The following is a 57,671-nucleotide window of genomic DNA, read 5'->3' as shown; positions in this document are numbered from 1 at the left end:
GTGTAACAGCATCCGTAAAAGATGGAGAAGTGACGTTGGAAGGAAATGTAAAACGGGCTCAGCTACAGGAAGTAATTAAAGCTGCCAATGAGGCGAAGCCTAAGAAGGTAAATAATAAACTAACTATCAGTAAGTGATAGGGGCCTGTACAAAGGACATTTTTTATTTACTTATTATTAACTATAAAATTTTATGGCACTTACCGATAAATATCAACCAGTTATTAATCTTGCGAACAGCAAGGGTATAACTAATCTTCAGGTAAAAGAACAAGACAATGTTTTGTATATTGATGGAATTGCTCCCAGTGAAGAAGTGAAACAGCAGATATGGGATACATATGGAGCAATAGATCCCGATTATCGTGCAGGTGATCTGGTACTTAACCTGGAAGTAGCCGGACCCGCAGCTCAGGAAACCACATATACTGTGAAAAGTGGTGATTCATTGAGCAAAATTGCCAAAAACTATCCTGGTCTGACATGGCAGAAAATTTATGAGGCTAATAAAGATCAGATTAAAGATCCTAATCTTATTCATCCGGGACAAAAACTTAAAATACCAACTGTATAATAGTACTCATTAAAAAAGCAGCTACTTACAATAGCTGCTTTTTTACTAAATGCTATCTGGATTTGGATTGAAAACTGTAATTTGGCGAACGTAATCATTACATTCTTCAATCACTTAACACCATGAAAATTCTCCTTCTTTCCTGTCTGAGCTTCTATGCATTGGCAATGAGTACATTTTTTCCAAATGAAAAAAATAAGCCTGTTGCTAAGTCCGACCGTTGTTATGAAATGCGTATTTATTACGCTGAACCTGGTAAACTGGAAGATCTGTTAGCCCGCTTTCGTAATCATACCACTAAGCTTTTTGAAAAACACGGTATGACCAATGAAGGCTATTGGCTGCCTATAGATAACAAAGACAATAAGCTGGTATATGTGTTATCGTATCCAAGCCGGGAAGCGAGGAATAACTCATGGAAATCTTTTGGCAGCGATCCAGAGTGGAAGAAAGTGGCTTCTGAATCAGAAAAGAATGGGAACCTGGTGGCCAAGGTAGAAAGCTTTTTTATGAAGACCACAGACTTCTCTCCAAAGAAGATTACCAAAAAAGGTTCTGCTAACCGTGTGTTTGAATTACGTACCTATAAGGCGACTTCCGGTAACTTACCCGCGTTGCTGTCGCGTTTTCGTGATCATACTGTTAAACTTTTTGAAAAACACGGTATGACTAATCTGTGGTATTGGACATTTACTGACAAAGAGCAGGGTGCTGATGATATGTTAGTGTATATTCTGTCACATCCTAGTCAGGAAGCTGGGCTAAAATCATTTGAGAGATTCCGTGATGATCCGGAATGGCAAAAAGTACGCAAAGATTCAGAAGATAAAGCAGGTGGCTCTCTGACTGTCTCTGTTGAATCTTTATATATGGTACCAACAGATTTTTCTCCTGTAAAATAAATTTTCTGTTTCCGGCTTTGTTGATCTACTAACAAAGCCGGAAACAGGTATCAGTTCGGAAATGAAATCTTGCCCATTGTAACATTAGGAATTCCCGGACGATTGCCAAAGTTAACAAGTCCTCCTGCCACAGTCTCATTGGCAAGGATAGCAAACAAAACAGCTTCTTTTGCATCTGGCAAAATTTGCAAATCTGCCGTTGTCTTTAACACATTATCAGGCAATAACTGGTGCAGGTGTTTTACCAGCACTGGATTATGCATGCCCCCTCCACTCATATACACTACAGCTTTTTCTGATAGATTATTACGCTTTACTGCCTGAGCAATACCTTCTGCTGAAAATCGGGTAAGCGTAGCAATCAGATCCTGTGATGATATATTCTCTGTTTGTGATTGTTGTTGAGCCTGATGTACATATGACTGACTGAATAGTTCTGGACCAGTTGTTTTAGGAAAGCCAGCCTGGAAAAAAGGATGATTCAACAAGGTTGTCAACAGAGATTGATGTACAATTCCAGATGCTGCAATGGCTCCATTTTCATCAAAAGGGTGATTATAGTGTAAACGTGAAAAGGCATCAATCAAGGTATTGCCAGGCCCAACATCAGTCGAAAACATTTTAGTTGCATCCAGATCCCCTGATAGAAAAGTAAAATTGGCAATTCCCCCAATATTGAGCATAATGCGATCTTCTCCCTTCTGTGAAAACAGTATATAATCACCATATACTGCCAATGGTGCTCCTTCTCCTCCGGCGGCTATATGCTTTTGTCTGAAGTCACTCAGGGTGATGATACCCGTTTGTACTGCTATATGATCACCATCACCTATCTGAAGGGTGGCATTGGGAAAGTCAGGGTGTTTGTGCAGACTTTGAGGGGCATGATAAATGGTCTGGCCGTGACTGGCAATCAAATCTATCTCAGTAGATGTATACTTCCACTTTTGTAAACATTTCAGAATCATGGATGCATGTAGTTTCCCAATCCATGGATTAAGAAGAGTAAGCATTTCCAGATCTACCTGCTTTTGAGAAAAAACAGTCCGGATAGTTTGTTTGATATCGTCTGTATAAGAAATGGTATCAAAGGCGAGTAATTCAGTTTTTGCATCAATACCACTTCCTGTAAACTGACATAATGCTACATCCAGCCCATCCAGAGAAGTACCTGACATAAGGCCAATGATAAGACGTTGTGGTTTCTGAGCAATTTGGTAAAGTCTGGCTATCTGAGTATTCATGTTGGTAAGGTAGCCGATTTTTGATAAAAAGTAAAAGTAAGTAAGATCCTTCTCTACATCGTTCAGGTCATCAGTATATATAGAAAGCGAAAATTAGTGGTTTGTAATCTTGAAAAATTACTTCAGACATTCTTTGATTCACTGGTTCACTCCTATTAATAGGAGTGAACCAGTGAATCAAAGAATGTCTTCTGGTTTTTAAACTAAATATTTAACATTGGTATGTTGTTAATTAATTGTTTATCAATTATTTAGTTTTATGGATATTATGTGATTATATGAAAAGTACAATTATTTTTAGGCCATTTTTGTGATCTTGTAATATCAAGTGGTGAGCTAAAAGATAAATAAGGTAGAGTTAGAAAAATGCAATTTTTGTCCTTGCGAAAACTTATAAACAGTGGCATTACCTGGTTCAGTTTGCTCATACGAGATAACATTGACCTGCATTGTGTTCCCTGCAAAGATGTATCTTGGGCATAGTTTGTGGCAAATGAATGAGTGTTGTGAATTACGATCAGTTTTTTTGTTATTGTAAGGAGATAGCAAAATAAAAAAGTGATCGGAGTTCCGGTCAAAATAAAACTTGTTGTGAACAACCCACATTTTATTGGATAACAGGCAAGAGATCTCTTCGCGTTTGTACCAGACCATTGTTGTGAATGAGGCGCAAATATGATTGTATCTCTTAAAATAAACGTAAAAGCAATACAAGGACTACTCATGCACTTCCACTCCCTGTGCCTTTATTTTTTCCAGCAGCGAAGAAAACTCCTGGTAGTTAGGATATGAGAATGGATTGCCTTTGACATACAAGATTTTTAAATGAGGAAGCTGAACGAGTTGTGGTCCCAGCTTTCTCATTTGATTGTCTGAAATATCCAGATCTTCCAGGCTTTTCATCTCAAAAACAACAGGCGGAATGGCTGTAAATGCGTTTTCGCTGATATACAAAAGACTGACCTTCTGCAGCTTCTGCAGATTTTCTGGCAATGATGTCAGCCGGTTTCCTCTCAAATAAATCTCCGTCAGATTTGAAAGATCACCTATTTGCTCAGGAATTCTGTCTATCTTATTGTAGGAAATTGCAATGGCTTCCTGAGTTTTAATCTGACAGAGAACTACCGGAAACTCTGTAAACTCGTTGTAATATAGATCAAGATATTTCAGTGAGTGCAACTTTCGAAGTTTAGTAGGTAGCTGACTTAATAGGTTGTGATAGAAGCCTACCCGCTGCAGCGATCTGATTTTAGGGATTACCTTGGGAAATTCTACAAATGCATTGTTATTACACACCAGCTGTTCCAGTCTCTTATTTCTTCGAAGCCTTTTGGGTAAGTGTGTTAATGCACACTCTGCCAGATTGATATTTTGGATATGTTTGTTCTTTCGAAAACGAAGTTTTTTGTAGTTGATTGGATTGCCACTCAGATCGAGTTGTTGCAATGAATCCATTTCAGATACCCAGGCAGGAAGAGAGGTAATACGATGTTTGCGAAGAAGTAAACTTTTCAGATTGCGGCATCGGGCAATTTCCGCAGGTACTTCCTGTAGTCCATTGTTTATTTCTTTTGTTTGCCAGCGAATGATAGGTTCTTTCCTGTTTGAGATAGTATCATAAATTTCAACACGTTCATACCGAATGTCTTTATTCTGAAGGTTGATTGTCAGGATGGTATCCGGACGTGTGGTTTGTCGGATCTGTTCCAGTGTGGTAGCCACTCCTTTGTCTGTCGATTGTGCTTGTAATGCCAAGCAACTGGCTAATACCCAGAATGTAACAAATAAGTGTTTCATAGGTGTTAATGGATTTTGTCGAATGTAAGTTATAACTAATTATTTAGTTGTAAAAGGGTTGAAGATATTTTCTTTTGGAGGAAGAGACGTGGTTTTGAAAATCTCACTGGATTTTATACCTTTCTTTTGCCGCATTCGCCTAACCAACCTCCAAACATGAAGAAAATGTATTTACCTGCTCGGATAGTACTCTGGTGCACTGTCTGTGTATTCTTTTTGGTAGCCTGTAACTCCTCTAAAAGCAAAGGGCCACAGTTTTTAATCACATTTAGCGATAGTCTCAGCAAAGATACCCTTGATGGCAGGTTGTTGCTTATGATTGCACAGGATACAGCTAAAGGCGAACCTCGTAATCAGGTAGGTGATAGTCCGGGAAGTGCCCAGATTTTTGGGATAGATGTAGACGGATGGAAAGCAGGAGAAGAGAAAACAATAGATGGCACTGTATTTGGTTACCCGCTAAAAAGCTTGTCGGAGCTAACTGCTGGTGACTATTATGTGCAGGTGTTACTGCATAAGTATGAAACCTTTAAACTAAAAGATGGTCGTGTATTGAAGCTGCCTATGGATAGAGGAGAAGGACAAAACTGGCGTACCGCACCTGGTAATTTATACAGCGTTCCTGCAAAAGTAACCATTGGTACAGATGGCAATATTGCTGTCACACTCACAAAAGCCAATCCTGTCATTGCTGCTCCCAAGGATACGAAACACATCAAACATATACGTATTCAAAGCAAGCTGCTAACCGAATTCTGGGGACGTCCTATGTACCTGGGTGCCCACGTATTACTTCCTGAAGGATTTGACGAACATCCGGAAGCACGTTACCCACTTTGTATCAATCATGGTCACTTTCCAGTCGACTTTGACGGATTCAGCCCGGAACCTCCTGCTGAGGATATGGATACCTCTGATTATAGCGACCGTTTCCATATCTATGGCTATAAAAAGATTGTCGCTCAGGAAGCACACAACTTCTATAAAACATGGACTGGCAAAAACTTCCCTCGTATGTTGATTATTGAAATTCAACATGCCAACCCTTATTATGATGATTCCTATGCTGTAAACTCAGCCAATATTGGTCCGTATGGAGATGCTATAACCTATGAACTCATTCCCTATATTGAAAAGCAGTTCAGAGGAATAGGACAAGGCTGGGCTCGGTTTCTATATGGCGGATCAACAGGTGGTTGGGAAGCTCTGGCTGCACAGATATTTTATCCTGATCAATATGGCGGTTGTTTTGCTGCATGCCCCGACCCTATTGATTTTCGGGCTTATACACAGGTTAACATCTACAAAGATAAAAACGCCTACTATACCGAAGGACCATTCCGTAAAGTCTCCAAGCCAGGATATCGTAATTACTTAGGGCATATCACCACAACCATTGCCGATATGAATCATCTGGAATTGGTATTAGGAACTAAAACCCGTTCGGGTGGGCAGTGGGATATCTGGGAGGCCGTGTATTCGCCTGTGGGAGAAGATGGCTATCCCAAACGAATTTTTGACAAGATGACAGGGGAAATAGATACGATGGTAGCACAATATTGGCGTAATAACTATGACCTGACATATATTATGCAACGAGACTGGGCTGTGCTAGAACCCAAGCTGACAGGAAAGATCAACATCTACTGTGGAGATATGGACAACTATTACCTGAACAATGCGGTGTATCTGGCTGAAGACTTTTTGAAGAAAACAAAAAACTTTACTGAAGGTGGAGAAGTAAAATATGGAGATCGAGCTGAACACTGCTGGAATGGTGATCCTACATTACCCAATTATCTGTCACGGTTGCATTACAATACCATGTATGTCCCCAAGATTTTGAAGCTAATCGAGAAAAATGCACCCAAAGGTGCTGATCTGAAAAGCTGGCGTTACTAAAAAAATACCCTTCAATCTAACCTATTTGCACCATTTTATTCATGCTTACACACGATTTAGGCAGACAAGTATTTGGTAATCCTGCCAATACTGGAAATATCATTTCCTTACAGGATGCTAACCAGTTGCTAGACGATTGGGTAAAAAATGAGAGTTTAAAAAGGCATATGCGGCAGGTAGCTGCTTTGATGAAAGCATGGGCCAGGGAAGTAGAGAAACTGGATGACGTTGGACAACTGAAATGGGAAACAGCTGGCTTGCTTCATGATGCCGACTGGGATCAGTGGCCTGACGATCATTGTAAACGCATTGTGGAGGAACTGGAGAAACGAGACATTGATCCGGAGATTATTCATGCTATTGCCTCTCATGGACCCCGTTTTTTTGGAGTGGAGCCTGTAACCACTATGGACAAAATGCTCTATGCCTTTGATGAGTTGTCAGGTTTTATCCATGCCTACTCATTAATGCGCCCTACAGGCTATGAAGGGATGGATGTCAAAGGCGTACGAAAACGCCTCAAGGACAAAGCCTTTGCTGCACAGGTTTCCAGAGAGGATATTGCAGATGCAGCACAACGGGCAGCAAGGGAAGTGGATGAACTAATCGCTTTTGCTATTACACATCAGGCAGGTGTGTAAATCTCTTCATTTTAGTATAAAACCACCGATAATAACATAAATAAATCCTGTTTATTGAGATTTAAATATGTTATTACCGGTTTTTTATAGTCTTTATTTTATTTTGTTTTTATTTTTTATACATTCGGTGCCTGATTTAAAATTTAACTATATCTAGTTTCATTTGTAAGTTAAGTAGAATAGCTGTCGATGTATGAAAGATAAGAGGGATGTATATAAGGATAGAATACTACCATTTAAGGAAAGTGATTTATCCTTATGGAACCGCTTCAGAAGCGGTGATAGGGAGGCTTTTTCTACCATTTATAGATTGTATGTTTCTGCTTTGTACAATTACGGTATGAAGCTTTCCAGGGATAAAGAGCAGGTAAAGGATGCTGTTCAGGATTTATTTATTGAACTCTGGAAAAACCATAGCACAATAGGCGAAACAACGAATATCAAATATTATCTCTACAAGTGTATTCGTCGTAAAATTATCCGGAACATAGAACAGTCTGCTAAGTTTCTGCCTGATACCAGTTTTACAACTGAAAATAACTACAATCCAGTATCATCTCCTGAGGATTTACTTATTGACATCCAGTCTGTAGACCAGAAAAAAGTTTACCTGAACAAAGCTCTGACTCACTTGACTCAGCGCCAGCGGGAAGCATTATTTCTGAAATATTATGATAGTCTGAGCAATAGTGAAATTGCCTCTCTTATGGCTGTTAATGAACAGTCTGTTTACAATCTGGTGTATCAGGGATTACAACTCCTGAGAAAATTCTTTCCTGTTGAGGTTCTCCTATTCTTTTGTTTGCTATCCTTCTAAGTAAATTCATCCTCAAATAACTCCGTCCATTTTGGATTCCTTAAGCCTCTGTAACCACAATTCTATCCTGTTTTAAAATATTTTGAGAAATTTTTAAATTTTTTCGAGTAGAAAAGATAAGATAGCTGCTTTTGGTTAAAAATCGTTACACTAACCCACTCGTTATCTATGACGGATTATTCCGATTTCAGTGCAGAAGACTTTGCTATGGATGACTATTTCATTCAGTGGGTAAAATCTTCTGCGGATTCTTCAACCAGCGAGTTTTGGACCAGTTGGCTTGAACGGTATCCGGACAAGAAAGATACGATAGTTCAAGCCAGACAACTGGTCCTGTCGGTTGACTTTGAAGAGACATTTCCTGACCAGAAAGAAGTGCAGTCCATGTGGCAGGTAATCTCAGACCAGGCATTTGAAGAAGAGATACTGGAGAGGGAGACAAGCACAACAACTATCTTCCGTACACAGGTATTCAAAATTGCTGCAAGTATCCTCTTATTGGTTTTACCTATCGGAGGTGGACTTTATTACTGGTACAGCCAGCAACAAGAGGTTTCATATCTGACCCAAAATGGGCAGGTGAAAACTGTTTTGCTGCCAGATGGATCGCAGGTAACGTTAAATGCAAACTCCGTTATCCGGTTTAATCCTTCCCTGCAAACTGATCATATACGGGAAGTATGGCTGGATGGAGAAGCCTTCTTCCATGTAAAAAGAACAGCCTCTAAGGCACGTTTCATTGTGCACACCAAACAACTGAATGTAGAAGTGCTGGGTACAACCTTTAATGTAAATACCCGCCATAAGAAGACACGCGTGATTCTCAATACAGGAAAAGTGACTCTGACCTTGTCAGAACATAAGCAAGATCCTCCCATTCAGATGATACCAGGAGATCTGGTTGAGTTCAAAGAAAGTGAGAAAAAGATCCTTAAGAAAACAGTTAATCCTGATACCTATAGTTCCTGGACTCAGAGTAAACTGGTTTTTGATGGAACTTCGCTTGCAGAGATTATAGAGATTTTAGCTGATACGCAGGGGATAAAGCTAACTTTGCAAGACACATCCATGGCATCGCTTCAATTTTCAGGTTCTGTCTCAGCAAATAGAACAGATCTGCTGCTGTTAAAATTATCTAAGGCATTTCGGCTGAATATTGTCCGACAGCCTACCGGAGAAATACTACTGGAAAAATCCACACATGAATAATATAGTAACTAATCTATTCTCTATTCCTCTAATTTCTATACAACTTATGCGACAAGTTATACGATATTTTGGAGTTGTATTGCTTTTAACTACAACTCATGCCATACGAGTTAGTTCGCAGACAATTGCACTTGTCAATGAAGCTATATCTGAAACCAGCCTGGATCAGCAAAAAATGATTCCCCTGATAGATGTACTGAACGACATTGAAGCAAAATATCAGATAGATATTAGCTACAATGTAGGCTTGCTAAAGGACAAAATGGTTGATGGTAAACTCTTACAGCGTTCGGCCTCGTCTGTTGAAGACAGACTCAGAAAGATATTATCTCCTCTGCATCTGACCTTCGAAAGACTGGAAGGCAAAGACTTTGTGATTTATGAAAAGATAGATCAAAAAGGTGCCATCCGAAAAATAACTGGCAAAACAGCCCTGGAGTCTCCTCTTTTGGTATCCGCTTCCGGAAATACGGGTATACAAATCAGCAGCATCCAACAGACTCTTCAGGAGATGGCTATTCCTATAAAAGGAAAAGTAACCTCTACTGCAGGAGAGGGCTTACCTGGGGTTAGTGTCACTGTAAAAGGTTCAACACAGGGAACAGTTACAGATGCAGAAGGTGGGTTTCAGTTGAGCGTTCCGGATGAAACCGCCGTGCTGGTATTCTCCTATATTGGCTATCTGACTCAGGAAGTAGCCGTGAGAGGAAACAGCAACTGGACTATTGCCCTGGCAGAAGATGTGAAGTCGTTGGGTGAAGTGGTGGTGGTAGGATATGGTACTCAGAAGAAACGGGATGTAATTGGCTCAATAGCTACTGTAAATGGTGACGATATCAAATTAAAGTCGACCGCTTCCTTTGACTCAGGACTGCAAGGCATGGCTGCGGGTGTATCAGTCCAAACTAACAGTGGTGTACCAGGATCACCTACTGTCATCAAGATTCGAGGGGTTGGTTCTATTAATTCTAGTACAGACCCTCTATGGATTATTGATGGAATGCCTGTTTACAGCAGTCCAGGTGGATTGGGACGTAGTGATGGTACTACTGGGCAAAGTCCTATGTCATTAATAAATCCCAATGATATTGAGAATATACAAATCTTAAAGGATGCTGCTGCTACAGCTATTTATGGATCGAGAGCTTCCAATGGTGTTATTATAGTAACTACAAAGACAGGAAAGAAAGGACAAGGAAATACTACTTTTAATTATTCAACAGGTTTCTCTACATTGACACGTACTCCTCAGGATATTGGATATGCTAATACAAGTCAATGGTTTCAGATCATGGATGAGATGTATAAGAACTCTGGCAAAACGTTTACCATGAATGACTATTATCGCAATTCTCCTTATGCTTTTACCCAACTAACCCGTGAACAGGCAATGGCAATCAATACCAATTGGTATGATGAGCTTTTCCAGACCGGGCGATTCTCTGATTATAATCTTTCCAGTTCAAGAGGGTTTGATAAAGGTTCGTTTTATCTTTCGGGTAATTATCGGGAAGACAAAGGGGTTCAGAATAATAACAGCCTCAAACGTATATCATTACGAACTAATATAGATTTCAGCCCTATTGATAACTTCACTATTGGAGCTAAGCTAAGTTTTGCTTATACTAATAATAACAGAATGCAAAACACCAGCTATCGTGGAGGATCCAGCCCAAATGGAGGATTGAATAGTATTACTACTACTGCCTTACCATGGTTTCCTGTTCGGGAACTAGATAATCCTAACCGATACTTTAACGCTTACTCTGGCTCTAATCCGGCCGCGTTTGCAGATCCTGCTAATCTGAAAGATAATCTGGAACAATATCGTGCATTGGGAGGCTTCTTTTTGAATTACCAGCTACCTTTTATAAAAGGGTTATCAGTTCGGTCAGAAGTTTCTGTAGATCTGATTCAGAGTAACAATATTTTCTGGCAAAGCCGTGATATTCGCCTAGATGGATCACAGAAACCTTCTTCCTATGGATACGAGGAAGCTATTACATATAGAAGTGTAAATTACAATGTATATGGTACTTATGATAAAGCGTTTGGCCTGCACTCATTGAATATTGTTGCAGGAACAGAAGCCCAACGAAGCAGCCAGTACAGCCGTTCTCTCTCCGGACAGGGATTGATAGGAAAGTATCAGGAGATAGGTAGCCCTACATCAATGCTTTCTATGTGGGGCGGTATGAATGGGGAGCGTTATCTCTTGGCTTATTTTGGACGAGCTAACTACAAGTACAAAGATCGTTATCTGGTAGGGCTAAGTGCCCGGCGGGACGGCACTTCTGCATTTACACCTAATTATCGCTGGGGAACATTTTTGGCATTATCAGCAGGTTGGATACTTTCTGAAGAAAATTTCATGTCTTTTCTTGGTGGCAATACCTTCCTGAAACTTCGGGGAAGCTATGGAGAAACAGGTAATCAGAATGTAGTGGGAGGACTAGATGTAATCAATTATAATAGTACATTTAAATATGGTAGCAATGATATATTGGGTGTAAATGGTACTATGCCTATTAACATTCCTGTGGGCAATCTTACGTGGGAAACTACACAAAGTGGTGACATCGGTATTGATTATGGTTTACTCAATAATCGAATCAATGGTTCAGTAGCTTACTATCATCGGTACATAAAAGGTATGTTATTACCCTCTCCTGTACCTGCTTCCTCCGGAGTCACACCTCCTGGATCGTTTCCTGGTAATGTGTACGATGAAAGCTCCAATACAGTATGGAGTAACATTGGTGATATGTTAAATGCCGGCTGGGAATTCGAAGTTCATTCTACTAATATAGATAAAGGTGGCTTTCGCTGGACTACAGACTTTAATATCGCCTTTAATAAAAACACTATCAAAAAGCTGACTCCCGAAGCTGATAAAACAGGTAAAGGAATCATCAACGGTGCTACTGTATCACGTAAAGGACATAAACGTCAGGAATGGTATGTAGCTGATTATGCAGGTGTAGATCCTGCTACAGGTGTGCCTATGATTTATGTAGTTGACAAAAGCTTGTATGAATCAACAGGAGAAACAAAGCGATTGAAAAATGAGGTAGGACAAGATAGTCTTACTTATGGGACAAAGACCAATATTGCCAATAATAAGTTTTATCAGAATGGTAAGTCTGCTGATCCTACTTATTATGGTGGCATTACCAATACCTTCCAGTACAAAGGCTTTGACCTGAGCTTTATGTTCTCCTTCTCTGGTGGAAATTATATTCTGGACTATGATCGGCAAATGGCTACTGTCCCTGGAGAAACCAAGACATTCCTTACCGATATTATAAACAACTCATGGCGCCAGCCCGGAGATCAGGCAAAATATCCACAACTCCGCTATGGAAACACCTATATCATTAATGGAGAAGCTGTGTCCGACTTTGGTGATGAGTGGCAAAACCACAACCGGGAAATGTACAAAGGCGATTATATCCGACTACGGAATGTACAGGTTGGCTATACACTACCCGCTTCTGTAGTGAAAACAATACATATGCAGGGACTAAGAATATATGTGTCAGGCAGTAACCTTTGGACTTCTACCAAATATCCTGGTTTTGATCCGGAAGGAGCTGGCTATGTCTATACAGCTACCATACCTCAATTAAAAACATTTATACTGGGCTTGTCTGCTCGCTTTTAGCAATAAGCCTGTTGATTGAAAATTTATTAAACTAATATTTGAACAAAGAAAACTATCTATCTATATGAAAAAGATCCTTCTTTATAGCCTGACGCTGGGGCTTTTACTCGCATCAGGCGGTTGTTCAGAAGAGTATTTTGAATTAAAAAGGCCTCCACAAACTCCCTGGAGTACAGTGGAAGAATTTGAAAGAGCACCTATCGGATTATATGCATCCTTGTTCAGTGGTGATAGCTGGAATATGGCTTGGGTAGATGTCACCATTGTAAAAACCAGTATGGGTGATGATGTAGATTGGGTAAACAATGCGGAGTGGGGTTACTGGCGTAAGACAAAAGAGTTTAACAAATACACAGACAAAGGCTTTTTGCTGATTTATAGAGCTATTGCAGGGGCAAATAATGCTTTAGAGTTTGTAGAGGCAAACAATGGCAATCCTTTTCCTACTGAGAGTGAAGAGAACATTCAGGATAATGTGAATCGTATTGTCGGGGAGCTGTATTTTATCCGGGCATATTCCTATTACTTGTTGGAAACGACCTTTGGTCATGCCTATGTGCCAGGTGGTGCTAATAATACAGAAGATATCCCTATGCCTACTAAGTATCCGAAGTCTGTAGCAGAAGCAAAGAATCCTAAAATTGGAACAACTCAAGAGGTATATGATTTGATTGTAGCTGACTTTCAGAAGGCAAAAGATCTATTACCAGAAGAATATGAAGATGATATGCATCCATCTTATCAGGTGCGTGCTTCTAAATTTGCAGCTTCTGCTATGCTGATGAGAGCTTATTTTCAGAGAGGAGAGTATGATAAAGCAAAACTAGAAGCCGATTTTATCATAGATCAGAATGGAGGCAGATATAATTTGACTGAAGACCCTATTGCTGCATTTTCAAAGAGTGCTATAGAAAGAGCCAAAGAGGTTGTTTTCTATCTGCCTTATTATGATGAAACGGGTCAGGCTCCTATGCATTTAACTGTTCTGAATCATTCTGCAGGTCCTTGGGGACAATGTGGTTGGGTAGAAACACGCATGAGCAATAGTACTATCAAGCGACTAGGCTGGATGACTGATCCGATAACAGATACGACCCTGAAAGTAGCTGCCAAAAGAGACAAACGGTTTACACAATTATTTGCTGTAAGATATCCTGTAAGTAAGGCCAAGGAAGGACAGGCTACAGACGAAAGAAATGAAGTGAAAGATATCACTACGATCTGGCCCTACAAATACTATCGTGGAGGTAAAGAGTTTAATACCAATGTGCCACTTATCCGTTTGGCAGAGATCTATTTGACACGTTCCATCAGCCGGTTTAAAGCTGGAGACAAGTCGGGTGCTGCTGAAGATTTAAATGTAGTGCGCAAAAGAGCCTGGAATACAACTGTAGGCGGACCCTATGTAGAGGTGACAGGTGCCGACATTACCGAAAATATGATTCATGATGAACGACTCATTGAAATGTTTGGTGAAAATGACCGGATTGACTATCTGAGGGCGTTAAAGATGGATATTCCAAAAGGAGAACGGGGTGCTGGCACAGATCCCTATACCAGTGAAGATTTTGTGTGGGCTATCCCAACACGTGAACTCTTGTATAATGAATCCATAGGACAATAATCGGTACATAAGTTATACATCTGGGTTATCAGAATTCTGGTTAAAAAAGAAAATAATCAGAACTCTGATAACTCTGTAGGTTGATCAGGATTCTGATATTTTGAAAACGATATAAAAATCCTGATTATATTCTGATACAGAATCAAAGAGAATCTAAATTCTCTGAAAAGAAAAATGACCAGAATTCAGATCACCAACAAGTGGTAACTGAGTTCCGGTCATTTTCTGTTTATACCCATTTTTATATCAATCGAATACTAGCTGCTTTCAGATGATAGATACTTTTATCTGATTCTCTATTACCTTTGGACAATATTCGTTGATTTGTACTCATGGCTATACATACACTGGCTCCTATTGTTTTATTTGTATACAATCGTCCTATCCATACACAACGCACTATTACTTCACTGGTAAACTGTCAGTTAGCTTCTGCTAGTGAGATCTTTATTTTCTCAGATGCAGCCAGAAGTACAGATGATGAAGAGCAGGTCCGACAAGTACGGCAGTATATACAAACTGTGACAGGGTTTAAAAACAAGATGGTAATAGAAAGACCCACAAATATGGGATTGGCCCGGTCTGTGATTGATGGGGTTTCTCAGGTGATGAGTCGGTATGGCAAAGCTATCGTACTGGAAGATGATATGGTGTTTGCGGAAGACTTTCTGGTGTTTCTGAATGAGTCGCTGGAAGTCTATAAGGATAATCCTTCTGTCTTCTCTATTTCAGGATACAGCTATCCTATCACTATTCCGGATAGCTATACAAAAGATGTCTATTTACTGCCCAGAGCATCCTCCTGGGGATGGGCCACCTGGGCTGACCGCTGGAACAAGGCTGACTGGCAGGTAACAGATTATCCAATGTTTTTAAAAGACAAAACTATACAACAAGGATTCGCGCAAGGTGGAAAGGATCTTGTGTATATGCTAATCAAACAACAAAAAGGCTTGGTGAATTCCTGGGCAGTACGATGGAGTTACACTCATTATAAACACCAAGCCTATTGTCTGTTTCCGCGAATATCCAAACTACAGAATATTGGTAATGACGAATCCGGGACACATTCTCCTAAAACCAAACGGTTTGAAACTGTACTAAGCAATAAATCCATGGTGCTGGATCGGGACCTGGTGCCAAATGATGAGATTATTAAAGGTCTGCAACGCTTTTTTCAACCAAGCCCGGTACGACAGCTTATTAACTACTTCAAATTACAGTTATGGAAGTAATAGCTGAATGAATGAATAACATGAGTCATTCCAGATGTTGGATATGAGTAAAGCCCAAGCCTAGGTTTTTGAAAATGTAGGCTTGGGTTTAATTTTGGAAAATCTCTCTTTCTACATTTGTTTATAGTCCCTTACATCACTCTTCCATTGACCTCCTACTTTTTTGCTTGTCCAAAAAAGTAGGCCAAAAAGGACACTTTCTGCCGATCCTTCAGCCCACAAGGCCAAAGGCCAACCTCGCGGCAGAAAGAAGGCCAACGCACCTACACCACCTTTCGCGATTGAAGTTATCACACCTCTCTTTGTAACATTTTTTATTACTTTTTCAATGACACCTTTTACTCAAAATTCGAGAGGACTCATGTAAAAATTAAAAGCCTCAATGATAGACTCACTGAGGCTTTTAATTTTAGGAAAAGACGCTTATTCTTCTTCGTGTTTAAAACTGTATAATGTCTTATCCAGCTCTAGTGTATTGTTAGTAAACGCTTTCACAAAACGGGCAATAGTTTGTGGAGTGATTTCTTCTACATTCAGACAGGCTTCCAATGCTATGCCATAATCGAAGTCTGGATCAAGATTAACATACTCCTGTACTTTTATCTCCTCAGTTTCTTCTAACTCATCCATTATTTCAGCCTTGAAGAGTTCAATTTCCTCCAACTTGGCTTCTGAAAGATGTTTATTCAGATCATCCTCTTCTTCCAGGTCAATCCGATTATATTCTGGATATTTTTCACATGCTTTATCTTCTGCACTTTCATACAATACACTCATATGATGCAACCGCAGTGTATATAAGACAGAGTCAAAAACTACTTCCTTACCTTTATGAGTTCCTGCAAAGATAAAGTGAGCAAACTCTTCTCCCTGAGGTTCATTTTCATTCAAAATATAGAGCTGTCCTGCTTCTTTGCATAGTCGCTTGATACGAGCAACTTCCTCAGCTTGTAATCCAATATTGTCAGTAGACATTGTTGTTAGGTTATACTTTTTAAAATAGAATGGAAATAGTTATATATGTTATTTCAGCTTTACTTTGGTCGCACCATAGCCAAATTTTTCCTTTTGGGCATCTTCATAGTATTGGACATGCACATTCTTGCCAAGTTTACGGTGAATCTCATTTCGTAGGGTACCATTACCCACTCCATGGATAAAAGTAATATCATGCATTCCGTGTGCAATAGCTGCATCCAGTGCTTTTTCGAAGGCCTGTAATTGGATCTGTAACATCTCAGCTGTGGCTAAGCCAATAAGATTCGTTGTCAGCTTTTCGATATGCAAATCTATTTCACTGGCAGGTTTGTTTACGGTATTGGCCTTTGATTGATTGTTTGTGGTAAGCTGAGTGTTGTTTTCCCAACTTTCAACAATCTTGTCTGGCTGGATAGTAACAGGTTGTGAGGCTGTTGGTGTATCCAACTGGAAGAGATGTGCATCTTTTCCCAGCAGAGGTGCTTTGGCCTTCGTCTTAAAGAATGTATTGGCTCGAAACCGAATACGTTGCAACATAGGTTCCCGCAAGGATGTCATTCCTTCCCGGAATAGTAGTGACTGCCACACAAATACTCCCCAACTCTCAAAGTTTTGTGAGCTGTATTCATCAATTTTCACAGACGACTTCCGAGCCAGTGAACCACCTTTGATCCCTTTGTATTTTCCATTCTGCTCCTGTCCCAGTGTATAAGGCATATCAAAATCGGTATTGTTTATCAAATAGAGTGCCAGACCTATGTCATTAAGCGGAATAAAGGCCAGAAATATTCCTCTATCAGCCAGAACATCTCTGGATGTATTTTTGATTGGTTCGGTAACTGGATTTTTCTGAAACCGGGCAGCCTCTTCCTGTGAGATAATAACAATCTCTGATCGTAACATCGGAATCCGGAAACCGTCTTCAATTTCTACTTCTATCATATGATTCTTGGTAAAGCCGACAATGATGCCTTCTTCACGCCCGTGAACCATACGTACTTTGTCCCCAATATTCATAGATTAACTAATTAGCTTTTATGTAACGCACTGATACAAAAGAATTTTTATACTCATTAACAAGGCATTTTGTCTGATGATTAGCCAAGCTTCTTCCCTGAGAAATAGTAGACTAAACCTGAAATAGTCAAACTGCCTGATCATATAACCCGGAAAGAATGCAAAAAGATCAATAACCCTGCAATGTGAGATTATGCCTTGATTAATACTTTTTTTCAAATCATTCGGCTTGTAATCAGATGATTATTTCTTCAACGAAATACTTGTCTGACTTAGAGTTCTGTTCTGGAAATATTTCCGGATTGCAAAAGTAGTAAAATGCTGTAAATGGTCATACATAACCTTACACGACCTTTTGAATGGGTAAGTTAAGGTAACAATCTTATTGTGAGATCAATATGTAAATTTGAATGGTTTTCATTCAAAAGGGTACTTAAAATATTAATTATGAAAAAAATTCTACCATTTTTAGTAGCTTTTATGGGTTTGTATGAAGTAAATGCACAGCAAACGCTCGGGCTAAGTGGCAGCAATTATAGTGGTACACATGGAATATTCCTGAATCCGGCCTCTATTGCCGATTCCAGATTTGGTTTCTATTTAGATTTATTTTCTGCACAAGTTGGTGCATCCAACAACTATGTAAAAGGTCCTATAGGTTTTTCTGATATCGAGAAAGAATCCTTTACAGTCAAAAACAATGGAAAAGATAAATACCTGAATGTACAGGGACAAGCACAGGCATTTTCATTTATGGTAAAAATGAGTCCTGTACACAGCCTTGCACTCACCAACCGGGTTAGATATGGTATAACAGCCAACAATGTATCCGAAGGTTTGGCAAAGATAATCTGGGATAGTGATAATAACGATTATTCAACCTTTCAGGGTATACATTTTAACCTGAATATGAATGCCTATAAGGAAACTGGATTGACCTACGCACGGGTAATTAAAACTACACCGGAATATAGCCTTAAGGGTGGGATTACAATCAATCGGGTAGCTGGCATTACAAGTGCTCATATTACCTCTAAAGAAATGAGTTTCTCAAGCTATGATCAAACCAATGAGCAGGGTGAAACGGAAACGATTCTGGATATCCAGAAAATTCAGTTACAATATGCCTATGTGCAATCAGAAGCATATGACAATACGCTGGATAATGTTGGATTTGGTACCTTCTTTGGAAAAGGCCTGCCTGGTAAAGGGTGGGGTGTGAATCTGGGTGCTACTTTTGAAAAATTAGAAGAATCTACTGGGGTTAGTGAAGGAAAACATAAACTGGATTCGCTCAGAATGGTACACAAAAAAGGACCTAAATTAGATCTGGGTAATGGTAAGATGACCAACAACTACAAGTATCGTGTAGGTTTCTCTCTGATGGATGTAGGAAGTATGCGTTATAGCGGAAATTATGTTCAGAGCTATGATATCACACGAACCAATACAAAAGTTTCACTAGATAGTCTGGATGGTTCTACAGATGATATTGCAGGTACGCTGAATAACGCATTGGGAGTGACAGATTCAGAAAAGAAGACAAGCTTTAGCAGCAGCCTTCCTACCGCTATTCAGTTGAGTTTTGATTATCATATCAAAGGAAAGTTATATGTGAATGCTGTATGGGTACAAAGCCTGAAAGGGAAATACGCCTTAGGTATGCGTCAACCATCTCTATTGGCTGTAACACCTCGTCTGGAAATGCGTTGGTTTGAAGTAGCGGTTCCAGTAGGTTTAACAGGTAACTACAAGAACCTGACCATCGGTACTCATATCAAAGCCGGAATATTACACTTCGGCTCAGATAATATTGCAGGTTTGCTAGGTATGGGTAAAACTTCCGGATTAGATGTGTACACTGGTATTCATATTCCAATATTTGCAAAGAATACACAGTCAAAATCCAAATCATCTAAAAGAGAGCATTCAGAAGGAGTTCCTACACGTGAATAAGAATAAGGGTTGTGTGAAAGGAATTATCCTTGATAGGAAACCTTACTAGCTTTTTATAAGTATAAATCAGAAAGTCATACCAATATTGGTATGACTTTCTGATTTATACACGGTTACCTAATTGTGAATTGTCCATTAATACTTGTGATGATCTTTAGCTTTGGTAGATTTTGTATTACTTTCAGAACCCTTACCATTATTAACTCTTACAACCATGGGTAAAATGATCCAATTTGTTCGCAATTACGACGATCTCTCTACTGATAAAGGTTTCCAGTTTAAGTTTCATTGTGACAAATGTGGAAATGGTCACATGTCACACTTTGAGACAAACGCACTGGGAATGGCTGGAAGTCTATTGAATGCTGCCGGAAGTTTATTTGGAGGAATATTTGGTCAGGTAGGGGATGCTACCTATCAGATGCAACGTGCAGTAGGTGGAAGGGCACATGATGAAGCCTTAGATAAGGCAGTTCAGGAAGGAAAACAGTACTTTAAGCAATGTTCCCGCTGTGGTAAATGGGTATGTCCGGATGTCTGTTGGAATCATTCCGCAGGTTTGTGTGAAGAATGTGCTCCAGATGAAAAAGAAGAGCTGGCAGCGCAGCAGGCGAAAGCAACATCTGAACAGATTTACCAGAAAACTCGCGAACAGAATTATACAGAACATATAAACTTTAAAGAGAAAACAGCTGTAATGCAATGTACCAGTTGCAATACTAAGCTTACTGTTACTGATAAGTTTTGTCCAGGATGTGGTACTCCTAACTCACTTGCCCGACCACAAACTGAGAATCAGTCAAGATTCTGTTCTGAATGCGGCGCACCTACTCAGCCAGGCCAGAAGTTTTGTGCTGGTTGTGGAAATAAGCTATTTTGATTAAAATACACTTTTCCGTAAATACTGTTTTGGAGATCTATTTCAGAACAGTATTTTTTTATATACCTATCTGCTGATTTCAGTACCTTCCTGATGTTTGTAATTATTGGAAGAGTTTAATTTCCTGATGTTTATCATCCGTTGTATTCGCCTGAGAAAGAATTGGTTTTTTCTCTAAAAATGACAATGAAATAATTCAGGCTTCGTTAAAATATAAAATACCTTCTTTATTCGTTTATTTGTGCTGTTGTTGTATATTTGAAGAAATGCCCCATCAAATTGTAGCAAAATAGTGGTTTTCGTAAAACTTGGGTTCATTTAATCAGCTTCTTTTAACAATGTCTTCTCATTCTTTTCGGATTGTAGCACTGGTTGTATTTTTCAGTTACTTGTGCAGTCCGGTTTTCGCACAGAAAAATCGTCGTCACAAAGACGAGACTCATAGGCAGAGTGAACTCGCCCAGGCAGAATATTACTTTACCGAAGGTATGAAGTACTATTTGCTGGATAATTATACAAAAGCAGTAGATTACTTTCAGAAATCTCTGGAGATTAACTCAGAAAATGCCGGAACCAATTATGCAATTGCTCAGGCTTTATCAAAAACCAGATCTTTCCAGGATGCTATTCCTTATGCAGAAAAAGCTATTAAGCTGGTGAGTACAAATAAGTACTATTATATCTTACTGGCTGATCTCTATACCCGTGATAAAAAATATCCTCAAGCTGCTAAAGCCTACCAGGAATTAGTCAGAATAGAACCAAACGACCCTGAATCCTATATTGAGCTGGCTAACCTGTATCTTCAGCAGGGAAAGTATGATGATGCTATCAAAGCGTATGACCAGATAGAAAAACGAATCGGAATTACAGAAGAAATAAGCCGTCAGAAGCAACAGATCTTTTTGAAGACCAACCATTTGAATGATGCAATCAGTGAAGGCAAGAAGTTGGTGGAAAGTTTTCCGGATGAACCTCGGTATGCCTTACTGTTAGCAGAAATCTATACAGCTAATAAACGTACCACTGAAGCAATTCCGTTACTGGAAAAAGTAGCATCAGGAAGTGAGGCAAGTTCACAGGCACATCTGATATTATCAGATATCTACAGGCAGCAAGGAAAAGTGCAGGAAGCAGATCAGGAGATTGAAAAGGCGTTTGGTAATTCAGATCTGGAGGCTTCTGTAAAAGTACAAATCCTTGCAAATTATATTCAAACCCATCGGGACCAGGAATCCAGAAAAAAGGCGCTGAAATTTGCGGATCTGATCATCAAAACCCATCCCATGGAAGCAAAAGCCTATGCCGTATATGGTGATTTGCTGGCAATGAATGATCAAAAGGAAAATGCTCGCCTTATATACAGCAAAGCTTCTCGTCTGGACAACTCTATCTATGAAGTATGGAGCAATCTCCTGAGACTGGATGCTGAATTAAACCAGGTTGATTCATTAATCAAACATTCTGAACAGGCATTGGAATTATTTCCTAATCAGGGTGAGTTCTGGTTCTTTAACGGATATGCTTATCTGTTAAGAAAAAATTACCAGAAAGCAGTAGATGCCCTTGAAGAAGGTAAAAAACTGGCCTCCAGCGATCAAAAGCTACTGAATGATTACAATTCAATGTTGGGTGATGCCTACAATGGAAATGGAGAATATGCCCGCTCGGATGCTGCTTATGAAGAAGTCCTGGCAAATGATCCTGATAATAGTTCGGTATTGAATAATTATAGTTATTACCTATCATTGCGTAAGCAGAAGCTGGAGAAGGCGAAAGAGATGAGTAAGCGACTTATGGATAAGCATCCTGATAATGCAAGCTACATCGATACTCACGCCTGGGTACTTTATATGCTCAAAGACTATAAAGAATCTAAAAAATATCTCGAGTTAGCTATCAAAGATGGCAATAATGGAACAATTCTTGAACATTATGGCGATGTGCTTTATAAGCTGGGAGAGACAGAAAAAGCTGTAGAGATGTGGATGAAAGCCAAAAAAGCAGGTGAGACTACCGATACTATTGACAAAAAAATTGCTCAACGGAAACTGGTGGAATAAGTAGGACAATTTTTATTTAAGTATAGATAAACCATACATTCAGATCCTTTCAGAAATAAGAGGATATTAGCTTTTTTCTAATGTATATATATATCCGAAAAATATTTCCTATTGTCGTTTGTGCATTGATGCTGGTGGCATGTGGTAAACGAGTGAAGCCTGTATCAAGCAATACTACATCTGATTCCGCTGGAATGCATGAAGATGAAGATCCCAGAATAAATGTAAGTGAAATTGAATTTCAGTTTTTTAAAGCAAAAGCGAAAATAAATTATGCAGATGCTGTGGCTAATCAGACTGCTACTGTAGATTTACGTATCAAGCGGGATAGTCTTATCTGGATGTCTATCAGTAAGTTAGGTATTGAAGGTGCCAGAGTATTGATTACTCGGGATTCAGCTTATGTGATAGATCGATTGAATAATAGTTTTGAAGTATATGATTTCAAAGGACTCGGAAAGAGATTCAACTTTAATCTATCCTTTGATATTATTCAGGCTGCCATTTTTGGTAATTTGCCTATTGCCAAAAACCGGAAAGAGAAGCTAAAGGTGATGAAAGACAAGGATTATTATCTGTTACGCCAGAAAGAAGATTCAGTCATTGTTGATAACTATGTAAGTATAGAGAATTTTAAGCTTAAAAAGGCTCTCTTTATTGAACCTGCTACCAATAACTCATTGTCTCTTGACTATGAGAATTTTACTCTGATAAATGACGTTTTGTTTCCATTTAATAGTAATATATCTTTGCAATACAAATCACCACAGGGTATATATAATACAGTAGTATCTATTCAATATACAAAAGCGGATGTGGCCGATAAGGAGCTCAAATTTCCGTTTAATCCGCCTGCCAATCGAAGAAATGGTAAAAAATAGTATCTCATTAGTATTCAAAAGGTTATCATTTTTTTTATTGCCACAGGCATACAGGTTAGGTATCGCCTTTTTTAAGCCTTCCCATATGGAGAAGGCATTTGTATTTACGGGCCCTACTGGTAAATATTGTCTAAAAGTATTTGCTTGCCTGCTTATAGTACTGGCAAATATACAGGGTGCACTGGCACAGAAAACACGTTCTCAACTGGAGCGGGAGAAGCGCCAGAATTTGGCTAAAATAGCAGAGACTAACCGTATCCTTAAGGAAACAGGTGCTGAGAAGCAAGTAAGTTTAGGGCAACTAACTGCCCTAAATGAGCAAATCACCACACAACAAGGACTTATTAATAAAATATCAGAAGAACTAACTTTGCTGGATAAAGAGATTGGTAATGTGGGACAACGACTCACAACCATGGAAAATAACTTTACCAGTCTACAACGTGAGTATGCTGCTATGTTGTATGCTGCTTCCAAAACCACAAATAGCTATAATAAGGTATTGTTCCTGTTCTCTTCCGGAAGTTTTACAGAGTTATTGATGCGCATGAAATACCTGCAGCAGTATTCTGAAGCACGAAAGGTGCAACTTAAGCAGATTGAAGCTGTACGAAAGACTCTGATAGAACAACGAATAGCACTAGATACTAAAAAACAGGAAAAACATAATCTGCTAGCTGTCCGGTTGAAAGAGAATAAAAGTTTGTTGAAGCTGAAAGATAAACAGAATGATGTGGTTGCTAAGTTAAATGCGAAAGAACAAGAGCTTTCTGTAGAATTGGCCGAAAGGAAAGAGTCTGTTGACAAACTGGAAAAACTAATTGCAGAGGTAATCGCAGAGGAACTGCGGAAGGCTGCTGAACGTGAAAAAGCCAGAGAGGCCTTGGCGAATAGTCGGAAAGCAACTGTTAAAAAAGGAGCTACGCGATCTGAAAGTTCCGCTGCTTCCACTTCTGTGACAATGTCATCCACATTTGAAGGAGCTAAGTCACAGTTAGCCTGGCCTGTAAGCTCAGGATTTATCTCAAGCCATTTTGGTCGTCAGTCACATCCTGTGTTGAAAGGGGTCGTAGTGGAGCATCATGGGGTTGATATACAAACAAATAAAGGTGAGGAAGTACGGGCTGTATATGATGGAGAGGTTGCTACGATTACTGATATTCCGGGAATGCACAAACTAATTATGCTGAAACATGGCAGTGAGTACTGGACTGTATATGCTAAGTTAGCAAAGGTAAATGTAGAACGTGGACAGAAGGTAAAAGCACAGCAAATTATTGGACAAGTATATACAGATAGAGAAGGTACTTCCGAATTACAATTTCAGATATGGCACAATCAGGAAAAACTAAACCCTGAAAATTGGTTACAAGACAAGTAGTGGAATCTAAAACATCAGCTAAACAAAAAGCTATTCTGGTACCAGAATAGCTTTTTGTTTTTAGAAGCATGAAACAACAACCCTTACACCGAAGTGGACTTATTGTTTCGTGTCCAGTAAAAATAAAATGGCAAACCTGTAAGAATCAGAAATAAACCAATACCAGCTTCTCGTGGACGTTCTATTAGAGTATTAACAATTAAAACAATACAAAATAAAATAAAGAGTGCTGGGATAACCGGATAACCAATTACTTTATATGGGCGAGGGGTGTCTGGCATTTTGTAACGAAGAACAAACACACCCAATGTAGTAGCTCCATAAAATATGAAGGACGCAAAAATCAGCATATCTGTCAGTTGATCGAAACTGCCCGATAATACAAGCATAGATGCCCAGAAAGCTTGTATTAGCAGTGAGTAGGAGGGAGTGTTGTATACAGGATGAATGTAATCAGCTTTGCGAAAGAATAATCCCTGATTGGCCATTTTGTAATAGAGGCGAGAGGCCATCAGTGCCGTTGTGTTGGTACAGCCAAAGGTGGCGATGAGAATGAGTACAGATACCAGTAAAGCCCCGGTAGTACCCCAAAAGTGTTTCACAACAGCTACAGCTGCAATTGTATTTTTAGATTCATGTATCTGAATAAAATCTGTAACTGGTAATACGTACAGATACGTGAAGTTGACCACGAGATAGATCAGAATTACACCTAAAACACCAAAGGTCAGAGCCAAAGGAATATTTCGGTTTGGATTCTTAATCTCTCCACCCATATACCCTACACTGCTCCATCCTTCATATCCCCAAAAGGCAGCCAGCATTGCGGTAAAGAGGATATTAATCAGTGAAGGATCTGTCCATGAACGACTCACATATGTGGGGGCTGGTGTCTGAATGTTTGCAAATGATCCCCCTCCCACGGTCAATCCGGCTATTACAATCAACACAATACAGGCTACCACTGTGCCGGTTACAATGTTACTTAGTCCTTCTCCAAAACGTAACCCTCTATAGTTTACCCAGGTAAGTGAGCAGATAAGAATAATTGCCAATAGCTTGACACCTATATTGTCAAAAGGCTGAAAAATACCAAACAGGGAGAGTTGGCTTACTTCAGGTGAAAAAGTAGGTAATGTCCATAGGCTGTTGAGAGATTGGGCAAAAACATACGCAATTGAAGCAATAGATGCTGAACGGATCACAGCAAAGCAGGACCAGCCATACAGAAAAGCAAACAAGCGGCCATATATAGTACGAAAATACACATATTCTCCTCCCGCATCAGCTAGCAGACTAGCAACTTCTGCATTGCTTAATGCTCCAAATAAGCTAACTATTCCAGCCAGCAACCAGCAAAACAACACCAGGCCTGGCGATTGTAACTCTGCAGACATGGGAGCCACCTTTTTAAATATTCCAGAGCCAATAATAGAACTGATAACGAGAACAGTAGCAGAAAATAATCCTAAGGAGCGGACCAGATGTCCCTGAGTTTTGGTAGTGGTTTGCATGTATGGTTTGCTTGGTACGGAAATTTTAACTGATGAATGTGATTGCAGATTGTAGCTGGAAAGTTTTGAAACACCCCTAAAGTTAAGACCTATCATGAAAAGACTTGTACATTTTCCTGCTTTTTTGATGATCGTTTTTGGGATCAGTGCGTGTCAGGAGCAGGAACAGGAAAGCACCGTAAGATCTGCTTCTACTTGTCAGATGACACAATATAATAATGTGGTTTTTCATTATTCAAGTACAAATGGAAAGCTACAATCTCTGGATTTTCCAGAAGGTAGTTATACGTTTGAATATGGTTCAGATGGATATCTGGCTTCTGTTGATGCAGTTCATTCAGGAACGACCTATGCTGTAAAAACAGATAGCAGAGGAAATATCATAGAAGCAATGGACTATCAGTTTAATTATGATGATCAGAACCGTTTGGTCATGCTTCAGAAACTTACTGGAGAGATAAATTCCTACAGGCGTTTTGAATATGATACAGACGGAAATCTTTCTAAAGTATTTACCAAGGCTCTATCTTCTGTTCCTGTTCCGGGAGCACCACCAGTTAAAGAAGTCCTTTCTTTAGGGAATTTTCTGTATGACACTAACAATACTCCCTGGCAAAATGATGCTATATTAAAATGGGTTGTGCTTTCTTCTCTGCTTACTTCTTTCGAAATAGCCGACCAGGTGGGTGCTTACAGTCTTCATAACTGTGTAGGATATTCTATTTATTATGCAGAAGATCTGGAAAATTCACGTTTTACCAGTAGTGTAAATTATACCTATAGTTCATCTCAGGTGCCTGTACAATATAATGTAACTGGCAATGCAGGTGCCTACAGTTGTAGTTATAATTATCAGTGTAGCAATGATTAATGGCTACATTCTTTCTTGTTCTCCAAAGGATGTGTAGATTCGCGGGTAAAAGATCCCCCGAATCGTATGATGCAGTTATGTTTTGCGACCAATAATCGCCACAAGATTGAGGAAATTTCCAGACTGGTTGGTAATAATTTTCACATTGTTAGCTTACAGGAAATAGGTTGTTATGATGAACTTCCTGAAACACATGATACCATTGAAGAAAATGCTTTTGAGAAAGCAGAATATGTGTGGGAGCATTTTGGTGTAAGTTGTTTTGCCGATGATTCTGGTATTGAAGTAGAATCCCTTAATGGTGAGCCTGGAGTAAATACTGCTTTTTATGCAGGTCCCCAACGCAATAATAATGATAACATGGATCTTCTACTGAAGAATCTTCAGGGGAAAGAAAATCGTAATGCTCGTTTTCGTACCTGTATAGCCCTTATCATTAATGGTGAAAAACATCTGTTCGAAGGTAAAATTGAGGGGCATATTCTGGAACATCAACAAGGTACAGGAGGATTTGGATATGATCCCATCTTTATGCCCAATGGATATCAGAAAAGCTTTGCTGAGATGACATTGGATGAAAAAGGAAGTATCAGTCACAGGGGAAAAGCAGTACAGAAACTAATTGAGTTCCTGAAAACAATACAGAAATAAGGCTTTGAGTGTATATGTAGTGATTCTGAATGACTACAACTATAATCGCAAGTCCAGACATGAGTCATGCCAAATATTGGATATGAATAAAACCCAAGCCTATGTTTTTGTGTAGGCTTGGGTTAATTTTTGAGAGATGTTTATTTCTTCATTTGTTTATTGTCACTTACATCACTCTTCTTGCGGCATGGTACTTTTTTGCTTGTCCAAAAAAGTACCCCAAAAAGGACAAAAAATTCCAAAGCTTCGCCCGGCACAGCCAACGCTAGGCCCGCGGAATTTTTATCCCTACGCACCTACAAGACCAACCACGATTGGAGTCATCTTTGCTCTCTTTGTAGCGCCTTTGTTTCTTAACAAGAGATACGTCTTTTATTCAAAGTTCGGGATGAATCATGTTTTTTGAGATTTACTTACACGAGTATGCTTCTATTGAAAGAGAGGTGCATACTCAGTAGGTATTGCTTGGATTTTTCGTATCTGAATATCTTTGAATAATACTTCTGCTGCTTCACTCTGTAATTGGATCTTGCCTTTGGTAAGAGGTATCGCCTTGCCGTTTTCCATGTATCGTGAATGCTGGAGAACCATCACCACATGGCCATTCACGATGTGTAGACTCTTATCCTGAAAACAGATTAATTCCAGTGTGTTCCATTCATTGTTTGGCTTTTCATAGTTTTCGCTACGCAGGCAGAATCCACGTCCTGGTACACCTGTACCAAATGGCAAAAATGACTGAGTAGTACTAGCTACACTATTCATATCTCCCTCTGACAAAAATGCCCGAATATCAATGGCAGAGTTAGCAATATTCCAGTAATCACCCATATGACCTTCCATGATCTGGAACTCTTGTGATAACTTCCAGGCTCTCCAATAGTCCACACCACTTTCACCTACAGAGTGATACAGTATGCCACTATCCCGCAGTTTCTCTATGCGAGGCTCGTACTTTTTATCACCCCATTTGACTTTGAGTTTCAGATGATAATTCTCATATTCCTGTTTGGTAAATACCGACCCATAGATTTCTCCACTGATTCGTAATACAGGTTCGCCTTTTTCTTCTATCACCGAAAAGACGTTTTTTTCATTCGTATTATACCCAATCGGTTTGATCAACGAACCGGATTCGTCTTTTGGAGCGTCACCTTTGTAATCGCGTGTATGACGAAAGCTCAGATACATTTCCCAGTTAGACAACTTCTTGTCTAATAACGGTGTCCATTGGTCTTTGGGCTTGAATGAAGGAACACAGATAATTACTAAGATTAAAAGGACAAAGAGGCTATATTTCATAATACCTATAAAGTGGGTGGAATAGATAAAAGCCCAAAGGTAGCAGATCGATAAAGGGGATTATTTGTATAAATTCATCATAAAACGGTAGTTTTATTGATTTGTGTCATTACTGGCAGAGTGGCTTTTATTGCCTCCCATTAATCAATAGAAACATGAGTCATCCCAAGTTTTAAGGAAAAGGATATCACATCCTTTAAAAGAAAAGAAGTAAAGGACTTACAAAGAGAGTGGTGCCGACTTCAATCGTGGAAGGTGGTGTAGGTGCGTAGGGAATCTTTTCTTCGCGAGGTTGGCCTTTGGCCTTGCGGGCGGAAGGATCGGAGAAAAGTGCTTTTTTTTGCTTACTTTTTTGGGCAAGCAAAAAAGTAAGAGGTCAATGGAAGAGTGATGTAATGGACTATAAACAAATGTAGAAAGAGAGATTTTCCAAAATTAAACCCAAGCCTACACAATTTTCAAAAACATAAGCTTGGGTTTTACTCATATCCAAAATTTAGGATGACTTATGTAAAAGAAGCAATAGAATAGGTATATTATTTCAGCGTCCAGATTGTTTTAATATTTGTAATTTTTGATGAGGCATCTACATTACAACTAAATAAGAGGTCTCCCTGACAGTTATAGGCAGCAACCCCAGCACATGTACAACATAGTGCTCCTGAGACAACAGGAACGTAAATCGTTTGTCCCTCATATGTACCTTGTTGAACACTTTGTAATACACAGTAAGGACTTTCCGGATCTTTATTGGATTTTTTGATTAGTTCCTTGAGCCAGGGTAGGTCTTCTACCGGATTATTAACTCCACAAGCTGGTGCAGATCTTTTGGATTCAGGGCCTATACCATCGATGGACTGGCATGATACTAATAGCATAATCATGCATGTAAAAAATAGTAGAAACAATTTCATGAGTGTGGTATATTTTCTAATTTCTAAAATTGTTATACCATATTGACACTCAGTTATTTTAAAAGGTTGTCAGTTAATGGAGTTTTTTTGAAATAGTTGTCTTAGTGCAGACTGTAAAGGGTTACTATAAGCCTTGTTTGATTGTTTCTATTGGGATGTGATAACGATTACTCCAAACACCATTTTTATCCCAAATCGTTTATAAGCTTCTAAACCTTTTACAACTTCAATGGTGTATTTGTCCGGTTTTTCTTTTACGGCTTTCAGCTTTTCCTGAAGCGCTTTATTTTTCTTGGGCCTTTTTTCTATTACACCATTTTTAGCAGGTATGCTTATCTCCTGCACATAGATTTTGCCATCAATGATATACGTCAGATCCGGATTTCTGCTGAAATCTTTTTCACGTACATAAATAAGTGATTTAGGATAGTCAATAAACCCACCTTCTATTCTGGTCAGATTGGCCGATGGATGGATAAAGTACATAAGTCTGACACTTGCTAACTTCATGCTATCCTGTGTATCTAAGACTCCTGGTAAAATCTCGATAGTTTTGCCATGAGTAGTATAAGTGAAATCCTTTTTGACCTGTTCTTGTTTTTGGTGCGGAATGTTACTGAGTTCAATGATTGACTCACTGATAAACTTTAACCTGCAATTAGGCAGATCGTCTTCCATAGATACAGATACATAATAATCATTAGATTTCTGACCATAGAGACAGGTACAAGCAATCAAGGTGACTAGGTAAATAGCGAAAAAGCTTTTTATGGTTTGAAGAATACCTCGTCTTTCAGATTTCATGCTATAACAGATTTACATTTTTATCTTTTGTATACCAATACAGGTAGAACAACTATACATTGTTCCTGACTTTTAGAGAATACCTGCAAACCTATATGATTTTAAGATAAAAACTCTGTCCATGACTTATTGTTGGCAATGCAACGTCGCAATTTTCTAAGAAAAGCAGGCTTTCTAACTACTGGAGCCTTGCTTTCTCACTCTACACAAGCTTACCAGAATGTTACACCTATTCAAAAAGGTGACCATGTACTTATTCTGGGTGCAGGCGTTTCTGGTCTGTCTGCCGCCTATATGTTACAAAAACGAGGGGTCGCTTATACCCTGCTGGAAGCAAGATCAAGGACAGGTGGGCGGATACTGACACATACAATTGATAAAGATACTGGCTTACATGTGGAACTGGGAGCTGAGTGGGTAGGCGCTTCTCACAAACGCTTACTTGCCCTTTGTAAAGAGTTAGGCCTGGAAGTAGAGGATCATTCGTTTCGGTTTTATTCTCTTTTGCAGGGACAATATACTACCCCTGATACCTATCAGCCAGATGTAGCATGGGATAAGAAATACAAAGGGCTACTGGAAGGATTTCTAACTAAAAGTGAAAAAGAGAAAAAGCGGCTGGATAAAATTGACTGGTGGAGATATCTGGTTAGCCAGGGTATTCCGGATCGTGAACTGGAGATGCGCGAACTCAATGATAGTACAGATTTTGGGGAATCCATTCGAAATGTATCAGCATATTCTGGTATTTCGGAATATGCAGGCTCAAGCGCAAATAATGAAATGGACTTTAAGATAAAAGGCGGGAATACTCAGCTTATTGAAAAGCTAACTGAGAAGGTAGGCACTGATAAAATACTGAAGAATAAAAAAGTAACACATGTTTATCAGGAGAATAAGCAGGTAAGGGTTACCTGTAAGGATGGAACTGCCTATACTGGACATAAACTAATTTGTACTCTACCTGCTGTAGCGGTGCTGGACATTCAATGGAATCCTGTGTTGCCAGAGTTACAGATAGAAGCTCTACAGCAACTACAGTATGCACGAATTATCAAATCGTCGGTATTGTTTACAGAACGCTTCTGGAAGGACGAAGCACTTAGTATTGTCAGTGATACTTTGCCTCATTATTTCTTTCATACTACCAAAAATCAACCTGGCTCTAAAGGTGTTTTGACATCCTATACCATTGGCGATAAGGCACATATCTTTTCCCGACTTTCAACAGAACAAAAGATTTCACGGATTTGCCAGTCTTTGACTCCTGCTTTTGGTGATACTGAATCTCTGGCTGAAATGGCTGTTTGCTACTACTGGGCTGATGATAAAATTACTCAGGGTGCCTATGCTATTTATGATGTAAATCAATGGTATGGTATCAGGGAGGTTATTGCTCAATCATTCAAACATGTTGTTTTTGCTGGCGAGCATATTGCTGAGTGGCAAGGATTTATGGAAGGCGCTATCCAGACAGGCGAAGATGCAGCATTGGCGTTGATTGGATAGAAGGTATATATATTTTCAAGTGTGATAATTGGTATAGTGCTTCTATTTGTTATACTATAGTGGCTTTATGCTATAATTGTAAGATGAGAATAAAAGAACTAGATTTAGACTTTAGTGGCGGAACTGGTAGTTGGTTTGATTTTTGGCATACTCATGTAGATTGGAAAAGAAAAGGGAATCAAAGTTGGAAGGCTAGATTACCTTATTTGAAAGAGTTGATAGATAGCTTCCACTACTTGAAAGATGCCTTAAAAATGTATCCAAAAGATTATCAGTTATGGATTTTGATTGATGAGAAGGATAGTGGTGAAGATGCTGTATACATTCATTCAGAAAATCCTAATCAGGACAACTTTCCTCTTACAGTGGATTTTATAGCGCCACAGATAGAAGATAAAAATCTGGCTGATTTTATAAATTCAACTGGGCTAACGGTTATCCAAATAGATATGATGGAGGGCAAGTTATATTATTTGTTTGATAAAAGTGTAGGATTGCCTCTGCTAAAATAGACTATCTATAAAGTAGGTTAGAAATGATTCTTAAACTGACAGAGGACACATGCTTTCCTTTTTTTGAGAATTGGTTACATATTTGCGTCAAGGCGTTTGATTTAAACTGAGTATGGAACTTATACACTATCTTGAATCTCATAAACCAATTTCGAAAGAGGATGAATCCTTGGTTACAGGTGCATTTGAACGTCTAGAGTTTAAAGAAGGGACAATGCTTTCTGCTGTCAATCAGATCTGCAAAAAACTTTACTTCATTTGTAATGGTATACTACGTATTGTATCAGTTTCTGAAAAAGGAAATGATATAACCCATTTTTTCTTAAAAGAGAATTATTTCTGTACCATTACAAATAGTTTCAATAATCAGATTGTAGCCCAGGAAGGCATTCAGGCAGCTACAGATGTAGAAGTGCTGGCAATTGGCAAAGAAGAACTTAGTGAATTGTATCTGCAAGTTCCGCACATAAAAGAAGTCATACAGAAAGTGATGCAGGAAACATTACTGCAAAAAGTACAAGTCCGTAATACCTACCAAGGACTTGATGCAACAAGTCGCTATAAGCTTTTCTTAATGCTTCAGCCAGAAGTAGCCGCACGAGTTTCGTTAGGGTATATTGCATCCTATCTGGATATTACTCAGCAGTCGCTAAGTCGTATACGAAAAAATCTCTCCCGATCCAGCTACAATCAGCCAACTCGACCTTAAAAGGTATCATTCCAATTATAGTAATAAATAAAGATTTAGTTTTTTCATTCCACACTGCCAGAACCTGATCGATTTTACCAAATGTTAAATAGATTCGGTTGGGTGTTAGTGACTTTTGTATTGTCAAAACAAAAAAACAATACAATGGATACAACATTTCAACATCAGAGCCTCAGAGACAAAAGAGTTGTCATTCTGGGTGGAAGTACAGGTTTAGGATTTGCTACAGGCAAGGCAGCTGCACAGGAAGGTGCTAAAATTACGTTGGTCTCACATAGTATGCAAAAATTAGAGATCGCTGCAAGTCAATTGCCCTCAGAGACAGAGATATATTCTGTAGATTTGAGTAAGGAATCCAATATTCGTGACTTTTTTGAGGGCTATGGTCAGATAGATCATTTAGTGTATACAGCAGGTGAAAATCTGACTCTGAATACGATTGAACAGCTAAGTCTGGAAGCAGCACAGAAGTTTTTTGCTATACGGTATTGGGGAGCTTTGGCTGCAATAAAATATGCTAAGAAGCATATAAACTCAGGTGGCTCTATCACATTAACAGGTGGAATCGCCAGTTTAAGGCCCCAAGCTGGATGGGGTATAGGAGCTAGTATTTGTGGCGCGATGGATGCTTTCACCCGTGCTATGGCAGTAGAGCTTGCCCCTATACGTGTAAATATCGTTTCTCCAGGTTTGGTGCGTACTAATCTCTGGAATAGTATGGACGAATCGGATCGGGATGGTCTTTTTCAGACCGTGGGTCAGGCGTTACCTGTAGGCAGAATAGGTGAGGCAGATGAGGTGGCTCAAACCTATCTTTACTTTATGAAGCAACCATTTAGTACAGGTCAGTCAGTGGTGGTAGATGGTGGTAATGTGCTTATATAGGGAAAAGTATTGTAGTATGGATTTGTGGTGAATGAATTACAATCTTGAAAGTGATCGGAATTCTGTTCAGAACCAAAATTATTAGAAAGATCTCATACCGTTTGATCAAAATTATTTTTGAACAGAGTTTGAGTTGTTTTTGCATTTGACCGGAATACTGATCACTTTACAGAAATATTCGAATAATGGTCACTTTCTTCATTGACCTAAACTCTGTTCACTTTATGAGTTTGATCGGAGTTTAGGTCACTCTTCTGATTGACTGGAGTTCCGGTCAAAATCTACAATTATCCCAATGCTGATCACTTCTGAAAAATATCACAATACTGATCAACTTTCAAGCCCATCAGGATCTTGATGTTCTGCACAATTTAATAGGAGTCATACTGTACTTCGGTCAGAAAATAAAAAAGCCACTGGAACAGGGCCAGTGGCAAATTTTAAAGTAAGATTTTTGTTGTAGTAGCAAAGTCAGGCTGCAGTCGGTTCACTGATAAGTTGTGTAATTTTAGCTGCAACTGGTTTTAATGTAGCATTCTGTTGCCAGACGGACGCTTTTGCTTTTATGGCTGTTGTTGTTCGGCGACGATGTTTTTTGCAAATATCCAGATAGAGTTCCAATAGTTTCTTCAGATTTTTGGGCGGTGCTCCTTCCAATTGGATGATCAACGATTCCAGAATCTGCTCCAATGCTGAATCGTGTAGGGCTGAAATACCCTTGACTAGAGTAAGAGCACTGATCAAACGCTGCACAGGTGCATAATTTCCAGTAATAAGTTTTCCTAACATCTCACCTAAAAGATAGGTATCCAGTCGAGCATCAGAAATAGCTTGAACTACTACCTCGGATGCAATGCCTCGGGTTGTATTTTGGGCATGTAACAGGCCTGTAGCAAGTAATAGAGTAGAGGCCGTCTGAAAAGAGTGATCTGGGGATAATAAGGTTCGTAATACCGCACTCACAATTCTACGCTCTGTTTCTTCTCCCAATTCTGAACGTATTGTACCAGCTTGTATGGCTTGGATATACAATGTTTCCGGATAGTGTGGAATGAGTGAAAATAGTAACTCCGCATCTTTTTCGTTTATATAGTAATAGGAAAGGTCTTCCTTCTTACATATATGCTGTGAATACAATAATCCAAGAGGCGAATAGATTTTATCTGGTAACTGTAAATGAATGACACTGTACCGGATAGTGATAATTGTTTTATCCCAGTTTTTATACGAATAGTTTTTGTGTTGTATCTCCCATTTCAATGCAAACGGTGAGAGTACATTGGGTACGGTTGCCCAAGGGGTAGCTTCCAGAAAATCAAATTTCCCAGATGGATTTTTGGTACGAGCGGCTACTGCCCATAGAATATGCTGTTCATCTTCTTTGCGAGGTCTGCGAAGGCTGTGTTTATCCATGAGTTTTGTCATTACATTCGAAATAGGCTTCAGAAAGGATGATTTACTGGAAAGTGTTGGTGCCACTGTATCTCCCAGAAAAAATAGCATCAATTCCTTATAAAATCCTGTGAGCTGTTCTGCCTTTTCTAATGCAGATTCTTTTTCTTCCTGGCTTGTACGGGCTATGGCAATTGCCAGATCCAGATAGTCGATGGGTGTATTGTGCTTTTGATAAGCAAGCATTCGGTCTACCAATACCTCAGGCGCAATCCAATACGGTGTATGTGAAGGTGTTGCTAATAAAGGCAGAGTTGATTTGTCATGTATTTTATTAATAAGCTGTTCAAATCGCTGCTGATAAATATACAGGAATCGGTCTGTATTATTTAGATTTACCTGACTTACATAATGCGTTTTTCCTTGATTTGCCCAATCAGAAATCAATGCATTGATCAATCCCTCCATGCCATATAGCCATTGCATTTGTTCGGGCTTTCGCAGATACGGTTTTACCTGTTCATGAAAATTAGCAGGTACATTGGATTGAAGACGTATCAATCCATCAAGTAACAATTCCAGATTCTCTGTATTTAAATGACTGGTAACTTTGCCAATTTGAAAAAGTAAATCATTCCAGGAGTTTATAGGTTGTAGTTTATTCTGAGTTGTAATGCGTTGTGGTATTGAGATTTCCTGCTTTTGATAAATACAGGAAGGGTCATCTTCAGATACAGGGAGAAATTCCTGTAGCAGATCTCTTGCTGTTGCAGATAACTGATCACTAAATAATGTTAGCTGTTCCAATAATGCTTCATCTGTCCGATCCCCAACCTGGCTAATCAATTTAGCGGCTTTTTCGTGTATAATGGCATCATCTATTATAAATACATTACAAACAAGCAGGCAAATCTGTTTTGCCAGAGATGGATGTGTTTTTACTGATTTTTCGAAAATAGCTAGCAAACTACGGATTGCTGTACGTACATCACTACGGGATAATAAGCTTTCTGCACCTACAGATAATGCTGTAAAGTCAAAGTCTGGGTGAGTATAAATATGTTTTATCTGCTCTATAGCAAAGTTTACAGGTTGTGTAGATGTACAATGTAGCAATTCGCAGATACCTTGTTGTAGAGTTATGCGTTCACCAATAGTTGGCTTTAATTCATTAAACAGATCTTTATACCAGCCAAGAAGGTTTTTATTAAAATCCCGTTTCAAGCCATGCAGACACTTTTGTAATATCAATTGTCGGTTTATTTTGTTTTCTTCAACCAATCTGAGAAAAATACCCGTCCAGTTAAGTGTCTGCTTGCGATCTTTACTGTAATAATGATTTATCCAATACAGATTTGTTTCATATTCAAATACAGATAAGAGGTCATTTTTTAATAAGAAGTCATCCTGACAGATAAGAGAGTAAACATCCCTTTGCGTTTCCTGCTGATCTTTCCAGGGTATTTGAAGCAAATATGTCATGGGTTTGGTAAACAATTCCTTATCATGTTGGATAATCCCCAGCATCTGTAACTCACGAAGTTTCTGATAGTCTATGATAAGCCATTCATTTTTCTGCTGATGATGTTTCAGACAGTCTGTGAACCAGCCTTCCTGGCGATATTTTAGTATTTCCAGAATATAAGGCCAAATATCTGACTGGCTGTGGTTATTAAACAGGCGAACAATATAATCTGATGAGAAGAGGTCCTGTTTACTTAGTAAGCCTAAGGCGGCCAGTTGCAATACATTAGTTTGTCCTGCAGTTCCTTTTCTACCCCAGTTTCCAATACGTATTTCAATATACTTCTCAAGTTGTTTTTTTAACGTTTTTATCTTTTTGCGTAACTCCTCCAGATTTCCAGCAGGTAAGGATTGTAAAAAAGGCAATAACTGATCTGGTTTCTCGTGTAATATAATTTCCTGTAGTTGGTCAGCGTAATTCATAGGTATAAGCAGTATAAGGGATAATAAAAAAATGAAAAGAGATATTCTGGAAATGAGTCAAGTAAGCAATTGTTTTAAGTAGTGAACTCCTGAAGTTAGTAGCTGGAGGCTTCCATATTCTCTGTCAATATTCTTACAGAGAGTATATGTTTGCATGGGCCACGCATTCCCTGATAGTCTGTGAACCACTGACATGTACAACATTGTGTATGTTCATCAATCAGGACAGTATGCCATACATTAGTTCCTTTAACACGAGCTTCTGTACAGGTAGGTGTATGGATGAGTAGTTCTATCTCTTCTTTCTCTATTAGCTTGCGGGCATTTTTTAGGCGTGGATTCAGGCTGGCAATACGCTCTGGTTTATAAGGCAGACGACGATAGAAGTGTTGTCTTGTTGTGAGATCATAGCCTAACAGTCCCATAGCAGACAGACTTGCACAAAGAGATTCAACCGTTTCGAATTCAATGTCGTTTTCCAGTGAGAAGAGTGTTGGATTAAATTCTTCATTCGCTTTAAAGAGGTGATTGGCTCCCCGAATCCATTCCAGTGGAATATTGTCAGTCAGATTATCCAATACATTGCCTTCACCTGAGAATCCCCGATAAGGATCAGCAGATAGAGAGAATATAAATCGTAAGGCTCCCATTGATAAAACAAAGGCGCTTGCCTGACGATCAGGAGTTGCGTAAATACTAAAGCTGTCAATAAATGGGAGTAGACCTTCCAGTAATCGTATGCGATGAAGCCCGCCGATCATGATAGCTCCATCCATGGAGGCAGGGGTGAAAATTGCCTTACCAGCTCTCATCGTCAGATAATAAGCTGTTCTGATGGTTCCCTTGGGAAGGGTCTGAAACAACTGAATAGTTTGTAGCTTTGTTAACTTACACACTTCGTCCATTTCTGCAAGATACAACTGCACAGAGGTAAGACCTTTTATCCAGCGGGTAGGCAGTGTTACTTTGCGTTCTACTACTTGTTCCCCCTGTTTCTCTAATATTACTTCTTTTTGTCCTACAGAAAGAAACACCTCATCCTGTTTTAGAATGCCTGTCAGTGCATTAATCATAGGCTCATTGAAATCTACATTGGTAGTACCACTGGAAAGAAACTCTCCTTCCAGCCCTTCTGGTAAGATATCCAATCGCGCATATATGCCATTGCAGGACGAGAATGCCTCAAAGCGCATTTTACCTGCACCTGCTGTTACAATAGGATCACGCATGGCTGCTATTTCCTGTGGAGACAAAGCAAAACGTGATCGTACCACCTTTGAAAGAGTGGTCAGGCACTTTGCTGTTAGATAAGGATCTTTGAGCTTTCCCCAGAAAAAGCAGGATACTTCCTGTGCAGCGTCCTCATTATAATGAGAAAGGAGAATGTTTGTTTGTGTTTCTACTCTTTGTACAGTGGATGGAATAGAATAGTCGTAGGTTAAATCGTTTGTCATGCTATACAAGCGGTCTGAATTAATAAAATATATCTATCTTTAATATTTTAATATGTCAAAAGTACTAAATATTTTTAAAAATTATAAAATTATAATTTAAAAATATTAAATGATTTATTTTTTCAGATGATTGTACAACAGAAAAATAAGCTATATCCCATTCAGGTTTATTAGTTGACTATCTATTAGAGATTTCTGGTTAGTAATCTACTTGATAACTTTTTCTTATCTTTTATAATAATAGTATATAAAAGGGGGTTAGGAATAGGGGACGTATATAAAAATAGAAAGACCTAATAGGGGATAGAGTTTTATAACTAGTCAGCAATTGTTTGACGTTCAATAGATTGTATTAGTAACTTGAAATTTTTGATTAATAGTAAAAACCAATAACTTGAACCAAAATTTGTAGGTAAAAAAGTTTTGCTCTACATTTGAATAGTATTTCTATTGATATTATAGGGATTTCTTTATATCTTTTCTACCCTTATAACTTTTAAACAACATGGCAACATTAAGACTGGGAGATGTAGCTCCTAATTTTCAGGCTGAAACAACTCAGGGCCCAATTGACTTTTATGAGTGGGCAGGAGACAGTTGGGTAGTATTTTTCTCACACCCCAAAGATTATACACCTGTATGTACTACAGAACTTGGTGCTGCTTCTCGCATTTATGATGAGTTTACCAAACGCAATGCAAAGATTATTGCATTGAGTGTAGATAGTCTGGAGTCACACAAAGGGTGGGTACCTGATATCAACGAAACCCAGAATACAGTTGTTAACTATCCTATCATCGCAGATTCAGATCGTAAAATTGCTGATCTGTATGATATGATCCATCCAAATGCATCAGATAGCTTTACGGTACGATCTGTATTTATCATTGGACCTGATCACAAAGTTAAGTTGACCATCACCTATCCTGCCTCTACCGGACGCAATTTTGCTGAGATTCTACGGGTGTTGGACTCATTGCAACTGACTGCAAATTATAGTGTTGCCACACCTGCTAACTGGGAACACGGTCAGGATGTAATTATTACAGCTGCAGTAAAAGATGAAGATGCAGATGTGAAATTCCCAAAAGGATACACTAAGATTAAGCCTTATCTTCGGGTTACTCCACAACCTAACTTGTAAGAAATACAAAGATTTTTATATAAATATATCAACATGGTACGGGTTTTGCACCTGTACCATTTGTTTTTAAGAACCTGAATTAAGGATTTTTAAGAATAAATAAGCCAAATTGTGTGAAATGAACCTTTTGGCAAATTTGCAAGTTAAAAGAGTATATGTGATAAAAAAATAAAATTAATTGCGTTTTGTATTTATTTTTTTATCACCTTTGCGCAGTTTTTAAAAGATTGTTAAAAACTATTTTAAACTAAAAGTCCCGGAAATGCTACAATTCTTTGTACATACTACACCACGATTTCCGCGACCTAGGGTGCCAGCCCTAGCATAATATTGTTTTGCCTATGTGGCAGAGCGCCTCTGAAAATTTCCGTAGTATTTGTTCCTGATTATCCGCACCCGTGTTACGAGTGTCACTTATTGTATTCCTTGTGCTATTCTGATATTTATTTCTATTATTCTTATTTCAGCACATTACTTATTCGTTTCACCTTTCTCTTGTTTATGCTTTAACTAAAAGATGAATCAATACACTATCCAGACAGCTAAATATGAACATCTTGCTTTAGCTGAGGAAATATGCCGGCATATGGAAGAAAGTGCCAAAGCCCGTGGAACCGGAATTGCCAAACGGTCACCAGACTACATCAAAAAGAAGATGTTGGAGGGAAAAGCAGTAGTTGCAACTGACAAACAAGGCAATTTTGTAGGATTCTGTTACATTGAGAGTTGGGGGCATGGAAAGTTTGTTGCCAATTCAGGTTTGATTGTACATCCGGATCACCGCAAAAGTGGCATTGCAAAAGACATTAAGAAAGAAATATTCAAACTTACCCGCAGTAAATACCCAGAATCAAAAATATTTGGTATTACTACCAGTCTGGCAGTAATGAAAATCAACTCAGCTTTGGGATACGAACCAGTTCCTTTTAGTGAGCTAACAGATGATGATGAATTCTGGAAAGGGTGTTCCAGCTGTGTAAACTACGACGTATTAACTCGTACAAACCGGAAGATGTGTATCTGTACAGGTATGTTGTATGATCCGGCTGAAGCTGAGAAGAAAGAGCGGGAGTCAAAATGGAATTTCAACGTAAAAACGAAGGTTTACGAGCGTTGGTTGCGTCTGAAAGAATCTGTTTTGTCTAAATTTCGTAATAAAAACGGAAATGGAAACAACAATGGTGGAAATACAGAAGAATCCAAGTTGGTTCCGATGCCTGAAATCAAGAAGCCTGTTGAAAGAGAGAAGATTCTGGTATATTCTGCGATCATAGCTGCAATTGCTGCTTTAATCAAATCTATATTTGAGTAGAAGAACAGTTTTTGAGAAATTTTATTTAGTAAGACAATAATTTTGCCCTTCCTTTGCAGTTGCAAAGGGGGGCTTTTTTCGTACCAATATTGTATTAAATGGCTTTTCTCAAACGCCTTACCAGTGATAAGATCATTGCGATTATGGCAACCTTTATTAGCATCTGTGCATTGTTTACATCTGTCTATCAAGTGCAGATTGAACGAAAGCAACAGTATGCATCAATGTGGCCTAGTTTGCACATCTATTCACAGACACAGCTGTTACCGGATTCTACACAGAATTCTTGTGGTATTAAAATTACTAACAAAGGTGTCGGACCTGCTATCATTAAAAAAGTAGAGATCTGGTATCGTGGCCAGATTTGTGAGGATGAACAGGATCTGATTCAAAAAGTTACAGGTGATAGCGTTAATGAAGGTGAAGTAATCAATCAGATCTGGGAAGATAGGGTACTAGCCTCCAATGAAGAAATTGAATGGATTAAAGTAGGTGGGCCTATCAATACAAGGCAATTCAGAGAAGCACTTAAAGGTAGAAATATTCATATACGGTTAGAATATGCTTCTGTGTATGAAGAACAATGGGAATATAATTTCAATATGGGTAAGAAATCAATTGTTAAACTAAGTGATTAGACTTTGGTTACTAGTGGAGAAACAAGCTAATCAAACCTGCTTACAGGATATACACAATTACATTTACAACATACCTTCATTCTATATTTAGTTAATACAATGGCAAAAAAAGTAGTATTGGCCTTCAGTGGTGGTTTAGATACCTCCTATTGTGTAAAATACCTTTCAGAAGAGAAAGGTATGGAAGTTCATTCTGTTCTGGTTGATACAGGCGGTTTCTCGGATGAGGAATTGATAAATATTGAAAATCGTGCAAAGACATTGGGGGTAAAGAGTCATAAGACTGTAAATGTGGTGAATGAGTATTATGAGAAGTGTCTGAAATACCTGGTTTTTGGAAATGTACTGAAAAATAATACTTATCCGCTTTCTGTAAGTGCAGAGCGTATGTTTCAGGCATTAGCAGTAGCCGAATATGCGCGTAGCATCAATGCTGAAGCTATTGCACATGGTAGCACAGGTGCCGGTAATGATCAGGTGCGTTTTGATGTGGTGTTCCGTATTCTGGTTCCAAATGTAGAAATTATCACTCCTATTCGGGATATGCGTTTATCACGTGAGGCAGAGATTGAATACCTGAAGGCGAAAGGTGTAGAACAAGACTGGACTAAAGCTGCTTACTCTATTAATAAAGGTATTTGGGGTACATCTGTAGGCGGTAAAGAAACACTGACATCAAATCAATATCTCCCAGAATCTGCTTTCCCTACACAACTTACCAAAACAGATGCAGAGCAGGTTGATCTGTATTTCGAAAAAGGAGAATTGAAAGGTATCAATAGCGAAAAGTTCGCAAATCCGGTAGATGCTATTAAAAAATTACAGGAGATTGCGGGACCATTTGCTATTGGACGTGATATACATGTGGGTGATACCATCATTGGTATTAAAGGACGTGTAGGATTTGAAGCTGCAGCTCCTTTAGTTATTATTAAAGCGCATCACACACTGGAAAAACATGTGCTAACAAAAGGTCAGTTATACTGGAAAGAGCAGTTGGGTAACTGGTATGGAACAATGGTACATGAAGGCCAGTTTCTGGAACCAGTAGCACGTAATATTGAGACTTTCTTAGCAGATACTCAAGAAAATGTAACTGGAACAGTACATGTACAACTGTCTCCTTACCGCTTCTATGTAATTGGTATTCAATCAGAGCATGATCTGATGTCTGCAAAGTTTGGTAGCTATGGTGAGATGAACAATGCATGGACAGGTGATGATGTTCGTGGTTTCTCTAAGATCATGTCAAATCAGACTATGATTTACCACAAGGTAAATGAGGAATAACCTCATTTAGTAGTATGATACTTAGTAGAGGCTGATAGATATCCATATGAAAGCCGTTTTCAGAGATATTTCCTGGTTCAAAGATGTTTTGCTGCCAGTGGTTGTAACTATGCTGGGTGTATACTTGGGCATCCTTTCCAGTGACTGGCAGGATCAGCAACGGGAACAGGAATTGAAACAAGAAATGCTGAGACAGATCTATCGGGAAGCACAAAACAATGTTCAAAGTCTGACAAACTCTTATCAGTATCATTTGCAGCTAAAAGACTCACTTGAAACATGGCGTCAGCAGCAGTTGCCGGACGTAGAACGGATCAGACGAGGGCAGCAGTTGTTCAGAGGATTAAATCCGGCTTTTTTACGTAGTGCGGCCTTTACTTCAGCCATTCATGGAGGTGGCTTACAGATATTGCCTTATGATTTGTTTCATCAGACAGCATCGATTTATACAGGTCAGCAAAAGCTCGATGATATGAATCAGATTTTTCTGGGCAAGCTGGTCGACTTATTCACTAATCAGGGTGAGGATACAGGACAGGCTATTTATCAACTTATTCAGATCTATATTGTTGATATTGTACGTTCTGAGGATATGTTGATGAAAGAGAATAAGGCATTGATTGAGAAAATTAAAGATACTCTTGGAAATGAATTAAATACGAATGAAAAAGATTAAAGTAGGTATTATAGGAGGAGCAGGCTATACAGGAGGGGAATTGATTCGGATTTTGCTAAGCCATCCTAATGCAGAGATTGCCTATGTACATAGTAAAAGTTCAGCAGGGAAACCTCTGTACTCAGTACACAATGACCTGATTGGAGAAACAGACCTGACATTTGCTGAGAGCTTTCAAGGATCTGTAGATGTAGTATTTTTGTGTGTTGGACATGGCGAAGCCAAAGTATTTCTGGCTGATAATCCTGCTATTTTGCAAACTAAGGTTATTGATCTTAGCCAGGATTTTCGGGATGAATCTAACGGGTTTGTATATGGACTGCCTGAACTAAATAAGGCTCGTATCCAGAAAGCACAACATATTGCTAATCCAGGTTGTTTTGCTACTGCTATTCAACTAGCTCTGTTACCTCTGGCGAAGAATGGTTTATTGAAAGAGGATGTACATATTAGTGCTATTACAGGAAGTACTGGAGCTGGGCAGAAACTGGCAGATACTGTACACTTTACCTGGAGAAATAATAATATCTCTGTATATAAAGCATTTACACATCAGCATTTGAAAGAAATCCGTCAGAGTCTGACACTGCTGCAGAGTGATTTCTCCGAAAAAATCCGGTTCATTCCCTATAGAGGAAACTTTACCCGTGGAATTCTGGCAAGTGTGTATACAACATTTGATGGAACACTGGAGCAGGCTAAAAAGTATTTTAGCGATTTCTATCAAAATCATCCATTTACACATGTTGTAGACAGCGAAATCGATGTAAAGCTTGTTACTAATACCAATAAATGTTTACTGCATCTGGAGCAACACGAAGATCAGTTACTGATAACCAGTGTTATTGATAATCTGACAAAAGGGGCATCCGGACAAGCTGTTCAGAATATGAATCTGTTATTTGGCTTGGATGAAAAAACAGGACTTGGTCTAAAGCCTGTGGCATTTTAAACTATCATTGATTGCTTTCAACATTTAAAACCCTTCTTTCAACTATGGATTTATTTAATGTATATCCGCTGTATGATATTGAGCCTGTGAAAGCACAGGGAAGCTATGTTTGGGATGCTACAGGACAGAAATACCTTGATCTCTATGGGGGACATGCTGTAATTTCTATTGGGCATACACATCCTCACTATGTTCAGAAACTAACTGAACAACTCAATAAAATTGGCTTTTACTCAAATTCTGTACAGATTCCGATTCAGACAGAGCTTGCAGAGAAGTTAGGAAAGCTGTCAGGTTATGAGGATTATCATTTGTTTCTGATAAACTCTGGTGCTGAGGCCAATGAGAATGCATTGAAACTGGCTTCTTTTTACAATGGTCGTAAAAAAATCATTGCATTCAAGAAATCTTTTCATGGACGCACAGCAGGCGCTGTAGCCGCCACAGATAATCCAGCTATTGCTGCACCTATCAATCCTACTGACCATGTGCACTTCATTCCATTTAATGATATTGAAGCGTTGGAAAATGTAATGAACGAAGAGGTTTGTGCAATCATTGTAGAAGGTATTCAGGGTGTTGGAGGTATCAATGTGACTAGTGGTGAGTTTCTGCAAAAAGCCCGTGAACTATGTGATAAATTTGGTTCTGTACTGATTGTGGATAGTGTGCAATGTGGATATGGACGTAGCGGGAAATTCTTTTCTCACCAACATTATGATGTACAACCAGATTTGATCACTACTGCCAAAGGGATGGGTAATGGGTTTCCGATTGGAGGACTACTAATTCATCCTAAGTTCAAGGCCATACATGGTATGTTGGGAACCACTTTTGGAGGTAACCATCTAGCTTGTGCTGCCGGTATTGCTGTATTGGATGTGATGAAGCAGGAAAACCTGGTTGAGAATGCCGCTGTTGTAGGTAATTATCTGATGGACAATGTAAAAGGTCTTCCAGGTGTGAAAGAAGTACGTGGGCGTGGGTTAATGATAGGAATTGAGACAGAAGAACCTGTAGAAGTAGTGCGTAAGAAACTTTTGTTTGAACACCATATCTTTACAGGATATGCAGGCAAGCATACACTTCGTTTGTTACCGTCACTTGCATTAACAAAAACAGAGGTGGATATTTTCCTGGAAGCTTTTTCTAAAATAGTAAAGGCAGAAAATGTAGGAGTATAATATATTAACATAGATAATTTATGCAAAAGGGTCTCCTGGTAACGGGAGGCCCTTTTCTATTTACTGCAATATGAGGACTAGTTCACTATTCTGTAAATTTTGGATATAAATAGAAGCTGTACCTTTTATTGGGTAGAGAAAAATAATAATGGATAGATACATGACTAATCTAAAAGGTAAGTCATTCTGGATAATAGATTTGTATGATAAAGCCTTCCTAAAATACTTTCACTAGCAAAAAAGTATTTCCATTCGAGTTTCTTACATGTCATAAATCCTCTTTTTGTTCTGAAACTATAGATAATATGTCAGTTTTTTCGATAAAACCCTATCTTTTTCATTCCTTTTCGTTTACATTTGTCTATACTGCTGGATTAATATACAGACTACTGTTCAGGCAGATACTTTTCTTACATGTGTAATTAACATTCAAATAATAACATGCTATGAAGGCAACATCTACAATTAGTAACATATGGGCAAAGGTAACAATCCAGCTAGGGTTGAGTATGGTTGTTATATTTTTTTCACTTTTTGATGTAAAGGCACAGTGTCCAAATTCTGGTTGCAACTCACCAACTGGCAATTCTTATGTATTTACATCTAATGGAAGTACTCTTTGTATTACCTCTAGCGGTACTTATTCTATAAATTTCAATGCAAGAAATAATATAATAGTCTGTATAGCTCCAAATCTAGGAAACGTAGTACTTAACTTGGCTTATAATGGTGCAACTGGTGTTACCATTAATAATTACAGTTCATTATCATTTTCGGGAAATTTTCCTCTAGCGAACAATACTACTCTAAATAATATTTCCCAACCTGGATCTGCTCCAGCTGCTATGACTATTAATGGTAACCTTACTGTTACAAATGGGACTGTTAATAATTCTGGAACCGGATCGACTCTAATAGTTAATGGTGCTTTTAACATTGGCAATGGTAACACTATTACAAATGGAGCTGGTGCTAGCATACAGATTTCTGGTAATTTAATTAATCAGGAGAATAGTATATTTAGCAATGCAGGGACTTTAACTGTATCAGGAAATACGACTAACAATAATGCTCAGTTTAATAATACGGGTTCTCTTTCAACAAGCGGAACCTTTACTAATAATAATAATGGTCAGTTTACTAACGATGGCACGCTTTCAACAAACGGAACTTTTTCAAATAACACTGGTCAGTTTGCCAATACAGGTAGTGTTTCTGTAACAGGCATCTTCACAAATAACAATGGTAGTACACTTACAAATGGAGGGTTTATAAACGCATCTGGCAATTTTAATAACAGTGCATCTATTATCAACACGAATTCAGGATCTCTAACTGTTGCTAATAACAGCAATATGACCAATACAGGGACTGGCTCTATTACTAATACTGGCTCTATCAATATTACTGGGAACTATGTACAGGGGCAAACTCAGGTAATTGCTAATCCTTCATTGGTAATTTCCGCACCTGGTGCCATGAGTATAAATGGAAACTTTACTATGAATCAGGGAAGTGTTACTCTAAATGGTGGAGAAGTTCTGGTTAATGGAAATTATACACAGAATGGAGGAACTGTAGCCGGAACTATTGGTACCTGTAGCCGCTTCTCAGTAGGAGGGCCTCTGGGAACTGGTGTAAGTAGGGTAAATGGAGGAACATTTGGTAATAATACTCCTATAAGAATGTGTGATAATAATGGATCATTGCCTGTATTTTCTAATCCTTATCCAGCAGGTGCTAATGGAGGATTTAACGTAGTAGCAGGCGGAACTGTTAATCCTAGTGTAACCGCTTACACCTCGTGCCCCTCTTGTAATCAACCATTACCTGTTACATTCGTTTATGTACGTGGAGCCTATATAGAAGGACAAGTGAAAATAAACTGGGCTACAGCGTCAGAAGAAAACAATGATTATTTCACTATTGAAAGATCTACAGATGGCAAAGAGTTTACAGCAATAGCAACTATTGATGGGGCTGGTAATAGTTCTAATGTGTTGTCCTATGAGTTTATCGATAATAATCCTGCAGAAGGGGTTGCGTACTATAGGATTAAACAAACTGACTTTGATGAGAAATTTGCTTATTCTAGAGTGGTATCTATAAATACAAGTGCAGCTTCTACTTTATCACGAGTATTTCCTAATCCAGTATCACATGCCGATTATGTACAGGTTGCAATAACTGATGAGAAGGGAGGAGATATTTTTGTCACTGTATATGATCGAATCGGAAAGCAATGCTATGCTGGTAAGTTCTCTACAGGAACTATACCTAGTGTAGCAGTAAAAGACTTCTCTTCAGCATCTGGAATTTATATCCTGCAAGCAAGACAAGGAAATTCTATGATTAGAGAGAAACTAGTAGTACAATAAGTATTCTCTGAAAATATTCTAAAGCTAACCTGCAAAGTTTTAAAGCAGGTTAGCTTTTTTATTTTTAAAATATAGTAATTTTCGCCCTCAAAAGAATATCATTAACCTTTCCTAACTATTGACCGCATTGAAAAACTTTATTTCCCTCGCTGATGTATCTGACCCGAAAGCATTGGTGCAGGAAGCCATTCAGCTCAAGAAAAATCCATTTGCAGACAAAGCATTGGGTAAGAACAAAACCATCGGCCTGTTATTTTTTAATTCTAGTTTACGAACACGTCTGAGTACTCAGAAAGCAGCGCAGAATCTGGGTATGGAGGTAATGGTAATGAATGTAAATCAGGATTCCTGGGGATTGGAGATGATGGATGGTGTGGTAATGAATGGAGATAAAGCTGAACATGTAAAAGAAGCGGCAGCTGTAATTGGTCAATATTGTGATATCATTGCTGTTCGGTCTTTTGCAGAATTAAAGGATCGGAATGCTGACTATCAGGAAATAGTCATTAATAAATTTAAACAGTATGCAGGTGTCCCTATTGTTAATCTGGAGTCTGCTACCCGACACCCATTGCAATCATTGGCAGACTGTATCACTATCGAAGAATACAAAACTAAGCCACGCCCTAAAGTAGTGCTTACCTGGGCTCCGCATTTTAAATCACTGCCTCAGGCTGTTGCCAACTCATTTTCAGAATGGATGAATGTATGGGATGTGGACTTTGTGGTGACTCATCCGGAAGGATATGATCTGGCACCTGAATTTGTGGGCAATGCACAGGTGGTTTATAATCAACGAGAAGCTTTTGAAGGAGCAGATTTTATCTATACTAAAAACTGGTCATCATACAAAGACTATGGTAAAGTGCTTACACAAAATCCAGATTGGATGATTACAATGGACAAAATGCGATTAACCAATAATGGTAAATTCATGCATTGCTTACCTGTACGCCGCAATTTGAAAGTAACAGATGAGGTGTTAGATAGCCCACAGTCTATTGTTATCCCTCAGGCAGGTAATAGAGTATGGTCAGCACAGGTAGTATTAAAGCAAATTCTATCTGGACTCTAATCATACAATTGTGTTTTTAAATAGCTGAATTGATCAAATGAGTAAAGTATATGTAATCAAAATAGGTGGTAATGTAATTGATAATCCTGTTGCCACACAGAAGTTTTTATCTGATTTCGCCTCTATTAAAGAGAGCAAGATTCTGGTTCATGGAGGTGGGAAAATAGCAACTCAGGTAGCAGAGAAACTGGGTGTCACTACACAAATGATTGATGGACGCCGTATTACAGATGAGCCTATGCTGGATGTAGTAACCATGGTATATGGGGGATTGGTAAATAAGAAGGTGGTTGCACAATTACAGGCATTGAAGTGTAATGCTATTGGACTGATGGGCGCTGATGCAGGAGTAATTTTAGCTAAAAAGCGGCCTGTTGGGGTAATTGACTATGGATTTGCAGGTGATATCGAACAGGTAAATGCTACGCAATTACTAGCTTTCATTAATCAGGATCTCACGCCTATTGTTGCTCCACTTACAGTTGATGCGCAAGGGCAGATATTAAATACAAATGCAGATACTATGGCGTCTGCCATTGCAACGGCATTAGCTAAAGCAGGAGCAGAGGTAAATCTTGTGTATTGTTTTGAGAAAAAAGGAGTTCTGCTGAATCCTGAAGATAATGATTCTGTTATTGCAGACATCAATAAAGAAAAATATGCACAGTTAAAAGCGGATGGAATTGTGTCTAAAGGAATGATTCCTAAACTCGATAATGCATTTGCTGCATTAAATGAGGGTGTGAAAGAAGTGCATATCATCCATGCTGATAATGTTCATGCACAATCGGGTACTAAACTGACCCTATAAACCATTCAAAGAGAACGTTGAGAAACCAGAGCTATTAATTTATGATTGAGAGTTCTGGTTTTTAAAATAACGTATCATCTCTCCATAACCCATACCCATAGCTAAGCCACGAATACTTTTTGCAATGCGATCTGCTTTTGTCTGAGGTGTTTTGGCGCTTTCAATCCAATTATAGAAATAATTTTGATGCCCTCTGGTTAACTGATTAAAAAAGTCCAGTGCGTTGGGCTCGTCTTCCAGACAAGCCAATAAATCTGCCGACTCAGGTAAAGGGTCGTCATCTACCTCAAGGGACATCTGTACGATTGCACCTTTTTCTTTCTGAATTCCCTTGCGCATACTAGCATTGATTGCCATGATAAAAGTACCTTCTCCCATTGGAATCAATGAGACGGACTTAATTGGAAAATTATCCAGTTTTCCTTTGACCCGAAAAGCTTGTCGTATGCCAGGCTTTAAACTTTCTGTAACCTCTACAGGTAACTCAATATACGTCCATCCGGTCTTTTCACCTTTACTGGCAAACTTCTGTAAAACAGCAGAAAATGTAATCATACTTATGGCTCTGAAAAATTCGACTTAGTCTTAAAAATAGAGATTTGTTCTGAAAGCCATTGTAAAAATAGCAGGATATTTAAATAAGTAGCGTGGTATACTATGGATGAATACCTTAATGCTTTTGTACCAAGGGTTTTGCCTATGGCTCTTGTTTTATGTGTAAGCGCTTGATATTTAAACTATTGTTTGCTTTGCTGCTATATGAATAAAATACCGGGAACAACTTATGTACTATATGGATTATGAATCCTGTGCATTTTTCCGATTTTCTTTCTTTACTTTGTGGAGCCGGTTTCATAAAACGAACCGTTGCATGTTTCATTAAATAAGCTTCTATGATTCATACACTTTCGCAGGCGCAGGAAGCTATTGCTTTACTGAAAAAGCTTATAGCAATTCCCTCATTTTCAAAGCAGGAAGACAAGACAGGTGATTGCATAGCCAGTTTTTTAGAAGAGAAAGGTATTCCCTTTCAACGTGTTAAGAATAATATCTGGGCAACGAATAAATATTTTGACTCACAAAAGCCAACAATTCTGTTGAACTCTCATCATGATACTGTTAAACCTAATGCTTCCTATACATTAGACCCGTTTGATCCAGTTGAGAAAGATGGTAGGTTATATGGTTTAGGAAGCAATGATGCAGGTGGATGTTTGGTTTCTCTGATATCTACTTTCCTTTATTTTTATGAAAAATCAGATCTCAAATACAACTTTGTATTAGCTACGACTGCTGAGGAAGAAATTTCAGGGAGAGAAGGGTTAGAGATGATTATTCCTCATCTACCTCCTATTGATTTTGCTATTGTGGGTGAGCCTACTCAAATGCAGATGGCAGTTGCTGAAAAAGGTCTTTTGGTAGTAGATTGTGTTACACGAGGTAAGGCAGGGCATGCAGCCCGAAACGAAGGAGAAAATGCCATTTATAAAGCCATGAGGGATATTGAATGGATACGTAACTACGAGTTTCCTGAAGTGTCCGAGATGCTGGGGCCAATTAAAATGACTGTCACAATTATACAAGCTGGTTCACAACACAATGTGGTGCCAGATACTTGTACTTTTACTGTCGATGTACGAACTACAGATAAGTATAGTAATGAAGATGTGTTGCTGGTATTGAAAAATGGACTTTTGTCCGAAGTAAATGCCCGTTCTGTACGATTAAAGCCATCTAGTATCCCTTTGGACCATCCTATTGTAGAAGCTGGGAAAAGTTTAGGACTTACCACCTATGGGTCACCAACTACTTCAGATCAGGCATTACTGGATGTTCCTAGTCTTAAAATGGGCCCGGGAGATTCAGCTCGGTCTCATTCAGCTGATGAATTTATTTACCTGGAAGAGATCGAAAAAGGAATTGAAAGATATATTGAAATTTTGGAAAAGATTGTTTAGCATCCTTTCGGCTCCTATAAACAAAAGGCCCGCTTAGGTAGCGAGCCTTTTGTGCTATTAAAAACAGGTGTATGAATGAAGTTCAGGCCTACTTGTTACCCAGATTGGCTCCCGGTAATACTACTCGGTTTACGACATGAATTACCCCATTAGCTGCCATCATATTGGGTTGAGTTATCTCCGCGCCATTAATCAAAACTTTACCATTCAGTACTGAAACAGTGAGTTCTTCACCATTTAATGTAGGAATAGTCTGACCGTCACGGAGCTCACTGGCCATCAATTTTCCCTGAACAACATGATATTTTAAAATTGATGCCAGCTTTTCTTTGTTATCTGGTTGTAGCCATTCTGGAAAAGCTGTAATCTGACTAAATGCCTCATCTGTTGGTGCAAATATGGTAAAAGGACCTGCCTGACTAAGTGCACCTGTGAAGTCTGCAGCTTTAATTGCTTTAGTTAATGATACAAACCCTGCATTATTTGTCAGTGTCTTTACTATATCTTCAGGTGCCTGAACCCTCATGACTGGCTTCTTTTTAACAGTTGCCAGATTTTGTCCCCATACCTGCATTACGGATATACAAACCAGAAGCGCTATTACTGGTAGAAATAGTTTTCTCATAGCTTTAAAAGGTTATACATAGATTTTCTTTTATACGACAATAGGCTTACAATTGTTTCAAAACATCATATTGATAATCAGATGCTTGTAGACTTGTATATGTAAACAATATGTATGCCACTGGACGTATTGCTGAAAGCCTGTGACTTAGGATTTATATTTCTGATTTATAAATTTGTATAAAAGTAGTTTGATGGGATTTACTTTTTTTCACAAAGCTGTTATACAACCTGGTTAAAAACAGAAAAGTCCCAAAGCTTGGCTTTGGGACTAGATTCTATATCTCTACCTCTACCTATTGATTACAATCTTTTAGGTGCTTTTTTAGTTGCTTGCATTTCAGTGGCTTTACGAGCCGGACGAAACTTGGCATTTGATTTTGTTTTGGCAATTGCTTCGTTTTCACCAAAGTATACATTGCATTTTGGCAGCATCTCTCTGATTTTATCTTTCTCACTATCTTCAATAGGGTTGCCAGTAAGAGTTAATGTACGTAGATTTTTCAATTCTTTTATTTCTGCAGGCAATTGAGTAAGCTGATTATCACGTAGATTTAACTCCTGTAAATAAGTCAATTTTTTGATATCTGCAGATAGGGTTTCAATTTGGTTTTGGCGAGCATCCAGAAACAAAAGTGTTTGGTTATTTGCCAGAATACCATTGATATCTTTTAATTCGTTGTCACCTACACTAAGTTGAATCAGATTTTTCATCTGAGTTAGTTTTTCAGGTGTACTTTTCAGGTTAGCACTACTTGCATCCAGACAAAATACCTCTTCAGGACGAAGATCATGAGCCAGGCCTGATACACATTCTCCAGCATAACCTTCCTGTATATCTTTCGCAGCCTCTTTATTTCCCAGACGCATTGCCTGTAATAAATCGCCATAATGCTGACTGTCGGTATACCCTTTTTGTTTGGCCAACATTTCTTTGGCTCTTGCACGTTGATAAAAAGCGTCAGCATACGATGGATCTTCGCTGACAGCCTCTGTGAATCTGCCAATGGCTTCCACAAAATTCTGTTTCTTCAGATTTTCCATACCTGCCTGATAATATTCTTTGGCAGTTGGCGTAGTAGCAGCTGTCATGACAAACAAGCTGGCTGCAAGAGTAAAAAGAGAAATGTATTTCATAGCAGAAATTAATTTTATCGTGTCTCCAGACAAATGCCGGGAGTTCCTATAGCATGTTATTTGTGGTTATATTCGGGAGAAGGAAGTAAAGTGACCAAATAGGCTAGAACTATTACACAAAAAAACTTACATATCATATGAGAGATATTCAGGTAGAAAGATTCGATTATATGCTTGTTTTTGCGCCCATAATCGTGCCTGCCATCAGGAATAATATTTGTATAAATCGATTTAATTTTTGACCTTTCGTGCAGAACATTTATTAATGATATGCCTACTATTTATTTGAAAAAGCCTTTCTCGGATGGGGCTGTGTATTATAAGATCGACACTATCTCAGACCCAGAGGATGAGTACATTTATGAAGCTATTGAGATAGCGGTTGAAGAAGAAACTTTGGGAAGAGATGAATTTGAACTGACTCAGGAAGACCTCGACGAGATGTATGCGGATGGATTTAAGCCTATTTCAAAAGATGAATTTGAAAAGATAGAGAAGGAACACCGTAGTTTAGACATCTGACAAAAATGTAAGGAATAGTTTCTTTATTCCTTACATCTATAAGGTACTATTTGTAGAAAAATAATTTTTCTTTATTCTGCGCCTGGGTTTTTTGATGTAAACCAGGTTACCAATCCAATCTTTTATCATTAACAGGTATATTCTTTTTTAACTCTTATAATCCATGAAAAATATTGGCCTTATTGCCGTAATTGCTATTGTTTTAATTGCCCTCATGGGCGGATGTAGTACCTATAATGGTCTGGTAGAAAAACAGGAAAATGTTAATAGTAAATGGGCGCAGGTGCAAAACGTATATCAGCGTCGTGCCGATTTGATTCCAAATCTGGTGAATACAGTAAAAGGGGCTGCGAATTTTGAAAAGACTACCCTTGAATCAGTAATTCAGGCACGTGCCAATGCAACCCGTCCTGAAATAAATCTGAACTCAGACCAGCTTACACCTGAAAATGTTCAACGTTTTCAGCAAGCACAGGATGCATTGAGTTCGTCGTTAAGCCGATTGTTAGTGGTATCAGAGCAATATCCTGAGTTGAAGGCAAACGAGAATTTTAAAGAGTTACAGGCTCAATTGGAAGGTACAGAAAATAGGATTACCGTAGAACGGCAAAACTTTAATAATGCTGTACAGGACTATTCTATCTCACGACGTAAATTTCCAAATAATATATTTGCTGGATTATTTGGATTTGGTGAGAAGGGATATTTTCAGGCACAAACTGGTGCAGATAAAGCACCAACTGTCCAATTCTGATAGGTACGAATAGTAAATACAATTCTGAACTCTTTTATCTAACTATAAACGGGTTGTGAAATTCATCACAACCCGTTTGCTTCCTAGAGTATGTTTACAGAAGAAGAAAAACAACGCATTGTTGCCTCTATTCAGGATGCTGAACGAAATACTTCAGGCGAGGTAAAAGTGCATGTGGAACGTCATTGTACTTCAGAGCCTATACAACGTGCTGCAGAAGTCTTTGTTCAGTTGGAGATGAACCGTACCAAGTTGCAGAATGGAGTATTATTCTATATCGCTCTGGAGGATCATAAGTTTGCGATTCTGGGAGATTCAGGTATCGATGCAGTTGTTCCTGCTAACTTCTGGGAAAATATAAAAGAAATCATGCGTGGATTTTTCCGTCAGGGCAAGATTGCAGATGGATTAGTTGCTGGAATTGAACAGGCTGGACAACAATTAAAATCGCATTTCCCGTATCAGTCAAATGACGTAAACGAACTTTCTGATGATATTTCATTTGGTGAATAAGTACTTGTAATTGCTAACCGCTGACCTACCTGAGTCTCTCTTATACTTCCCTACATTTTGTATACGTTACGTGTTCTAACATCCTTTACTAGTGAAGCATTACATATATCTTTTTTTATTTCTTCTCTTTTCTGTAGTTGCCTATGCTCAGGATGGGATTCCTGAACTTCCTAATCCTCCTCGCCTTGTCAATGATTTTGCGGGAGTATTAAGTGTAAGTGATAGAGAAGCTCTAGAACAGAAACTGCGTGCTTACAATGATTCAACGTCTACTCAGTTTGCCATTGTAATTGTTCGTTCGTATGGAAACTATGACGCTGGAGACTACACATTCAAGCTGGCAAATAAATGGGCTGTTGGACAGAAAGGAAAGAACAATGGATTACTTATCACTGTTGCCATTGAAGACCGAAAATATTTTATTGCTACTGGTTATGGTCTGGAAGGATCTATTCCTGATGCTATTGCGAAACGTGTAGCAGAACAATACCTGAAGCCTAACTTTCGAAAACAGGATTATTACAAAGGGTTGGATGAAGCAACCAGTTATCTATCCAAACTACCTGCGGGAGAGTTTAAAGGGGATCCAAAGGCCAGGTCTAAATCTGGAAAAGGAGGAAGCGGTATTGGCATCATTGTCTTTTTGTTTATACTCTTTTTTGTCATCATTCCGATTATCCGGCAGATGGGCGGAGGCGGTGGGAGAGGTCGAGGTGGCAGAGGCGGAGGCTTTGGTAGCACAGTACCTCCCTTTATCATTTTTGGCAGTGGCGGTAGTTCCAGTAGCTGGGGTGGAGGCGGTGGTGGAAGTAGTGGTGGAGGATTCGGCGGGTTTGGAGGGGGATCTTTTGGTGGGGGTGGAGCAGGTGGAGACTGGTAGTTTATACATTTATAAAACAAAAGCAGGTAAATCCAATAGATTTACCTGCTTTTGTTTCTAGATAACCCTTACTCAGTTATTTACTGGTATCACTGAAATTAATTTCTGTATTATCACCAATATTCAGGCTTTGTGTAAGTCCTTTTAAGGAACTATCATTACCTATTATGGAATGATGCAACAACGTATTTTCAAGAGCACTAAAAGAACCAATAATACTATTTTGAATTACAGAAGAACGTATCACAGTATTTTCACCAATTGCTACATTAGGACCAATGATAGACGATACAATATTGCAGTTTTTACCAATACTGACAGGTTGAATAATAATACTCTCTGTAAATTCCGGATAGTCTTTACGCTTAAATTCTGCACGATTCATTAGTATAGAGTTTGCTTCCAACAACGTCTCTTTTCGACCACAGTCATACCAGTTATTAACCTGAATAGTTGTAATCTTTACTCCATCCTCAACCATCTTCATAAGTGCATCTGTCAGATGATATTCATTCTGCGTCTTTAACTGATTATCAATAATGTATTGTAATGCAGCAAGCAATGCAGGAATATCCGTAATCTTATAAATACCGAC

General features: G+C 38.7%; 50 protein-coding genes (2 of these 50 running past the window's edge). 36 read left to right on the top strand and 14 right to left on the bottom strand.

Annotated features, from left to right (window positions below):
* From QNI22_RS17660 to QNI22_RS17650, 3 genes are all read left to right on the top strand, one after another.
* Positions 1-137, top strand: partial view of a BON domain-containing protein gene (locus tag QNI22_RS17660; protein WP_314512603.1) — the end only. The gene continues 367 nt to the left of window position 1, outside the view; 137 of the gene's 504 nt are visible here — the last part of the coding sequence; the start codon falls outside the window, past its left edge; it ends in the stop codon at positions 135-137.
* 55 nt (positions 138-192) lie between these two features.
* On the top strand, positions 193-573 hold the full coding sequence (locus tag QNI22_RS17655; RefSeq protein ID WP_314512600.1) for a LysM peptidoglycan-binding domain-containing protein: 381 nt from the start codon (positions 193-195) through the stop codon (positions 571-573).
* Positions 574-695: 122 nt separating this feature from the next.
* Positions 696-1,475 carry an NIPSNAP family protein gene (locus tag QNI22_RS17650; RefSeq protein ID WP_314512598.1) on the top strand — a complete coding sequence of 260 codons (780 nt, stop codon included), beginning with the start codon at positions 696-698 and terminating at the stop codon, positions 1,473-1,475.
* Between the two features lie 50 nt (positions 1,476-1,525).
* Here QNI22_RS17650 and QNI22_RS17645 read toward each other — a convergent pair whose 3' ends face one another.
* Together QNI22_RS17645 and QNI22_RS17640 are read right to left on the bottom strand one after the other, a co-directional pair.
* Positions 1,526-2,719, bottom strand: coding sequence for an anhydro-N-acetylmuramic acid kinase (locus tag QNI22_RS17645; protein WP_314512596.1), 1,194 nt, complete (start codon positions 2,717-2,719; stop codon positions 1,526-1,528).
* Between the two features lie 717 nt (positions 2,720-3,436).
* A complete protein-coding gene (locus tag QNI22_RS17640) occupies positions 3,437-4,516 on the bottom strand; it encodes a leucine-rich repeat domain-containing protein (RefSeq protein ID WP_314512595.1) in 1,080 nt (359 codons plus the stop codon).
* A 165-nt stretch (positions 4,517-4,681) separates the two neighbouring features.
* Between QNI22_RS17640 and QNI22_RS17635 the strand changes: the two genes are divergently transcribed.
* From QNI22_RS17635 to QNI22_RS17605, 7 genes are all read left to right on the top strand, one after another.
* Positions 4,682-6,418, top strand: coding sequence for an alpha/beta hydrolase-fold protein (locus QNI22_RS17635; RefSeq protein WP_314512594.1), 1,737 nt, complete (start codon positions 4,682-4,684; stop codon positions 6,416-6,418).
* 41 nt (positions 6,419-6,459) lie between these two features.
* Positions 6,460-7,059 (top strand): HD domain-containing protein, encoded by a 600-nt coding sequence (locus QNI22_RS17630; RefSeq protein ID WP_314512592.1) that lies wholly within the window; start codon positions 6,460-6,462, stop codon positions 7,057-7,059.
* 193 nt (positions 7,060-7,252) lie between these two features.
* Positions 7,253-7,876, top strand: coding sequence for an RNA polymerase sigma factor (locus QNI22_RS17625; RefSeq protein ID WP_314512590.1), 624 nt, complete (start codon positions 7,253-7,255; stop codon positions 7,874-7,876).
* A 168-nt stretch (positions 7,877-8,044) separates the two neighbouring features.
* On the top strand, positions 8,045-9,085 hold the full coding sequence (locus QNI22_RS17620) for a FecR family protein (protein WP_314512588.1): 1,041 nt from the start codon (positions 8,045-8,047) through the stop codon (positions 9,083-9,085).
* Between the two features lie 46 nt (positions 9,086-9,131).
* On the top strand, positions 9,132-12,749 hold the full coding sequence (locus tag QNI22_RS17615; RefSeq protein ID WP_314512586.1) for a SusC/RagA family TonB-linked outer membrane protein: 3,618 nt from the start codon (positions 9,132-9,134) through the stop codon (positions 12,747-12,749).
* Positions 12,750-12,813: 64 nt separating this feature from the next.
* Positions 12,814-14,373: a RagB/SusD family nutrient uptake outer membrane protein gene (locus tag QNI22_RS17610; protein WP_314512584.1), complete on the top strand. Its 1,560-nt coding sequence runs from the start codon at positions 12,814-12,816 to the stop codon at positions 14,371-14,373.
* 332 nt (positions 14,374-14,705) lie between these two features.
* Complete coding sequence (locus QNI22_RS17605; RefSeq protein ID WP_314512583.1) at positions 14,706-15,608, top strand: glycosyltransferase family protein; 903 nt, start codon at positions 14,706-14,708, stop codon at positions 15,606-15,608.
* Between the two features lie 423 nt (positions 15,609-16,031).
* Here the strand turns inward: QNI22_RS17605 and QNI22_RS17600 are convergent, their stop codons facing one another.
* Both QNI22_RS17600 and QNI22_RS17595 read right to left on the bottom strand, forming a co-directional pair.
* Positions 16,032-16,583, bottom strand: a complete 552-nt coding sequence (locus QNI22_RS17600; RefSeq protein ID WP_313991285.1) for a hypothetical protein — start codon at positions 16,581-16,583, stop codon at positions 16,032-16,034.
* 48 nt (positions 16,584-16,631) lie between these two features.
* The gene (locus QNI22_RS17595; protein ID WP_314512582.1) at positions 16,632-17,603 is read right to left on the bottom strand and encodes a Smr/MutS family protein; all 972 of its coding nucleotides are present in this window, start codon (positions 17,601-17,603) and stop codon (positions 16,632-16,634) included.
* Between the two features lie 447 nt (positions 17,604-18,050).
* Between QNI22_RS17595 and QNI22_RS17590 the strand changes: the two genes are divergently transcribed.
* From QNI22_RS17590 to QNI22_RS17570, 5 genes are all read left to right on the top strand, one after another.
* Positions 18,051-19,559, top strand: coding sequence for a DUF5723 family protein (locus QNI22_RS17590; protein WP_314512581.1), 1,509 nt, complete (start codon positions 18,051-18,053; stop codon positions 19,557-19,559).
* A 223-nt stretch (positions 19,560-19,782) separates the two neighbouring features.
* Positions 19,783-20,439: a zinc ribbon domain-containing protein gene (locus tag QNI22_RS17585; protein WP_314512580.1), complete on the top strand. Its 657-nt coding sequence runs from the start codon at positions 19,783-19,785 to the stop codon at positions 20,437-20,439.
* 338 nt (positions 20,440-20,777) lie between these two features.
* Positions 20,778-22,502 (top strand): tetratricopeptide repeat protein, encoded by a 1,725-nt coding sequence (locus QNI22_RS17580; RefSeq protein WP_314512579.1) that lies wholly within the window; start codon positions 20,778-20,780, stop codon positions 22,500-22,502.
* Between the two features lie 80 nt (positions 22,503-22,582).
* The gene (gene lolB1 / locus QNI22_RS17575; RefSeq protein WP_314512578.1) at positions 22,583-23,383 is read left to right on the top strand and encodes a lipoprotein insertase outer membrane protein LolB1; all 801 of its coding nucleotides are present in this window, start codon (positions 22,583-22,585) and stop codon (positions 23,381-23,383) included.
* Positions 23,384-23,468: 85 nt separating this feature from the next.
* Positions 23,469-24,764: a murein hydrolase activator EnvC family protein gene (locus QNI22_RS17570; protein ID WP_314512576.1), complete on the top strand. Its 1,296-nt coding sequence runs from the start codon at positions 23,469-23,471 to the stop codon at positions 24,762-24,764.
* A gap of 83 nt (positions 24,765-24,847) precedes the next feature.
* Here the strand turns inward: QNI22_RS17570 and QNI22_RS17565 are convergent, their stop codons facing one another.
* Positions 24,848-26,278 carry an APC family permease gene (locus QNI22_RS17565; protein ID WP_314512575.1) on the bottom strand — a complete coding sequence of 477 codons (1,431 nt, stop codon included), beginning with the start codon at positions 26,276-26,278 and terminating at the stop codon, positions 24,848-24,850.
* A gap of 94 nt (positions 26,279-26,372) precedes the next feature.
* Here QNI22_RS17565 and QNI22_RS17560 point away from each other — a divergent pair, with 94 nt between their 5' ends.
* Both QNI22_RS17560 and QNI22_RS17555 read left to right on the top strand, forming a co-directional pair.
* Complete coding sequence (locus QNI22_RS17560) at positions 26,373-27,149, top strand: hypothetical protein (RefSeq protein ID WP_314512573.1); 777 nt, start codon at positions 26,373-26,375, stop codon at positions 27,147-27,149.
* 66 nt (positions 27,150-27,215) lie between these two features.
* Positions 27,216-27,800 (top strand): non-canonical purine NTP diphosphatase, encoded by a 585-nt coding sequence (locus tag QNI22_RS17555; protein WP_314512570.1) that lies wholly within the window; start codon positions 27,216-27,218, stop codon positions 27,798-27,800.
* A gap of 429 nt (positions 27,801-28,229) precedes the next feature.
* Here QNI22_RS17555 and QNI22_RS17550 read toward each other — a convergent pair whose 3' ends face one another.
* The 3 genes from QNI22_RS17550 to QNI22_RS17540 form a co-directional block, all read right to left on the bottom strand.
* Positions 28,230-29,102: a 3-keto-disaccharide hydrolase gene (locus tag QNI22_RS17550; protein ID WP_314512569.1), complete on the bottom strand. Its 873-nt coding sequence runs from the start codon at positions 29,100-29,102 to the stop codon at positions 28,230-28,232.
* A gap of 536 nt (positions 29,103-29,638) precedes the next feature.
* Positions 29,639-29,980, bottom strand: coding sequence for a hypothetical protein (locus QNI22_RS17545; protein ID WP_314512567.1), 342 nt, complete (start codon positions 29,978-29,980; stop codon positions 29,639-29,641).
* Between the two features lie 183 nt (positions 29,981-30,163).
* Positions 30,164-30,820, bottom strand: coding sequence for a hypothetical protein (locus QNI22_RS17540; protein ID WP_314512565.1), 657 nt, complete (start codon positions 30,818-30,820; stop codon positions 30,164-30,166).
* 138 nt (positions 30,821-30,958) lie between these two features.
* Here QNI22_RS17540 and QNI22_RS17535 point away from each other — a divergent pair, with 138 nt between their 5' ends.
* The 4 genes from QNI22_RS17535 to QNI22_RS17520 all read left to right on the top strand — a co-directional run bounded on the left by QNI22_RS17535 (position 30,959) and on the right by QNI22_RS17520 (position 34,435).
* A complete protein-coding gene (locus QNI22_RS17535) occupies positions 30,959-32,329 on the top strand; it encodes a flavin monoamine oxidase family protein (RefSeq protein ID WP_314512563.1) in 1,371 nt (456 codons plus the stop codon).
* An 83-nt stretch (positions 32,330-32,412) separates the two neighbouring features.
* Positions 32,413-32,841, top strand: coding sequence for a hypothetical protein (locus QNI22_RS17530; protein ID WP_314512562.1), 429 nt, complete (start codon positions 32,413-32,415; stop codon positions 32,839-32,841).
* Positions 32,842-32,953: 112 nt separating this feature from the next.
* Positions 32,954-33,550 (top strand): Crp/Fnr family transcriptional regulator, encoded by a 597-nt coding sequence (locus QNI22_RS17525; protein WP_314512561.1) that lies wholly within the window; start codon positions 32,954-32,956, stop codon positions 33,548-33,550.
* Positions 33,551-33,694: 144 nt separating this feature from the next.
* Complete coding sequence (locus QNI22_RS17520) at positions 33,695-34,435, top strand: SDR family oxidoreductase (protein WP_314512560.1); 741 nt, start codon at positions 33,695-33,697, stop codon at positions 34,433-34,435.
* A gap of 471 nt (positions 34,436-34,906) precedes the next feature.
* Here QNI22_RS17520 and QNI22_RS17515 read toward each other — a convergent pair whose 3' ends face one another.
* Positions 34,907-37,774, bottom strand: a complete 2,868-nt coding sequence (locus QNI22_RS17515) for a DUF6493 family protein (protein ID WP_314512558.1) — start codon at positions 37,772-37,774, stop codon at positions 34,907-34,909.
* A 95-nt stretch (positions 37,775-37,869) separates the two neighbouring features.
* Positions 37,870-39,228 (bottom strand): SWIM zinc finger family protein, encoded by a 1,359-nt coding sequence (locus QNI22_RS17510; protein WP_314512556.1) that lies wholly within the window; start codon positions 39,226-39,228, stop codon positions 37,870-37,872.
* Between the two features lie 505 nt (positions 39,229-39,733).
* Between QNI22_RS17510 and QNI22_RS17505 the strand changes: the two genes are divergently transcribed.
* The 10 genes from QNI22_RS17505 to argB all read left to right on the top strand — a co-directional run bounded on the left by QNI22_RS17505 (position 39,734) and on the right by argB (position 50,688).
* Entirely contained in the window at positions 39,734-40,372 is a 639-nt protein-coding gene (locus tag QNI22_RS17505) for a peroxiredoxin (RefSeq protein WP_314512554.1), read from the top strand.
* 517 nt (positions 40,373-40,889) lie between these two features.
* The gene (locus QNI22_RS17500; protein WP_314512552.1) at positions 40,890-41,684 is read left to right on the top strand and encodes a GNAT family N-acetyltransferase; all 795 of its coding nucleotides are present in this window, start codon (positions 40,890-40,892) and stop codon (positions 41,682-41,684) included.
* A 98-nt stretch (positions 41,685-41,782) separates the two neighbouring features.
* Complete coding sequence (locus tag QNI22_RS17495; RefSeq protein ID WP_314512551.1) at positions 41,783-42,322, top strand: hypothetical protein; 540 nt, start codon at positions 41,783-41,785, stop codon at positions 42,320-42,322.
* A 99-nt stretch (positions 42,323-42,421) separates the two neighbouring features.
* Positions 42,422-43,612, top strand: coding sequence for an argininosuccinate synthase (gene argG / locus QNI22_RS17490; RefSeq protein ID WP_314512550.1), 1,191 nt, complete (start codon positions 42,422-42,424; stop codon positions 43,610-43,612).
* 46 nt (positions 43,613-43,658) lie between these two features.
* A complete protein-coding gene (locus QNI22_RS17485; RefSeq protein WP_314512549.1) occupies positions 43,659-44,288 on the top strand; it encodes a hypothetical protein in 630 nt (209 codons plus the stop codon).
* Positions 44,275-45,240: an N-acetyl-gamma-glutamyl-phosphate reductase gene (argC, locus tag QNI22_RS17480; protein ID WP_314512548.1), complete on the top strand. Its 966-nt coding sequence runs from the start codon at positions 44,275-44,277 to the stop codon at positions 45,238-45,240. Before QNI22_RS17485 ends, argC begins: the two co-directional genes overlap by 14 nt.
* Before the next feature lie 44 nt (positions 45,241-45,284).
* Entirely contained in the window at positions 45,285-46,424 is a 1,140-nt protein-coding gene (locus tag QNI22_RS17475; RefSeq protein WP_314512547.1) for an aspartate aminotransferase family protein, read from the top strand.
* Positions 46,425-47,140: 716 nt separating this feature from the next.
* Positions 47,141-48,802 (top strand): T9SS type A sorting domain-containing protein, encoded by a 1,662-nt coding sequence (locus tag QNI22_RS17470; protein ID WP_314512546.1) that lies wholly within the window; start codon positions 47,141-47,143, stop codon positions 48,800-48,802.
* A 127-nt stretch (positions 48,803-48,929) separates the two neighbouring features.
* Complete coding sequence (locus QNI22_RS17465) at positions 48,930-49,877, top strand: N-acetylornithine carbamoyltransferase (protein WP_314512763.1); 948 nt, start codon at positions 48,930-48,932, stop codon at positions 49,875-49,877.
* Between the two features lie 37 nt (positions 49,878-49,914).
* Positions 49,915-50,688 carry an acetylglutamate kinase gene (argB, locus tag QNI22_RS17460; RefSeq protein ID WP_314512545.1) on the top strand — a complete coding sequence of 258 codons (774 nt, stop codon included), beginning with the start codon at positions 49,915-49,917 and terminating at the stop codon, positions 50,686-50,688.
* 39 nt (positions 50,689-50,727) lie between these two features.
* Here the strand turns inward: argB and QNI22_RS17455 are convergent, their stop codons facing one another.
* Positions 50,728-51,243, bottom strand: a complete 516-nt coding sequence (locus tag QNI22_RS17455; protein WP_314512544.1) for a DUF1905 domain-containing protein — start codon at positions 51,241-51,243, stop codon at positions 50,728-50,730.
* Positions 51,244-51,581: 338 nt separating this feature from the next.
* On the opposite strand from QNI22_RS17455, the gene QNI22_RS17450 reads away from it, so the two are divergent.
* Positions 51,582-52,646: a M20 family metallo-hydrolase gene (locus QNI22_RS17450; RefSeq protein ID WP_314512543.1), complete on the top strand. Its 1,065-nt coding sequence runs from the start codon at positions 51,582-51,584 to the stop codon at positions 52,644-52,646.
* Positions 52,647-52,734: 88 nt separating this feature from the next.
* On the opposite strand, the gene QNI22_RS17445 is transcribed toward QNI22_RS17450, so the two are convergent.
* Both QNI22_RS17445 and QNI22_RS17440 read right to left on the bottom strand, forming a co-directional pair.
* Positions 52,735-53,271: a fasciclin domain-containing protein gene (locus QNI22_RS17445; RefSeq protein WP_314512541.1), complete on the bottom strand. Its 537-nt coding sequence runs from the start codon at positions 53,269-53,271 to the stop codon at positions 52,735-52,737.
* A gap of 302 nt (positions 53,272-53,573) precedes the next feature.
* Entirely contained in the window at positions 53,574-54,407 is an 834-nt protein-coding gene (locus QNI22_RS17440; RefSeq protein WP_314512539.1) for a leucine-rich repeat domain-containing protein, read from the bottom strand.
* Between the two features lie 270 nt (positions 54,408-54,677).
* Here QNI22_RS17440 and QNI22_RS17435 point away from each other — a divergent pair, with 270 nt between their 5' ends.
* The 4 genes from QNI22_RS17435 to QNI22_RS17420 all read left to right on the top strand — a co-directional run bounded on the left by QNI22_RS17435 (position 54,678) and on the right by QNI22_RS17420 (position 57,076).
* Positions 54,678-54,929, top strand: coding sequence for a hypothetical protein (locus tag QNI22_RS17435; protein ID WP_314512537.1), 252 nt, complete (start codon positions 54,678-54,680; stop codon positions 54,927-54,929).
* A 163-nt stretch (positions 54,930-55,092) separates the two neighbouring features.
* The gene (locus QNI22_RS17430; protein ID WP_314512535.1) at positions 55,093-55,683 is read left to right on the top strand and encodes a LemA family protein; all 591 of its coding nucleotides are present in this window, start codon (positions 55,093-55,095) and stop codon (positions 55,681-55,683) included.
* Between the two features lie 90 nt (positions 55,684-55,773).
* Entirely contained in the window at positions 55,774-56,196 is a 423-nt protein-coding gene (locus tag QNI22_RS17425) for a TPM domain-containing protein (protein WP_314512533.1), read from the top strand.
* Positions 56,197-56,287: 91 nt separating this feature from the next.
* Complete coding sequence (locus tag QNI22_RS17420) at positions 56,288-57,076, top strand: TPM domain-containing protein (protein WP_314512532.1); 789 nt, start codon at positions 56,288-56,290, stop codon at positions 57,074-57,076.
* Between the two features lie 76 nt (positions 57,077-57,152).
* Here the strand turns inward: QNI22_RS17420 and QNI22_RS17415 are convergent, their stop codons facing one another.
* Positions 57,153-57,671, bottom strand: partial view of a sugar phosphate nucleotidyltransferase gene (locus tag QNI22_RS17415; protein WP_314512531.1) — the 3' portion only. The gene runs 489 nt beyond the window's last position; the window shows 519 of its 1,008 coding nt (coding positions 490-1,008); its start codon lies off the right edge, out of view — the gene reads right to left on this strand; its stop codon occupies positions 57,153-57,155.

The sequence above is a fragment of the Xanthocytophaga agilis genome (assembly GCF_030068605.1).
Lineage (GTDB): Bacteria > Bacteroidota > Bacteroidia > Cytophagales > 172606-1 > Xanthocytophaga > Xanthocytophaga agilis.
The sequence above is the reverse complement of the archived record's forward strand: the minus strand, read 5'-3'. Positions and strand labels throughout refer to the sequence as shown.

Bases quoted from the DNA above. Each gene is read 5' to 3' on its own strand.
- QNI22_RS17655 (WP_314512600.1), top strand. From the start codon at position 193: ATGGCACTTACCGATAAATATCAACCAGTTATTAATCTTGCGAACAGC.
- QNI22_RS17650 (WP_314512598.1), top strand. From the start codon at position 696: ATGAAAATTCTCCTTCTTTCCTGTCTGAGCTTCTATGCATTGGCAATG.
- QNI22_RS17645 (WP_314512596.1), bottom strand. From the start codon at position 2,719: ATGAATACTCAGATAGCCAGACTTTACCAAATTGCTCAGAAACCACAA.
- QNI22_RS17640 (WP_314512595.1), bottom strand. From the start codon at position 4,516: ATGAAACACTTATTTGTTACATTCTGGGTATTAGCCAGTTGCTTGGCA.
- QNI22_RS17635 (WP_314512594.1), top strand. From the start codon at position 4,682: ATGTATTTACCTGCTCGGATAGTACTCTGGTGCACTGTCTGTGTATTC.
- QNI22_RS17630 (WP_314512592.1), top strand. From the start codon at position 6,460: ATGCTTACACACGATTTAGGCAGACAAGTATTTGGTAATCCTGCCAAT.
- QNI22_RS17625 (WP_314512590.1), top strand. From the start codon at position 7,253: ATGAAAGATAAGAGGGATGTATATAAGGATAGAATACTACCATTTAAG.
- QNI22_RS17620 (WP_314512588.1), top strand. From the start codon at position 8,045: ATGACGGATTATTCCGATTTCAGTGCAGAAGACTTTGCTATGGATGAC.
- QNI22_RS17615 (WP_314512586.1), top strand. From the start codon at position 9,132: ATGCGACAAGTTATACGATATTTTGGAGTTGTATTGCTTTTAACTACA.
- QNI22_RS17610 (WP_314512584.1), top strand. From the start codon at position 12,814: ATGAAAAAGATCCTTCTTTATAGCCTGACGCTGGGGCTTTTACTCGCA.
- QNI22_RS17605 (WP_314512583.1), top strand. From the start codon at position 14,706: ATGGCTATACATACACTGGCTCCTATTGTTTTATTTGTATACAATCGT.
- QNI22_RS17600 (WP_313991285.1), bottom strand. From the start codon at position 16,583: ATGTCTACTGACAATATTGGATTACAAGCTGAGGAAGTTGCTCGTATC.
- QNI22_RS17595 (WP_314512582.1), bottom strand. From the start codon at position 17,603: ATGAATATTGGGGACAAAGTACGTATGGTTCACGGGCGTGAAGAAGGC.
- QNI22_RS17590 (WP_314512581.1), top strand. From the start codon at position 18,051: ATGAAAAAAATTCTACCATTTTTAGTAGCTTTTATGGGTTTGTATGAA.
- QNI22_RS17585 (WP_314512580.1), top strand. From the start codon at position 19,783: ATGATCCAATTTGTTCGCAATTACGACGATCTCTCTACTGATAAAGGT.
- QNI22_RS17580 (WP_314512579.1), top strand. From the start codon at position 20,778: ATGTCTTCTCATTCTTTTCGGATTGTAGCACTGGTTGTATTTTTCAGT.
- lolB1 (WP_314512578.1), top strand. From the start codon at position 22,583: ATGTATATATATATCCGAAAAATATTTCCTATTGTCGTTTGTGCATTG.
- QNI22_RS17570 (WP_314512576.1), top strand. From the start codon at position 23,469: ATGGAGAAGGCATTTGTATTTACGGGCCCTACTGGTAAATATTGTCTA.
- QNI22_RS17565 (WP_314512575.1), bottom strand. From the start codon at position 26,278: ATGCAAACCACTACCAAAACTCAGGGACATCTGGTCCGCTCCTTAGGA.
- QNI22_RS17560 (WP_314512573.1), top strand. From the start codon at position 26,373: ATGAAAAGACTTGTACATTTTCCTGCTTTTTTGATGATCGTTTTTGGG.
- QNI22_RS17555 (WP_314512570.1), top strand. From the start codon at position 27,216: ATGATGCAGTTATGTTTTGCGACCAATAATCGCCACAAGATTGAGGAA.
- QNI22_RS17550 (WP_314512569.1), bottom strand. From the start codon at position 29,102: ATGAAATATAGCCTCTTTGTCCTTTTAATCTTAGTAATTATCTGTGTT.
- QNI22_RS17545 (WP_314512567.1), bottom strand. From the start codon at position 29,980: ATGCTATTAGTATCATGCCAGTCCATCGATGGTATAGGCCCTGAATCC.
- QNI22_RS17540 (WP_314512565.1), bottom strand. From the start codon at position 30,820: ATGAAATCTGAAAGACGAGGTATTCTTCAAACCATAAAAAGCTTTTTC.
- QNI22_RS17535 (WP_314512563.1), top strand. From the start codon at position 30,959: ATGCAACGTCGCAATTTTCTAAGAAAAGCAGGCTTTCTAACTACTGGA.
- QNI22_RS17530 (WP_314512562.1), top strand. From the start codon at position 32,413: ATGAGAATAAAAGAACTAGATTTAGACTTTAGTGGCGGAACTGGTAGT.
- QNI22_RS17525 (WP_314512561.1), top strand. From the start codon at position 32,954: ATGGAACTTATACACTATCTTGAATCTCATAAACCAATTTCGAAAGAG.
- QNI22_RS17520 (WP_314512560.1), top strand. From the start codon at position 33,695: ATGGATACAACATTTCAACATCAGAGCCTCAGAGACAAAAGAGTTGTC.
- QNI22_RS17515 (WP_314512558.1), bottom strand. From the start codon at position 37,774: ATGAATTACGCTGACCAACTACAGGAAATTATATTACACGAGAAACCA.
- QNI22_RS17510 (WP_314512556.1), bottom strand. From the start codon at position 39,228: ATGACAAACGATTTAACCTACGACTATTCTATTCCATCCACTGTACAA.
- QNI22_RS17505 (WP_314512554.1), top strand. From the start codon at position 39,734: ATGGCAACATTAAGACTGGGAGATGTAGCTCCTAATTTTCAGGCTGAA.
- QNI22_RS17500 (WP_314512552.1), top strand. From the start codon at position 40,890: ATGAATCAATACACTATCCAGACAGCTAAATATGAACATCTTGCTTTA.
- QNI22_RS17495 (WP_314512551.1), top strand. From the start codon at position 41,783: ATGGCTTTTCTCAAACGCCTTACCAGTGATAAGATCATTGCGATTATG.
- argG (WP_314512550.1), top strand. From the start codon at position 42,422: ATGGCAAAAAAAGTAGTATTGGCCTTCAGTGGTGGTTTAGATACCTCC.
- QNI22_RS17485 (WP_314512549.1), top strand. From the start codon at position 43,659: ATGAAAGCCGTTTTCAGAGATATTTCCTGGTTCAAAGATGTTTTGCTG.
- argC (WP_314512548.1), top strand. From the start codon at position 44,275: ATGAAAAAGATTAAAGTAGGTATTATAGGAGGAGCAGGCTATACAGGA.
- QNI22_RS17475 (WP_314512547.1), top strand. From the start codon at position 45,285: ATGGATTTATTTAATGTATATCCGCTGTATGATATTGAGCCTGTGAAA.
- argB (WP_314512545.1), top strand. From the start codon at position 49,915: ATGAGTAAAGTATATGTAATCAAAATAGGTGGTAATGTAATTGATAAT.
- QNI22_RS17455 (WP_314512544.1), bottom strand. From the start codon at position 51,243: ATGATTACATTTTCTGCTGTTTTACAGAAGTTTGCCAGTAAAGGTGAA.
- QNI22_RS17450 (WP_314512543.1), top strand. From the start codon at position 51,582: ATGATTCATACACTTTCGCAGGCGCAGGAAGCTATTGCTTTACTGAAA.
- QNI22_RS17445 (WP_314512541.1), bottom strand. From the start codon at position 53,271: ATGAGAAAACTATTTCTACCAGTAATAGCGCTTCTGGTTTGTATATCC.
- QNI22_RS17440 (WP_314512539.1), bottom strand. From the start codon at position 54,407: ATGAAATACATTTCTCTTTTTACTCTTGCAGCCAGCTTGTTTGTCATG.
- QNI22_RS17435 (WP_314512537.1), top strand. From the start codon at position 54,678: ATGCCTACTATTTATTTGAAAAAGCCTTTCTCGGATGGGGCTGTGTAT.
- QNI22_RS17430 (WP_314512535.1), top strand. From the start codon at position 55,093: ATGAAAAATATTGGCCTTATTGCCGTAATTGCTATTGTTTTAATTGCC.
- QNI22_RS17425 (WP_314512533.1), top strand. From the start codon at position 55,774: ATGTTTACAGAAGAAGAAAAACAACGCATTGTTGCCTCTATTCAGGAT.